We start from the raw sequence: 56,477 nt of genomic DNA, 5'->3' as shown, positions 1-56,477 counted from the left end.
AGCGTTCGAAAAGTACGCCGCCCACCAGCGCGGCGTCCGCGTCCTGCCCGTCTACGGCGGCCAGGGCTACGGCGTGCAGCTCTCCGCGCTGCGTCGCGGCGTGCAGGTTGTTGTGGGTACCCCGGGCCGGATCATGGACCACCTCAACAAGGGCACCCTGGATCTCTCCGAGCTGCGCTTCCTCGTCCTGGACGAGGCCGATGAGATGCTCAAGATGGGCTTTGCTGAGGACGTCGAAACGATCCTCGCGGACACTCCGGACTCCAAGCAGGTGGCGCTGTTCTCGGCCACCATGCCGTCGGCCATCCGTCGCATCTCGGCACAGTACCTGAACGACCCCCAAGAAATCACCATCAAGGGCAAGACGACCACGTCTGCCAACATCACCCAGCGCTACATGGTGGTGTCATACGCTCAGAAGGTTGACGCCCTGACCCGAATTCTCGAGACCGAGAACTTCGAGGGCATGATCATCTTCACCCGCACCAAGAACGAGACCGAGACCCTGGCCGAGAAGCTGCGGGCTCGCGGATTCTCCGCCGCGGCCATCAACGGTGACATTGCTCAGGCTCAGCGTGAGCGCACCGTGAACCAGCTGAAGTCGGGCAAGCTCGACATCCTGGTCGCGACCGACGTGGCCGCCCGTGGCCTCGACGTCGAGCGCATCAGCCACGTCGTCAACTTCGACATCCCGGTGGACACCGAGTCCTACGTGCACCGCATCGGCCGCACCGGTCGTGCCGGTCGTACCGGTGACGCGATCTCGTTCGTGACCCCGCGCGAGCGTCGTCTGCTCACGGCTATCGAGCGGGCCACCCGCCAGCCACTGACCCAGATGTCACTGCCGAGCGTCGACGACGTGAACACCACCCGCCTGAGCCGCTTCGATGACTCGATCACCGCGGCGCTCGAGCAGACCAGCCGGATCGATCGCTTCCGCGACATTATCGCCCACTATGTGGAGCACCACGACGTACCCGAGGCAGACGTTGCCGCGGCCCTCGCCGTTGTCGCCCAGGGCGAGACCCCGCTGCTGCTGAACGCCGAGGACGAGCGTGACGCCCGTCGTCGCGAGCGTGAGGCACGCGAGTTTAGCCGTGACGAGCGTGGCGGTCGCGACCGTGACTCCCGTGGCGGATCGCGCTTCGATCGCGACGACCGTGGGGACCGCGGCAACCGCTTCGACCGCGAGGAGCGCCGCCCGCGCACCTCGGGTGCTCCGATGACCACCTACCGCATCGCCGTTGGTCGTCGTCACCGCGTCGAGCCGCGTCAGATCGTCGGCGCCCTGGCAAACGAGGGTGGCCTGAACCGCGAGGACTTCGGCGCTATCCAGATCCGCCCGGACTTCTCGCTGGTCGAACTGCCCGCCTCGATGCCCGCCGACACCCTGGACCGCCTGGCAAACACCCGCATCAGCGGCCAGCTGATCGAGATCCGTGCCGACCGTGGAGCCCCCGCCCGCCGGGAGAACCGCTTCGAGCGCGAGGGCCGTGAGGACCGCGGCGACCGCGGTGGCAGCTGGAACCGCGATCGCGCACCGCGCGAGGACCGCGGAGACCGCGGCTTCGACCGCAAGCCTCGCCACTAGGGCTCAGCTCTAGCGCCACAAAACGGCACCCGCTCATCGGAGTGGGTGCCGTTTTGCGTGCGGCCGCACCACGCCACTCGCGTGCTCCTCGCGTGCCCCTCGGGCCAGCGGAGACGGCACCGATAGACTCGGGTTATCGCCCGGGCGCGCAGTTCCGGCAAGCACGCACTCAATCGCCCGGCCCACCGCTCCGGCAAGCACGCACCCAGGAGGCCCACCCATGCTTGAACCGGTATCGCGCAACAAGCTCAGCCTGCAGATGTTTGATGCCCTCGTGCTCTACATCTCGAGCAATCGTCTCGCCCCGGGCGACGCCCTGCCCTCCACCGCGGCACTGGGCGAGCAGTTTGGGGCGAGCAGGCCGGTTGTCCGCGAGGCACTCAGCGCGCTGGAGGCCATCGGCCTGGTTGAGATTACGAGCGGCCGGAACGCCGTGGTGCGCGATCTCGATGGCCACCTGATCTCGCTGTTCCTCGGACGGGCGCTGCACCGGGAATCCGCGCCGCTCACCGCACTGATGGAAGTGCGGGTGCCGCTCGAGGTGCAGGCCGCGAGCCTCGCCGCCGAGCGCGCAAGCGCGGAGAGCATCGAGATCCTGGGGGCGCTAATCGATCGCATGGAGCTTGCCCTCGGTGACACGGAGCTCTACCCGCGCCTCGACGCCCTGCTGCACCTGGAGATCGCCCGCGCGGCCGATAACAGCGCACTCACCTGGTTCACCGAGTCGGTCGGTTCAAAGCTGTTCGAGACCATGGTCGAGGTGCGCAGCTATCGCGAGCAGAACCGCCTGGTGGGGGCCGAGCAGGATCAGCACCGCGCGATCGTGGCCGCGATTCGGGCGCATGATCCGGTGGCCGCGCGCACCGCGATGAGCACCCACATGGAGTCGACGATGGCGCTGGTGGTCTCCCTGGATGCCCGTTCGCGGGCCCAGTAGCCCCGTTTCGCGCGGGGAAAACACGGCGAGACACGCCGAAATTTCGCGCTTTCACCCAACCTATATGACAGGTTGACAGGTTTGTGTTACCGTTGGGTGTTGCGCAAGGTTTCAACGTGGAACCCACTGACTTTTCAGCGCTTTACAACGAAGTAAGGAGTGTCGTAATGGCACACAACACCGCCGCCCCGGCAAAGCGGTCGTTCGCGGATCTCCGCCGCGCCGCCGTCTCCGGCTGGCTCGGCACGGCCCTCGAGTTCATGGACTTCCAGCTGTACTCGCTGGCCGCCGCCCTGGTCTTCAACAAGATCTTCTTCCCCGACGCCTCCCCCGCCGTCGCCCTGGTCGCCAGCCTCGGCACCTACGCGGTGGGCTACGTCGCCCGCCCGCTGGGTGCCTGGTACTTCGGCCGGATGGGTGACCGCATCGGCCGCACCAAGGTGCTCGTCATCACCATCGCTCTGATGGGTGGCGCGACCACCCTGATCGGCTTCCTCCCGACGTATGCCGTCATCGGTATCTGGGCCCCGATCCTGCTCGTCATCCTGCGTCTGGCCCAGGGCTTCGGCGCCGGTGCCGAGATCGCCGGCGCCTCGGTCATGCTGGCCGAGTACGCCCCCACCTCGCGTCGCGGCCTGGTGTCCTCGCTGGTTGCCCTCGGCACCAACTCCGGCACCCTGCTCGCCTCGGGTATCTGGGCCGCGCTGGTCGCATTCATGCCCGAAGATATGCTCTTCGACTGGGGTTGGCGCATTCCGTTCATCGCCTCGTTCCTGGTGATGTTCTTTGCCCTCTGGATCCGCCTGAAGCTCAAGGAAAGCCCGGTCTTCGAGGGCCGTGCAGACGTCGTTGACGGCGTCGCCCTGTCCAAGGCGGAGCTCAAGACCGAGCCCTCGCACCGCGATGTTCTGGGCGAGGCCCTGCACTCCAAGAAGGGCCGCTCGTTCCTCATCGCGATGGGCCTGCGCTTCGGAGAGTCAGGTAACTCCGGGCTCATCCAGACCTACCTGATCGGCTACATCGCCACCGCGATCCTCGTGGATCGTGCCGTGGGCACCACCGCCATCATGATCGGTTCGATCATCGGTTTCGCCACCGTTCCGCTGTTCGGTTGGCTCGGCGACCGCTTCGGCCGCCGCCCGATCTACATCGCCGTCACCACCTTCCAGGCGCTGTTCGCGATCCCGGCGATGCTCATGATCAACACCGGCGATACCTTCCTCATCTCGCTGGCCCTGATCATCGGCCTCTCGGTCTCGGTGCTCGGTATGTTCTCGGTGCAGTCCTCGTTCCTGCCGGAGCTCTTCGGTGCCCGAAACCGCTACACCCAGCTGGCCCTCGCCAAGGAGTTTGGTGGCATCATCGCCGCCGGTATCGGCCCGGTTGTGGCCGCCTGGCTCGTCGCCGAGACCGGTTCCTGGTGGCCCATCGCCGGCATGATGATCGGTTACTCGCTGGTGGCCCTGGTCGCCGCGATCGTCTCCCCCGAAACCCGCGGTCGCGACCTGACCGATCTTCGGGACGCCGCGTAACCCACACCGCCGCACCACACTCCGCACAACCCAAGGAAACTCCATGAAAGCCGTCACCGTTCACTCCGCCGGAGACCTCCGCGTAGACGAAATCCCCGACCCCACCCCCGGCCCCGGCGAGGCGCTGGTGCGGATGGAGTGGGGCGGGATCTGCGGATCCGATATCGCCTACTGGCGCTCGGGTATCTCGGGCACCGCGGTCCTGACCGAGCCGATGATCCTCGGCCACGAGGTCGCGGGCACGGTGCTGGCGTTCGGTGCGGCAGCGGACGGGGGTGAGGTCGTCTCCCGGGACGGCATCACGCCCGGCACCGCCGTCACGATTCACCCGGCGAGCATCGCCGAGGGGTCCGTCCTCTCCCCCGAACTCGCCGGCCGCGACAACCTGCACTCGCGGGTACGCTACTTCGGCTCGGCGGCGTTCACCCCGCACACCCAGGGCGGATTCTCGACCCTGCGCGTGGTGCCGGTCGAGCAGCTGCGCGCGCTTCCCACGGGCCTGTCCACCCGCACCGCCTCGGTGGCCGAGCCCCTGGGCGTGGCCATGCACGCGGTGACCCGGGCCGGGTCTCTCGTGGGTAAGCGGGTCCTGGTAAACGGTGCCGGGCCGATCGGTGCCCTGGTTGTGGCGGCCGCCGTGCACGCCGGAGCCGACACCGTCTATGCCTCGGATGTGGCCGAGTCCTCGCTGGACATCGCGGGCCGGATGGGCGCACACGTGCTCATCAACCGCGCCGCGGGCGATTCCCTACCCGAGGATGTGGACGTCTCCTTCGAGGCCTCTGGCGTACCGGCAACCGTGGGCGATGTGCTTGCGGCCACCGCGCGCGGCGGCATCGTGGTGCAGGTGGGCAACCTCCCCACCGGAAACGTCTCGGTGAGTCTCGGGGCACTCGTGAGCCGAGAGATCGACTATCGCGGCACCTACCGCTTCGCGGGCGAGTTCGATGCGGCCATCGCGCTGCTGGCCGCCGGGCTGAACGTGGATCCCCTGCTCACCCATGAGTTCTCGATCGATGAGGCCCTCACTGCCTTCGAGACGGCCGCGGATCGCTCCACCGGCAGCAGCAAGGTGCTGCTGCGCCTCGCCGACACCGAGGCGAGTGCAGCGTGAGCGTCGATACCGCTCCCCGCCTGACCCGTGAGCCCGGCACTGCCGCGCCAGTGCGCATCGTGCACCTGGGCATCGGCGCGTTTGCCCGTGCCCACCAGGCGTGGCTCACCGCCCTCGCCGACACCGCCGGCGAGTGGGGTATCGCGGCCTTCACCGGCCGCAGCACCACGGTGGCCGATGAGTTGGCACCGCAGGGCGGTCTGTACACGCTCATCACCCGCGGCGCCGACGGCGACCGGGCGGAGATCGTGGACAGCATCGTGGCCGTGTATCCGGGCTCGGATATCGAGGCCTGGACCGCCCTGGTTTCAGCGCCGACCACCGCGCTGCTCACCCTCACCATCACCGAGGCGGGCTATCGTCTCGGTGCAGATGGTGCACTCGACACGACGGACCCTGCCGTCCGGGCCGACCTCGAGGGGTTCGGCACCGACCGCGCGCCGGAAACCGCGCCGGGGCGGCTCGTGCACGGCCTCGCCGCCCGTCGAGCCTCCGGGGCCGGGCCGATGGCGATCGTGTCCTGCGATAACCTGCCCGGTAACGGCGAACTGGTGCGCGCGATGCTCGCCGATTTTGCCGCCGCGGTAGACCCTGGCCTCGCCGACTGGATTGCCGAGAACGTGTCGAGCGTCTCGACCTCGATCGACCGGATCACGCCGCGCACCACCGCTGAGGATATTGAGACCGTCGCGAAGCTCACCGGCTTCCGCGACGCCTCCCCCGTTGTCACCGAGCCGTTCTTCGACTGGGTGCTGAGCGGAGACTTCCCCGCCGGACGCCCCGCCTGGGAGGCCGCCGGGGCCCGCTTCGTGACCGATATCGAACCGTTTGAGGCGCGTAAGCTCTGGCTCCTCAACGGCGCCCACACCCTCCTGGCCTCGGCCGGGCGCCTGCGCGGCCACGAGACCGTGGCCGAGGCGCTGGCCGACCCCGTCTGTCGCGAGTGGGTCGAGGCCTTCTGGGACGAGGCGGCACGGCACCTCACCGCCCCGGAGCTTGAACTACCCCGCTATCGCGCCCAGCTCATCGAGCGGTTCGAGAACCCGCGCATTCGACACAACCTCGCGCAGATCGCGCTGGACAACGTGACGAAGATCCGGCTGCGCATCCTCCCGGTGCTGCGCGCCGAGCGCGCGGCCGGGCGCACCGGCGAGGCCGCGGCCCGCGCGATTGCCGCGTGGGCCACACTCGAAGCCGCGGCGCAGCCGGGGCGTGAGATCACCGAGATTCTCGCGGATCTCGACCCGCAGCTCGTCGACGAGGCGGTGCTGCGCGCCCGCATCACCGGACTGATCGCCGAACTGCTCGCGCGATAACGCATAAACGGCGATGGCCGGTTCTCCCCTCGGAGAACCGGCCATCGCCGTGTGTGCACGCTAGTTCGGTGTGATGCGCAGTCGCGAAATACGATCGCCCGCGAGCTGGAAGCGCATCGGTCCGGTGCCGTTGTAGCCGTCACCGCTCACGGTGAGGGTCACGATCCATTCCTCCCCGGACGGTGCCTGCTGTACGTCCACCAGGTCGAAGTGGGCGTTCACCCCGATGTTGTCGGTGCGGTTCCAGTCCGCAATGCCGCCGGCACCACGAAACACGCGGCCCCAGTCATCCAGCAGGGCATCGTCGGTGAAGACGTCGACGAAGCCCGCCGAATCTGCGGCGTTGGTGGTCGCGATGAACCGAGCAATCGGTTCCGGAAGGGTGGTGGTCATGATCGCTCCGTTCGTGGTGGGGAACTAGTTCTGCGTGGTGACGCTCAGCAGGTCACCGAGGCCGACACGGTTCAGGAATGCTACCTGATTGGCATCGGAAACGGCTGCGACGGCCTCGGAACCATCGTTTGCCGGGTCGATGTGCACCCGATACGGCCGCGTTCCCGCGGGCAGCGCCACGATGCGGGCAATCTCGGCGGAAACCATCGACGCGTCGGCATCCGGGGGCGAAAGCTCGGCGAGCTTCTGCGAGACCTGCTCCATGAGCCCCGCGTAGCACGTCTCATACTCGGCGACGACGCCCTCGTCGGCCGGACGGCCGGAGTGGGCAAAGTGATTGGTGCCGTTTGTGAACGAGCCGGGGACCACGATCGAGGTCTCCACGCCCCAGCGCGAGAGCTCGGCGGCGTAGGAGACCGCGAGCGAGTCCATGCCGGCCTTCGCGGCAAAATAGGGGGCGAGGTAGGGCGGAGTCCCGCCCAGCACCGACGTGCTGGAGACCCACATCACGAGTCCGTTCCCCCGGTGTCGCATGTTGGGCAGGGCCGCGCGGTTCACCCGCTGGGTCGAGAGCACGTTGACGTTGTACAGCTCGGCCAGCTGCTCGGGGGTGAAGGCCTCGGTGGGGCCGGTCACCATGTGGCCGGCGTTGTGGATCAGCACGTCAATGCGGCCGTGTTCGGCGTGGATCTGGGCCACCGCGGTGTCTACCGACTCCTGGCTGTTGACGTCCAGCTCGATGGCGCGGAGATCGACCCCGTGCTCGGCCGAGAACCCCACGGCGGCGCGAACCTGCGGGGCGTTGCGGCCCGTGGTCTCGCGCATTCCCGCGTAGACTGTGTGGCCGGCCCGCGCGAGCTCGCGGGCGGTGAGGGCGCCGAAGCCACTGGAGGCACCGGTGATCAGAACGATTGTAGTCATGATGTATTTCCTGTTTCCCTGCTGTGATGCCTAGGCGAGTCCGCCGTTGGTGTAGATGACCTGCCCGTTGACCCAGCGTGCGGGGCCGGCGAGGAAGGCCACGGTTTCGGCGATGTCCTCGGGCTGGCCGAGGCGCTCGAGCGGTGCCGCCTTCGAGAGGGTGGCGATCGTCTGCTCGTCCTTACCGGTCAGGAACAGCGGCGTTGCGGTGGGGCCGGGGGCCACCACATTGACGGTGAGATCCTTTCCGCGCAGCTCGCGGGCCAGGATCAGGCTGATGGATTCGACCGCGGCCTTGCTGGCAACGTAGGCCCCGTAGGTCGGGAACTGGGTGCGCGTTACCGAGGTGGAGAAGTTGATCAGGGCACCACCGGCGCGCAGGCGGTTCGCGGCGAGCTGGGAGATCACGAAGGTGCCGCGAATGTTCGTGCGGTGCATGCGATCCAGATCGTCGAGATTCAGGGTGGCGATGGGGCCAAGGATCATGATGCCGGCGGTGTTAACCACGACGTCGATCCCGCCAAACGCAGCTTCGATCTGATCAAACGCGGCGGCCATCGCGACCTCATCGGCCACGTCTCCGCCCACGACTATTGCCTCTCCCCCGGCGGCGGTCACCGCCGCGGCGGTCTCCTCTGCCGCGGCCCGGTTTCCGGAGTAGTGAATCGCGAGTGAGTAACCGTCGGCGGCGAGGCGCAGCACGCTCGCGCGGCCGATGCCGCCGGAGCCTCCGGTAACGAGTGCAACGCGGCCCTGGGTGGCGGTGTTCGACGTGGTGGTCATGATTTCTCCCGTGTGGTCTGAGGATGCGAGGAGGCGACCGGGGTGGTGATCGTCGATTCCCTCGAACTGATAGCAACGATAACACTATATTGATATCAATGCAAACATTCCAATCAACAACAAAACGCCCCGAGGCTAACCTCGAGGCGTTTTCGGAACTCCATCTAGCGCTCGGAATAGAGTCCCCGGAGCGCCGCCGCAAAAACCCGTTCCCGCTGGGCCTCATCACGGTAGATCGCCGCCCCGACGGCAATCGCGAGACGCATGACGTCATCCGCCTCCAGCTCCACATCGACGACACCCGCCGCCTGTGCCGGGTTCAAAACCAGGGCGCCGGCAGCGTAGAGGGCATCAATAAACCGCGGATACCGACTCGGCTCAAAGGCCAACCCCTCAACAAGGAGGCGTTTGGTTCCCATTGCCACGACGAGACGACGAAGCCAACACTCAAGCGCAATGCCGGGATCGGGGGCGTCGACGAGACTTTCGGCATACTCACAGACGGAGGCCACCTCGCTCGCATAGAGCGCCTCCACGAGATCTGCACGACTCGGGAAGTGTCGATACAGGGTCGCGCTTCCCACCCCGGCAATTCGCGCGATTTCATCCATGCTCGACTGGGATCCCGAGCGCTCAAACACCTCGCGCGCCGCCACGATAATTGCATCAAAATTGCGGGCAGCATCCGCCCTGGAGGGTCTTTTTGTCACGAGTAGGTCACTCAACCTGCATACACCTCTTGAAAACGGGGACAGTCCCCATTTAGAATGGGGACACTCCCCACTTTTATGGGGACGCTCCCCATTTTATGAGAAAGCCGCTCCAATGACCAGTAGAACCATCACCATTGGCACAACCCACACCGTAACCCGCGTTGGATTCGGTGCGATGCAGCTCACCGGCGAACAGGTATGGGGCCCGTACCCCGATCACGCGGGCGGCCTCGCCCTCCTCCGAGCATTGCGCGAAGAGGGCGTCGATTTCATCGACACCGCGGATGTCTATGGCCCTCACACAAACGAGACGCTCATCCGCGAAGCACTGCACCCCTATCCCGAACTTACGATTGCCACCAAGGGTGGATTCGTTCGCGGGGGTTTCGACTACGACACCCTCGGCTCCATCGGAAACCCCCTGTATCTCCGCCAGAGCGCGAAGATGAGCCTGTCGAGGCTCGGTCTTGATTCCATCCCGCTGTACTACCTGCACAATGGATACGCGACCGATGCGCCCTTCGAAGACCAGGTGGGTGCCCTTCGCGACCTCCAAATCGAAGGTGTTATCCAAAACATCGGGCTCTCGAACGTCACAATCGAGCAGTACGCGATCGCCCGCGAGATCGCGCCGATTGCCGCCACCACGGCACTGTTCAACATTGCCAACCGCACCGGCGGCGCTCTCATGAGGGCAACGCTCGCGGACGGTGGGGTATTTTCCCCATGGTGGCCGATGAGCATTCGAAAAAGCGTTGAAAACGCCACCCCCATTTTTGAGGTGCTTGACCCCATCGCGGCGTCACACGACATCACGACCGGCCAGCTGGCACTCGCCTGGCTCCTGCACCTCTCGCCGCGCATCCTGCCGATTCCGGGCACCACGAGCCTCACCCATCTTCGCGAAAACATGGCCGCGCTGGATGTAACACTCAGTGCGGAGGAGGTCGCCCGGATTTCCGCGCTCGCCACCGACAACGAAGCATAATGCGTGCGGTGGCGGCCCGACCCACTCGCCGGACCGCCGCCGCGACCTATAATCCAGAGAGGACACCGCCACAGAAACCGAGGAGATCATGGCCGCAACCGTTGGGCTCACCCTCGACCACGTCACCGCGGTGGCCGCCGATCTCGCCGATCGCGCGGGCTTTGATCGCGTCACCGTCTCGGCCCTCGCCCGCGAACTCGGAGTCAAACCCGCGAGCCTCTACGCCCACGTGCGCGGGCTCGACGCGCTGCGCGAGATCATCGGCACGCGCGCCCACACCGTCCTCGCCGATAGCCTCGAGGCTCGCCTCTCGGGGCTCACCGCGCTTCCCGCCCTGAGCGTTCTCGCCGAGGTCATGCGCGCCTTCGCCCACGAACATCCCGGCCTCTGGCAGGCGAGCCGGGCCACGAGCACCGGCGACGACTACGTCGCCGCGGCTCGTCGGGTGTCCTCCGAGGTAGCCGAGGTGTGCCGCGGATACGGCGTCCCCGAGCCCGAGATCACCCACGCGGTGCGCATCGTGGGGTCGAGCCTGGGAGGATTCATCGGGCTCGATGATGCGGGCGGATTCTCCGCCTCGAACCCCGATGCCGCGGTGTCCTGGCGCCGCCTCATCTCCGTCCTGGATCACGCCCTCACGCGGTGGCCCACCGATTCCGACAGCACAGATTCCAACAGCACCGAGGAGCCCCGCTAATGGACCTGCGTCAACTCGAGTTCTTCCTCGCCGTCGCGGCCGAGGAGAACTTCACCCGCGCTGCCGAACGCAGCTTCGTGAGCCAGCCGGGCCTCTCCTCCTCGATCCGGGCGCTCGAACGCGAACTCGGCGTGGAGCTCTTCACCCGCGGGCGCGGTGGTGCCACCCTCACCGCATCCGGAGATGCCTTCCGGCCCCGCGCCGCACTCCTGCTCGGCGAGGCCCGACGGGCGCAGGAGGAGTTGCTGCGGGCGGCCACGGCACAGCCGCGTACCACCCGCCTCGGTGCCGAGCAGTGTCTGGGCGACTTTGTTGACCTTCCCGACCTGATCGACGCCTTCGGTACGGCCCACCCGCAGACGAACCTGCACTTCTCGCAGGCGTCCACCGCGATCCTGCGCACCCAGCTGAACACCGGGGAGATCGACCTGGCCCTCGTCGCCAACGGACTCACCGAGGCCGCCCCGGCGGGCTCGATTGAGCTGCGCCGGGAGTCTTTTGTGCTGCTGGGGCCCGCGGGGCACCCGCTGGCCAGCCGGGAGAGCATCCGCCCCGACGAACTCAACGGCGTCGACACCCTCGATTTCGCCGATACCTGGGCGGCGCGACGCATTCTTGACGAGGCATGGGGACGGCACGGCATCGCCCGCGAGAGCATCATGACCCTCGAAGACGTCCACATGCTGCTCCGCCTCGTGGCGCGGGGTCGCGGCGTCGCGATCGTGCCCGAATCGATGGCATCGAAAACCGAGGCCGCGGAGCTACCGCGGGCCAGGATCGATGACCCCACGCTTGGCTGGGAGATTCGACTCGTGCTCTCGGAGGCCGCGGATCAGACCGCCCACGCCTTCGCCGAGACGTTCCTGCCGACCCCCGCAATTCAGGGGTCCCGGGCGGAACTCGCCGCGGCACTGAGTGCCTAAAAAGCATCCATAGAATTCTTCTATTGGACGCGCGCGAGCGGCGGCTCGTAGCGTGGTCACATGACTTCTTCAATGTTTGCTCAGGAACTTGACCAGCCCGCGCCGATCGCGCAGGCACCCCTCACCTGGCGCGAAACCAACCGCGCCGCCCCCGCCGCCGGCCAGCTCGAAATCCACGTGGTGGCCTGTGGCGTCTGTCGATCCAACCTACACATGATCGAGGGTGACTGGGTGGATGGCGGCGTACCCGCGATCAGCCCGATCATCCCCGGTCACGAGGTGACCGGTTACGTGAGCGCACTCGGCGAGGGCGTGACCGGTTTTGCGGTGGGCGATCCGGTGGGCGTTCAGCCGCTGTGGTCCTCCTGCGAGACCTGCGAGTTTTGCGTTTCCGGCCGCGAAAACCTCTGCCACGACCGCAAGATCACCGGCGAGCACGTGAATGGCGGCTATGCCGAGTACATGATCGCAACCGCCGCACACACCTATCACGTGCCGGCAAACCTCGACCTGGTCGACAGCGCCCCGCTGTTCTGCCCGGGAATCACCGCGTTCGCCGCGGTGGACAAGCTCACCATCGGTGCCGGCGACACCGTCGCGATCTTCGGCCTGGGCGGCGTGGGCCACATGGCCGTGCAGTTTGCCGCACTCACCGGCGCACGGGTGGTGGCCGTTGGCCGTACCCCCGAGCACCTCGAGGTGGCGCGCGAGCTCGGCGCGGCCGAGACCGTGGACTCGCGCGACCCCGAGGCACTCGCCCGAATCGCCGATACCGCCGACGCTGTGATCACCTTCGCCCCGGCGGACGCCGTGACCGCGCAGGCATTCGACGCCCTGAAGTGGGGCGGCACCCTGGTCAACGGTGTTGCGCTGACCCTCGACGGGTTCCCGTTCAACAAGGCGCAGACGATTCACGCCTCGGTGATCGGCACCCGTGCCCAGATGCGCGAGGTGCTGGAGCTGGCCGCCGCGGGCAAGATCCGCACCGTGGTGGACAGCTTCGATATGAACACCGCGGGAGACGTGCTCACCGCGCTGGCCGCAGGTTCGCTGCGCTCCCGCGCGGTGCTCGCCAACCCCGGCGTGACCACCGCGTAGCCGCCGCCTAGCCACTGGTAAGCCACTGGCTAACCGCCGCCTAGCAAAACAGCTAGCGCTTGCGCTACACCTGGCCCTGGGGCTCACGCCCCGGGGCCAGCCGCGTATGCGCCCGCTCGCCCTGCTTGCCAAACAGGCTCAGCACCTCGACAGTGCCGCCCTCCAGCGGGCCAAACCAGTGCGGGGTTCGGGTATCAAACTCCGCCGCCTCGCCAGGAGCCAACACCATATCGCGCTCCCCCAGCATCAGCCGCAGCCGCCCGGAAAGCACGTACACCCACTCGTACCCCTCGTGGGTGAGCAGGGTCTCCGGGGGCGTGCAGCGCGCGGGCGGCAGCACCATTTTGAAGGCCTGAATTCCGCCCGGCCGGCGGGTGAGCGGAATCGTGCGGGTACCGTCGCGATGCACGTGGGGGCGCACGTGCACCCGCGGATCACCGGTCTCCGGTGCGTCAACCAGCTCGTCCAGGGTGACCCCGTACGCGCGGGCGAGCGGCAACAGCTGCTCCAGCGTGGGGCGGCGGGCACCGCTCTCTAGCCGGGAGAGGGTGCTGATCGAGATCGCCGTGCGCTCAGCCAGCTCACTCAGGGTCAGCTCGCGTCGCTGCCGCAGCCGGCGCAGTCGTTCACCGAGAGCATCGAGGGTTCGCCGTGCATCGTCCATACCCCCAGCATGACCGAAGTTTTTCCGTTTGGCAAAAGACTTTGCCAATTTGTTGCACGGCGTTGGACCATGGAATCCACCCCACAAGGAGGACCCCATGACCACACGGCATCCCGCATCCACCCCGCCTTTCGGCGCACAGAGCCCCGGCGCACAGATCCCAGCCACCGCCCCCGAGACCGACGTTGACGTCGTCATCGTCGGCGGCGGCGCGGGCGGGCTCTCGGCCGCGCTCACCCTGGCCCGGGCCCGCCGCCGCACACTGGTGATTGATGCGGGTGCCCCGCGAAACGCCCCCGCGGCCGGCGCCCACGGGCTCCTCGGGCTCGAGGGTATTCCCCCACTCGAACTGCTCGAACGCGGACGAGCCGAGGTGCGCGCGTACGGTGGCGACATCCGGCCCGGCACCGTCAGCGATATCGAGGCGAGCCCCGGGGGTCACCACTTCACCGTGCACGTCGGCGAGGGTGCGGAGCATGTAGCGATCACCGCGCGGCGCATCATCCTGGCCACCGGCCTCACCGATGAGCTGCCCGACATTCCCGGCGTACGCGAGCGCTGGGGCAGGGAGGTGCTGCACTGCCCGTACTGCCACGGCTGGGAGGTACGCGATCAGCCGATCGGCATCCTCGCCACCGGGCCAAACTCGGTGCACCAGGCGCGGCTCTTTCACCAGTGGAGCCGCGACATCGTGTTCTTCACCCGGGAGCAGCCGCTGGCGGCCGAAACGCGCGAGGAGTTTGCCGCGCTGGGAATCCGCATCATCGAGGCGGCGGTGGCCGGGCTCGACATTGCCGATGACGCCCTCGCCGGCGTTCGGCTCGAGGACGGCACCCTGGTTCCCCGCACCGCGGTCGTAGTAGCGCCGGCCATGCACGCCAACGTCGCCGCCTGCGCGAGCCTCAATCTGGCGATCACCGAGATCCCGATGGGCACCTTCATCACGGCGGATCCCACCGGGCAGACATCCACCCCGGGCGTCTGGGTCGTGGGCAACGCCGCGGATCTGGGCGCTCAGGTGGGGGCTGCCGCAGCCGCCGGTGTGCGCGCCAGCGCGGTGGTCAACGCGCACCTGGTGGACGAGGATGCGGCGGCCGCCGTTCGGGAACGTCAAAAAAAGTAGGAGGAGTTTCGGCGCGGGGTGTAACGCTCGCCGCGTTCGCTAGTGGTCAGGGTGTGGAAGACCCCACCCGGTAGTCACTCCGTTCGTGATTCCGGGGGTGTTCGCCGCCCTATTCCCCCGAATACGCACCCGTCAGAAGGATCTGTCAGGCACGCACTCGGTCGGGTGGCGAGCACCTATCCCGGGTCGATCCTCCCCCCGCCGAGACTCGATCTCGGTCTTACCCGCCGTGCCCACCGCGAGCCACCCACTCGCCGCACGGATGCGCCGCCGCGGCGAACCCGAACCTCGACGCGGCGGCGCGGAACACCGTCCGGCCGGGAAAACCCACCCGTTTCGGCGGAAAACACCCGCGTCACACACCATCCCGTGTCGTGATCACTGGTCTACAATCGGGGAGGGCTTTCGCCCATTCGGCCCACCCAGCCGGATCATCACCCACCCGTCACCCGACGCCGGCCCCACCCAGGCCCTCCGCGGGTGTGCGCGCGCCACCCGAAGGAGCCGCGGCCGTGTCGAATGCACCCGATTCCGATCTGTGCGATCAGGTCCGTTCCGGCAACCTCGCGGCGATCGGACCGCTCTGGGAGCGCCATCACGCCTATGCACTTCGCCTGGCCAACTCGATGGATCGCGAGCTCGCCGAGGACGCCGTCTCCGATTCCTTCAGCAAGATTTTTGACGCGCTGCGCGGTGGCGGTGGCCCCCGCGGCGAGTTCCGCGGCTATCTCACTCGCACCATTCAAAACACCGTCCGTACCGCCTGGGCGCGCGAGGGCCGGCAGATTGCGGTGGGTACCGCCGAAGACGTTCCGGGTATCACGCCCGAACCCGGCGATCACCTGGGTACCCTCGCCGATCGCGACCAGCTCGGAAGTGCGCTCGGGACGCTCTCGGACCGCGACCGCGACTTTGTGACCGCCGTGGAGATCGACGGCATCAGCGTGGCCGATGCCGGTGCCCGCGTCGGGATGAATCCCGGGCAGTCACGCGAGGCCCTGCACCGGGCCCGCGTGCGTCTGCGGAAAGCCTGGGTCGTGGCCGCGTTCACGGGCCCGCTGGTGGCGGACTCCTGTGCCGACACGGTGGGCCGATTTGCCGACCTGCGGTGGTCGACGGTTCCGCATCCGATTCGTTCGGCGCTGCTCTCCCACATCGACTCCTGTGAGAATTGCGGCGAGCAGTGGTACCTGTTTGGCGTTCAGGCCGCCTCCGTTGGTCTCGCGCTGACCGGCGCGGTTTCGCTGATTCCGGGGCTCATTCGCAAGCTCCTCCCCTCCAAGACCGCGCAGATCGCGATGGGTGCCGGGGTGCCCGCGGTGGCCCTGGCCGCCGGGCTCCTCGTGATGCTGCAGCCGGCGATCGACCCGCCCGCCCCCGCGGCGGCCGGCGAGGCTGGTGCCGGCGGTTCCGCTGGCACGGGTGGCTCGGACGGTTCCGGCGGTGGGGCGGGCGGTTCTGGCACCGCGTCCCCCGGATCCGATCATGAGGACGCGGCCTCCGATACTGTGCCGACCCTCGCCGATACCTCGCGCCCGGGCGACCCCACCGCTCCCCCTGCGGCCCCCACACCGGGCACCATCCCGCCGATGCCCCCGGCGTCCACTCCCACACCCTCCGCGAGCCCGGTGCCGAGTGCAACGCCCTCGCCGAGCCCTTCGCCCAGCTCGTCGCCGTCGCCGACACCGACACCGACACCGACACCGACACCCACACCTACGCCTACGTCTACGCCGCGACCGAGCGATGCTCCGACCTCGAGCCCGACGCCGACGCCGACGCCGACGCCCACATCGACGCCGAGCGCCGCGCCGACGCCCGAGCCCACGCCCACTCCGCAACCAACCCCGCAACCGACCCCGGATCCAACCTCGGACCCGACCCCGCAACCCACGCCCGACCCGACCCTGACCCCCGACCCGACACCCGAGCCCACGCCCACGCCCACGCCCACGCCCACGCCCGAGCCCGAGCCCACCCCCGACCCGGGTGGCCCGGAGGACCCGATCCCGCCGCACGACGTCGACACGCGGTTGGATGCCTCCCGCGGCACGCTCTCCCTCGCCGGAACCGGCGGCACCCCCGGGGCCGAGATCATCGTGCGCGGCCACCTGGATGACCCGGCGTCACTCACCGCACTCTCCGTGCCGATGAGCGCGCTCGCGGCACCGCGCACGGCCCCGATTCCCGGCACCGCGGTGTCTCCACTGGTCACCTGGGTAGAGCTCGGCCGGGCCAGGGTCGCCTCCGACGGCAGCTGGGCGACGCCCGCGCTCGGCGGAATCACGCCGCTCGGCGTGACGATCACCGCGACCGAGCGCGGTCTCGACGGCCGCGAATCTGCCCCCACCCTGGTCGTGGACGATGCCTTCTTCGCCCCCTCCCGCGCCGGTGATCCGCGGGTGACTTTCACCGGGGTGGAGTGGACGATCCGCGGCTGGCCGGGTGCAACCTGGGGGTCACCCAACGCGAAGCTCGCCCTGTCGGGCACGTTTGGTGCGGACGGCACGGCCCGCGTGCTGGTGCGCTACCGCGATATCGGCCAGGCGCTCACCCTGCGCGTCGGCTACGTCCACGAGGGGGTCTTTGGGCAGCTGATTACGATGGCGCTGCCCGACTGGCTCATCGACCTGGCGGAGTAACGCAGAACACCCCCTCGGGAGCGCTCCCTCGGGTGGTGTTCGGTGTCGCGGTGCCCCCGGCCGTTCGAGGCCTACTCGGCGTGTACCGCGGGCTTGCCCGTGGGCTTGGTCTGTGATTCGCCGGGGTGGTTGGGGGTCCAGCCAAACCATCCGCCGCGGGTTGGGATGACGCTCCACTCGCCGCAGGCGAAGACGTCCTTCGCCGCGTAGGCGTTGGGCGCGCCTGCGAGCACGTAGGAGGGGGTGGACTTCCGCGCAACCCGCGGGCATTTCCGCGGGTCAAGACCCGACTTCGAGGTGATCAGGACGGACATATCGGCACCATCCAGCGAGCGTGAGGCGCGGATGCGGTGCGCGTCACGCGGCACCCAGCTGGCGGCGATACCGGAACTGATGAGGGCGTCGCGATCCTGATAGCTCGCGGCCTTGGTGCGCGTCACAAGCTCATCGATGCCGGCGCAGCCGGACACCGTCACCGTGAGTGCCAGGGCGGCACCGGCGAGGGTCAACAATCGAGCGCGGTTTCGTAACATGCTCCTACGTTATGGTGATTTCCCCCAAAATCCATCCATCCCACGCATCATTCAGGTCATTCGGAAGAATGGTTCGCGCAGGAAGCCTCACCGGTGTGCGGGGGTGCGCAGGCGGCGCGCGATCAGCAGCGCGGCGGGGATGGTGACCGCCACCAGGATCGCCAGACCGCCCGATACGACCTGGGCCGAGGTGAGTCCGGCCACGGTCGTCCCCAGCAGAATACCCGCCAGGGCGGTGACGATCGTGTTGCTCAGCAGCTGCACGGTACTGACCCCCGCGGCGGCCAGCGCCCCCTCCTCCTCGCCCTCGACGGCCGACATCGCGGCGACGCTCAGGTGCGGGAAGCCGAGGCCCACCCCGATGCCGATCAGCGCGAGAGACACGATCCAGCCGGTCAGAACCGCGCCGCCGTCGAGCGTCCCGGATACGAGGGCAAACCCGATCAGGCCGGCCACGGTGAGAAACGGCGCCACCGTTCGCGCGCGCAGCCGCGCGCGCTCTCCGTGAATCATGGCGCTGAAGACCTCGGCGATCGTCCATCCCAGCGAGGGCACGGCACCGAGGTAGCCCGCGGGCAGCGCCGGAACGTTGCCGATTTCGTGGGCGAACAGCGGCACAAACGCCTCGATCATGACCGAACCGGCGAGTAGACCGATGACCAGGTACACCCAGCGCAGCTGGGAGCCGCGCCGGAACGTCATCGCGGGCAGCAGCGGTGAGGCGGCGCGCACATCCACCGCCACGAAGAGGACGAGGGCGAGCACGCCCGCCGCGATCACCGCCCCCTGGACGAGACCGGAAAACAGCGTGGCCACGCTGAACAGCACGGCACCGGCGACGATCAGGGCGAGCGAGGCCGCAGCCAGGCCCGGCACCGCAGCATCCGGGTTTCGCGGCACCCGGATCACGAGCAGGGCCAACGTTCCGAGCACGCCCGCCGCCACGGTGAGGATGATGAACGCGGCGCGCCAGGTACCGGCCGCCGCAAACGCACCACCGAGGGCGGGGCCGGCGATACCGCCGATGGCCCACATCGCGGTGATCAGCACGGTTGCCCGCGTCCACACCGCGCGCGGGAGCAGTGCGCTGATCGACACGTAGGCGAGGGCGGCCAGGAATCCGCCGCCGAGACCCTGCACAAACCGGCCCGCCACCACGATGCTCATGGCCGGGGCCAGCGTGATGATCAGGGATCCGGCCGCGAACAGCAGGAACGCCAGCGTGTATGCGCCGCGCGTGCCCAGCCGGATCGACACGCGCCCGGTCATGGCCGAGGCCAGCACCGAGGCGGTGAGGTAGGCCGTATTGACCCAGGCATAGAGTTCGCCGGCGCCGAGCTCGGCGGTGAGGGCCGGGAGGAGGGCGCCGATCACGTAGACGGTGATCGCGTAGAGTGCCACACCGCCCGCCAGTACCAGGGAGATTGCGCCGTTTGAGCCGCGGAGGAGGTCTGCCCAGGACCCGCGGTCCTCGGTTGTTTCAGTGTGCATACCTACAGGCTAAAATCTCAACCATGGTTGAGATCAAGCGCGACGCGCAAAACGCACCACAGCGCAGCCCCACGGATCTGCTGCCGATCGGCGAGATCGTGCGCCGCACCGGGGTTGCGGCATCCGCCCTGCATTTTTATGAGCGCCGCGGCCTCATCCACTCCGAACGTAGCTCGGGCGGGCACCGGCTGTATCCGCGCCACGTGGAGCGGCGAATCGCGATCATCCAGACGGCCAAACGGCTCGGCATCCCGCTCACCGAGGTGGCCGAGCAGTTCGCGACGCTTCCCGAGGATCGAATGCCCTCGCTCCGCGACTGGAACCGGCTGAACGCCTCCTGGCGCGGGCAGCTCGCCGCGCGCCGACTCGAACTCGAGCGGTTGGAGAGCGAGATGAACCAGTGCATCGGCTGCGGCTGTGTCTCCCTCGGTTCCTGCCGCGTATTCAACCCCAACGACGCCCTCGGCGAGCGCGGCTCGGGTGCCGTGCTGCTGGCACCGATCGAACCGCCCGAGGAGTGAGGAATCGGCGCTGACCGCCCGCTACGCCGCCGAATCCGTGCGGGTGGGGGCATCCCGATAGCCCACGGTCGCCGCGGCGAAGTAGGCGGCCGGGGTGTGCCCGGTGACCCGGCGGAAGGCGGCAACAAACGCGCTCGAGGTGGCGTAACCGACCCGATCGGCCACCCGCGCGACCGGCTCTCCCGCGGCGAGGTACGCCATAGCCGCCTGCAGCCGCGCGTGCACCCGCCACTGGGTAAAGGTGAGCCCGGTCTCGGCAACGAACAGGCGCAGCAGCGTGCGGGGGCTCGCGCCCACCTGCCGGGCCAAAACCTCCAGACCCCGCTGATCGCTGGGGTTTGCCAGCAGAATCGCCGACACCCCGCGGGCGCGGGAGTCGGTGGGCAGCGGCAGCTCGATCGTGGCCTTGTCCACCGGTTCGAGTACCTGAAGCAGCACCGCCTCGGCGTTGACCCGAGCCTGCTGATCGAGGTCCCCGGCGAGGTAACCGATCAGTTGCGCGGCCAGCGGAGACACCGCCACCACGGTGGGCTGTTCCCAGGCCAGCGAGCAGCGCGCCGGGTCGAGGTAGATACCCTCCATGGTCGAACGCTGCAGCGCGGCGGAGGCGTGCCACACCCCGGCCGGGATCCACAGGGCGAGCGTGGGCGGCAGCACCCAGTAGTGGTCCTCAACGTCGACCATCAGCACGCCGGAGCTCGCCCAGGCGAGCTGGTGATAGTCGTGTACGTGGGTTCGGAACTTTTGTCCGCGATCCATTTCGAATCGCTCCAGCCCGATCACACTCGCAACACCCACCAGGTATCCCTTCGCCGCCACACGGGCAAGAAAATGCCGGATGGCCGATCATCGACAGAGATTGGCGTGCCACCGACTTTACGTCATAACTAAGGTCATCCTAATCTGTTGTAGTGCCCGCGTCATCCGTATCCCCCGCCCTGCTCATCCAAAAAACCCTCGGAACCCGGAAAACCGACCTGGTCCTGGCCACGATTCTGTACTCGATTCACCAGCTGGGTGAGGCGCTGGTACCGGTGATCATCGGCGTGGCGATCGGCGCGGCCATCGAGCCGGGAGACCCCGGGGCACTGATTCTGTGGCTCGCGATCCTCGCCGCAGATTTTGCCATGCTGTCGTTCGCGTATCGCCTCGGTGCCCGCGCGAGCATGCGCGCGAAACAGCACGGTGAGCACGCGGTGCGGCTGTGGCTGAGCGACCGCATTCTCGATCCCGCCGGCGGTGTCGAGGCGGCCCCGGGCGAGCTGCTCGCCCGTGCGGACTCCGATGCCGGGCGTCTCGGCGCGTTTGCCGGGATGCTCGCCACCACCATTGCCGCGGCCGTCGTGCTGCTCGCCAGCACCGTGATGCTGCTGGCCACCTCGCTTCCGCTGGGCATCGTCATCCTGGTGGGGACGGTGGTCCTCCTCGTGGTGCTCGGAATGGCGGCCCGTCCCGTGCAGCGGCGCAGCCGCCTCGAGCAGGACGATCGCGGGCGCGTCATCGTGCTCGCCGAGGATCTCGTGCGCGGGCTGCGCGTGCTGCGCGGCCTCGGGGCGACCCGCGCCGGTGCCCGGCAGTATCGGGACGCCAGCCAGCGCGCTCTCGGCACGACCCTGCACGCGGCATCCGGTGCGGCCACCCTCACCGCGATCGGCACCGCGCTCACCGGCACCTACCTCGCGGTGATCACGATCCTCGGCGGCTACCTGGCCCTCACCGGTACACTCACCCCCGGAGGGCTCGTCGCTGCCCTCGGCCTCGCGCGCTTTGTCATCGGCCCGATGGATACCCTCGCCTATGCCGGCACCGCCCTCGCCCGTGCCCGCGCCTCGGCAGAGAGAATCGCGGCGATCCTGAACGCTCCCGCTGCACGGCAGGGCGACGGGAGCAGCGGAGGCACCGGCGAGACCGGTGGAGACGCCCATGCCGCCGGACCCGACCTCTCGCTGCACCGGGTGGCTCCCATCGCGGGATCAACCGAACCGCTCAGCGTGGTGTTTCCGGGATCGGGCGTCACCGGGGTCGTCGCCTCGAACGCCGCCACAGCGCATGAACTCACGGCGCTCATCGCACGCGAGCGCGTGCCCGAGACGGGCGAAATCCGGCTCGATGGCATTGCCTATGCGGCACTCGAATCCGAACGCCTACGGAGGGCCGTGCTGGTGTCTCCGCATGATGCCGCGCTGTTTGCCGGCACGCTGGCCGAGGCGCTGGGTGAGGGTGTCTCCGGGGTGCACTCCGTCCCAGCCACGCCCGCCCCTCATGCCGCACCCACCGGCCAGGCCGCGCGTGCGGCCCACGCCGCCCATGCGGAGGAGATCGCCGAGCAGTCCACGGAGGGCTGGGCGGGCGATATCGGCGAGCGCGGCGGTGCGCTCTCGGGCGGCCAGCGACAGCGCCTGGCGCTGGCGCGCGCCCTGGCCACCGACCCGGGGATGCTGGTGCTGCACGACCCGACCACCGCCGTCGATGCCGCCACCGAGCAGCTGATTGCCGAACGGGTGGCGGCGCTGCGCCAAGATAGCGGCACGATCGTATTCACCACCTCCCCCGCCTGGCTCGCGCACTGCGAGCGGGTGGTCTACCTCGCGGCGGATTCCCCCGCGCTCACCGGCACCCATGCGGAGCTTCTCGCATCCAATGCGCACTATCGAACGGCGGTCCTGCGATGACACAGCGCGCTTCCACTCCCCTGCCCATCGCCGATTCCCGCGCGGTCCGCGCGGTGATCTGGCCGCTGCTCCGACGCCACCGTGGCATTCTGGCCGCGGCCCTGCTGGCACTCATCGCCGCGAGCGTCTGCGGGCTCGCGGGGCCCGCCGCCATCGGCTGGATCACCGAGCTGATCGCCACCGGCACCGATCCGGTCGCGCTACTCGGCCCGGGGGCCCTCCTGCTGATCGCGGGACTCGGCCAGGCCGGCTTTGGTTGGTTGGCCACCGTCGCGCTCTCCCGAGGCATCCAGCCCGGGGTCGCGACCCTGCGTGAAGAGACCGTGGCCGCCGCGCTCACCCTGCCGCTCGCAAGCGTCGAGGCCGGCGGTACCGGCGACCTGGTATCTCGGGTTTCCGGCGACGCCGAGGAGGTCTCGGAGGCCGCCTCCGGCGCGTTCGTGGCGTTCGCCGGTGCCGGCATCACCATCGCGATCACCCTGGCCGGGCTCGCGACCCTCGACTGGAGATTCGCCCTGGCGGGTGCCCTCGCGATCCCGGTGCAGGCGTTTGCGCTGCGCCGGTACCTGCGGGTGTCCGGGCCGATCTATGCGGGCGGCCGCCGCGCGGACGGCGTACGTGCCGGCGCGATCCTCACCGCCTTCTCGGCGCTCCCCACCGTGCGTGCCTTCGGGCTGGGCGGACGCGAGCGCGCCCGCATCGCGGCCGCCTCCGAGGCCTCGATGACCTGGGAGTTCTCGGCCGTACGCACCGCGACGATCTTCTATGCGCGGCTCAACCTGGCCGAGTGGATCGGACTGGCCGCGATCCTCTCCGCGGGCTACCTGCTCGTCACCACGGGCGAGGTGCCGCTGGGAGCCGCGGTCACGGCCGCGCTATTCTTTGCCGGGCTGTTTGACCCGATCAACACCGTGCTCGGCGTCTTTGGCACGCTGCAGCGGGCGGCGGCCGGGCTCGCCCGCCTGGTCGGGGTGCTGACCCATCCCGCGCTTTCGGGCGACGCCCGCGACGCCGACGCCGGTGACGGTGACGATGCCACTGCCGAGGCCGCTAGCTCGCGCGGGCACGCCATCGGGCTGGCCGCCCGCGGGCTCGGATTCGGATATCACGAGAGTCTCGCCATCCTGAGCGACCTCAACCTCGAGGTGGCCCCCGGGGAACACCTGGCCATCGTGGGCGAGAGCGGCTCGGGGAAGTCGACGCTCGCGGCGGTGATCGCCGGTCAGCGCGCGGCAACCCTCGGCTTCGCGGGGCCGGTACTCGCGGGGCAGCCTACCGACACCCCGGTGCCACTCGTCGCCCAGGAGGGGCACGTGTTTGCCGGCTCGGTGGCCGAAAACCTGCTGATCGCACGCCCGGGTGCCACGGCCGAACAGCTCGAGGCGGCGCTCATGCTGGTCGGCGCGCGGGGCTGGGTGTCGGCCCTCCCCGACGGAATCTACACCCGGGTGGGCGGGGGCGGTTTTGCCCTCACCGCCGAGCGCGCCCAGCACCTCGCACTCGCTCGCATCGCGCTTCTCGACCCGCCCGCGGTGATCCTCGATGAGGCCACCGCGGAGGCCGGAAGCGATGCCGCCCGGATCCTCGACCGTGCCGCCGAGGCCCTGCTCGCCGGACGGACGGCGCTCGTCATCGCTCACCGTCTCGACCAGGCGGCACGTGCCGATCGGGTCATCGTGATGGAGGACGGCCGCATCATCGAGGACGGGCCGCACGCGGATCTCGTGGCCGCGGGCGGGCGCTACGCCTCGCTCTGGTCGGCCTGGTCGGGCTCGAACGGCGCGGCCGAGCCAAAGCCGGGTCACGGCTAGGAGGGCCGGCGAGCCGAGACCGCTAGTAGTCGAGTCCCGTCTGCTGATCCAGGAGGGCGGCCTGGCGAAGCTGAGCTGCCAGATCCTCGGCCGAGTCGGTGCCGAAGCTACCGTCGCTGATGCTGTGCTCGGTGGGGCCCGCCATCGGTGCGGGTGTGGTGGTCGCTGCGATCACCGCCCCCGTACCGATCACCACTGCAAATAGTGCGAGCGCTAGGCCGGTGATACGCCCAGTCGAGCGAATATCGCGTGCGCTAGCCCCGCCGAAAAACCGACGCCGGATCCGCGCACCGGGGGCCTCCGAGGTCTCCGACTTCGCCGCCGCTTCGATTTTCGTCACGGGCGCACACGCCGCCGATGCCGCGGGAGCCGCTGCAGCCCCCGCTCCCGCCGGTGCCGCGAGGCGCTCCAGAATCAGGTCCAGCTGAGCCGGCGTCAGCCGCTCAAACGCGGCCACGGTGCGCGCATCGATACCGTTTCGGGAGTCACGCAGCACGCCGAGGTACCGCGCGATTGCCGCATGGTCGGCCGGTCCGAGCGGATCGGTCATCGCGATTCACCCACCCGCGGCCGGCCGTACTCCTCGAGCAGGCGCAGCCAGATCTCGCTGACCGTCGGATAGGACGGCACCGCGTGCCAGAGCCGACCGATCGACACCTCGCCCACGATCGCGGTGGTCGCCGTGTGCACCAGCTCGGCCACCTCGGGCCCCACAAACGTGGCACCGAGGATCACCTCGCGGTTCGCGTCGATCACGAGACGGGCCTTTCCGCGATAGTTGTCGCGCTGCAGGCTGGCACCGGCCACCCAGCCGAGGTTGTAGTCCACGACCCGCACGTCGTATCCGGCATCGCGTGCGGCGGCCTCGGTGAGGCCCACGGCCGCCACCTCGGGGTCGGTGAATACTACCTGCGGCACGGCCGCGTGATCGGCGGTGGCCACGTGCGCGCCCCAGGGCGCGAGCTCCAGTGCCGAGCCGGTCGCTCGGGCGGCGATCACGTCTCCCGCGGCGCGGGCCTGATACTTGCCCTGGTGGGTGAGCAGCGCACGATGGTTCACATCACCCACCGCGTAGAGCCAGTCGAACCCGTCCACCAGCATGCTGTCATCCACCGAGAGCCAGTCGCCCGGGGTGAGCCCAAGCGTGTCGAGCCCGAGGTCGCGGGTGTGCGCGCCACGGCCGGTGGCAATCACGACCTCGTCGGCGTGCACCTCCCCGGCCGATGTCGAAACGGTGACCTCACCGGTGGATGCTCGCTCGATGCGATCGGTCGTGGTTCCGGTGTGCACGCTCACGCCGAGCTCCTTCAGCCCGTCGCTCACGTACTCCCCCGCGAAGTCTTCGAGTCCAGCCAGCAGCGTACCGCGGGCGATGAGCGTGACGTTGGATCCGAGGGAGGCAAACGCCGTCGCCATTTCGGTACCCACCACGCCACCGCCAATAATCGCGAGGCGCTCGGGCACCCGCTTGGTCGCGGTGATCTCACGGCTCGTCCAGACCCCGGACTCGGCCGCCCCGGGAATGCCGGGGATCGTCGCCGTGGAACCCGTGGCCACCACAACCGCGTGGCGCGCGCTCAGGACCGTGAGCTCGCCGTTCGGGCCGGTCACCGTGACCTCGCGCTCACCGCTGAGCCGGCCGTGACCACGGACGAGATCAATGTTTGCACCCTCGAGCCAGCGCACCTGACCGGCGTCGTCCCACCCGCTGGTGAAGGAGTCTCGGCGAGCGAGTACGGCGGGTACATCGAGCTCACCGGTGATAGCCTCGGCCGCGCCGGGGACGGCGCGAGCCGCCCGCAGTGCCTGCCCCGAACGCAGCAGCGCCTTCGAGGGCATGCAGGCCCAGTAGGAGCACTCGCCACCCACCAGCTCGCGCTCCACGATCACGGTTTCGAGGCCGCCGCGCACCGTGCGATCGGCCACATTTTCGCCCACCGGGCCGGCACCGATCACCACCACGTCCACCTCGCGTCGGATTACGTTGCTGTCGTTCTCACTCATGCCGTGCCTCCTCGTCGCTGGCTACTGCCTCGTCATTCCATCCTTGTTCACGATCGCCAAAAACGATAGTGATCTGTGCGGATTCCAGGCTTTGTGCCATGTGTTCCGCGTACCATTCGGGCCACTCCTCATGGTGGACCCCGTTCAGCACCGTTGCCTCATAGACGCCGTGCGCCGAGGCGGCCTCGCGCAGGAACCGTTCGATCGTCTGGACCGTCTCCGTGCGGCCCGCAGTGTGCGCCATTCTTAGCGTCCCGGGGCGCGGGTCACGACCTGCTGGATCGTCCAGGAGTTGCCATCCGGGTCGGCGAACGAGGCGAAGGTGCCGTAGCTATCGGTGTCCGGATGGGCGCCCGGCAGCCGGTTCTGTTCACCGGCCCAGTGGAAGATGCCGTCGGCATCGTGCCAGAGTTCGCTGATCTCGACGCCGAGGTCGGCGAGTTCCCGTCTTGCACCCGCCACGTCCGCGGTAACCAGGTGGAGACCCTGGACCGATCCGGGTGCCGCGGTGGTCAGCTGCTCGCCGAAGATGATCGATGCCTCGGATCCGGGCGGGGTCACCTGCACCACGCGGAGTCCGCGGTCGGTGCGGAAGTCGGCGTCCTGGCGGAATCCGATGCCGGTGTAGAAGGCGAGTGCGCGATCCACATCGGCGACGGGGATGACCACCACTTCGAGTTTCAGTTCCATGCTGTGCTCCAATCTCGGAACCGGCGTCACCGGTCTAACTGGTGACGATCATGACACGTAAAATCGTCACCTGTCAAACCGGTGACGAAAACTCTCCGAAACCTTGCATTCGGACCGCATCACCGGTCAGAATGGTGACATGAAACACGCGTTCCCCTGCGGATCCCTCCCCCTCGACCTCGTCGGCACCCTGCGCGCTCGGCGCAACGAGGTGCCCGCCGAGTGCCTCGGCGTGCCCGCGGATGTCGACGACTGGCTCGCGCAGTCCGGCATTCTTCCGGGTGCCGCCTCCACGGCTGCGTCTTCGGCGGCCACACTGACCGCGGCGCTCGCCCTCCGCGAGAGCATCTATGCCCTGGTCTGGGCTCGGCTGCACGAAGAGCCCCTGCCCGCGGAGGCGGTTCGAGAACTCAACGAGTTCGCCACCGCCCCGGCCCTCGGTGCCGCACTCACCGACGCGGGATGGGAACCGCGAGGCACCCCGGAGTACGCCCTCGGCAGCATTGCCCGCGAGGCCGTCGCGATCATCGGTGGGCCCGATTCGGCGCTGCTACGCGAGTGCTCACGCCCCGAGTGCACCCAGGTCTACCTCGACCACTCCCGCGGCCACCGCCGCGAGTGGTGCTCGATGAAGACCTGTGGAAGCAGGGTCAAGGCGGCCGCCTACCGGGCCAGAAAGCGCGAGGAGGCCGCCGCATAGCCGGGATTCCGGTAACGATTGGGGCACGAATCACGCAGTTTGTTCTTCAGGACCGACCGAAGGCGGGCGACACGCGACGAATTCCCGACGAGCCTGGGAATCCGGTCCGAATGCATAACAAACCCGTAGTTATTCTGATGGGGACACCGCCGGTGTCTCGGCTCACGCCATCACTCCATCGATCCCCGCCCTGGAGCGCAGCAATGAAGAAGTTTTTGAAGGTAGTCCTGAAGGTCCTCGGTGTGATCGTGGCGATCATCGGCCTCACCCTCGCCACCACGTCGATCGTGAACGCGGTCGCCAGCAGCTCCGAAGCAGACCGGATTACCCCCTACGGCAGGTTCTCGACCGTTGACGGTAAGAAGCTGAACATCGTCACCACCGGCGATGGCCCCGAAACCATCGTGCTGCTCCCCGGCTTTGGTACCTCCGCCCCTGCCATCGACTTCGGCCCGGTGACCGAGAAGCTCTCGAAGACCCACCGCGTCGTGGTGGTCGAGCCCTTCGGTTACGGCCTGAGCGACCAGACCGATGTGCCGCGCACCAGCGAGAACATCGTGACCGAGATCCACGAGGCACTGCACCAGCAGGGCATCGACCGGTTTGTGCTTGGCGGCCACTCGATCGCCGGCATCTACTCGCTGAACTACGTGAACAAGTATCCCGAGGATGTCACCGCGTTCGTCGGCATCGACACCAGCGTTCCGGATCAGCCCGGTATGGACGTCGCCTTCCCGATCGACCTGATGCGCGCCGCCAAGGCCACCGGCGTGGTCCGCGCCGTCTCCGCCCTCGACAGCGATTCGCTCGCGAAGTACGCGGCCGACTATCCCGAGGCCGCCCGCGAGCAGAACACCCTGATCGTGAACCGCAACGCCATGTCGAACACCTACCTCGACGAGATGAGCCGCATCGGCTCGAACTTCGCCGATGCCAAGGCGAAGAAGCTCACCTTCCCGGCCGATATGCCCGTGCTGCTGTTCGCTCAGGACCCGAACAAGGTCAACCCGAACTGGCTCAACCTCCACGAGGAGCAGGCGGCGCTCTCCACCCACGGCGAGGTCATTCCCGTGGATGGCGACCACTACCTGCACCACACCGAATCAGCCCTGATCGCCGCCGAAACCAACCGCTTCCTCGCCGAACTACCCGTCTCGGAATAACGGCACAGAGCAGGCAAAACACCCGTGGCTCGGATCTCAGGATCCGAGCCACGGGTGTTTTGGGGTGGAGCCAAGCGCGCCCTACTGCGGCGACTACTCTCGCTCGGTCTGAGGCTCCTCAGCATTCATCTCGACCCGGATCTTTTCCACCGCGCGCTCGATCCGCGCGGCCAGGGTCTTCGGGTTGGGCGCGGTGATGACCGGGTGCAGGATCGAATAGCGTGCGGCGGCGCTCAGGCCCTCAAACGTCGCGGTAGCACCGGCGATATCGGCCAGCGCCGCGGCGAGTTCCGCGGGCACCCGCGCATCCGCCGACCCCGCGTACGCGCGATCCCAGCGGCCATCGGCACGCGCCGCGGCCACCTCGGCATGGCCGCGCGGACGGATCCGCCCGGCCGCATCGAGTTCGGCGATGATCCCCACGTTGCGGGCCGACCACATCGAGGCCCGCCGACGCGGGGTAAACCGCTGCAGGAACGTGGCGGCATCAAACGAACGCTTTTGGCCGTCGATCCAGCCGCTGCAGAGTGCCTCTTCGAGCGCCTGAGCGTAGGTCAGCGTGGTGGGCTCACGCGTGCCCTTTTTCGCGAGGTGCAGCCAGACACCGTCCGAGGTTTCCTCGTGGGTGTCGAGCCAGGCGCGCCAGGCCGTGACATCGGCAACGACCAGCTGGCCCTCGGGCCCCTGCGCGGAAGACTCTGTAGCACTCATGCCCCCAGGCTAGCGCCCGCCCCCGACGCTTCTCCACTGGCTGGTGGGGCGAACCGACCGGAGAGTGGCGCGCGTGAGTTTCGGCATCATGAATCAAGTATCAGACGCTTCCCTCGCCCTCCGTCAAGAAGCGGAAAATAGCGGACAATCAGGGAGAACCAGCTGCATCTCCCCGAACCCCGTGCTAGCTTCATACTCATACGAGGACAAGGTCCCTCGTCAAAACGCTGAATTATCCCCTCGCCGGTTCACTGGAACGCGGAGAGGGGGTTTTTCTTTTTCCCGAGACGATTTTTCTTCGGCGGCCACGCGGGAGGTACCAGCGGATTCGGCCGCCGGCTGGACAGCGCCCGTCCGGAGCCTCACAATCGGAAGGTACCGTACCTCGCCCCCGGGTGGAGGTACGGACGCTGCGATCACCAACGGAAGAGGCCCCATGAGCACCGTCCCCCACGCCGCCGACAGCCACGATCTGATTCGGGTCATCGGCGCCCGCGAAAACAACCTCAAAAACGTGAGCGTTGACATTCCCAAGCGTCGCCTGACGGTCTTCACCGGGGTTTCCGGTTCGGGCAAGAGCTCGCTCGTGTTCGGGACGATCGCGGCCGAGTCGCAGCGCATGATCAACGAGACCTACAGCGCGTTTCTGCAGGGCTTCATGCCGAGCGTGGGCCGCCCGGATGTGGACGTATTGTCCGGTATCACCACCGCGATCATCGTGGATCAGGAGCGCATGGGCTCCAACTCCCGCTCCACCGTGGGTACCGCCACCGACGCCACCCCGATGCTGCGCATCCTGTTTAGCCGACTGGGCCAGCCCTACATCGGTTCCCCGCAGGCGTTCGCGTTCAACGTGCCCTCGGTATCCGGGGCGGGTGCCGTGACCATCCAGAAGGAGGGCCGCACCGTCAAGGAACGCCGCGAGTTCTCGGTGACCGGCGGTATGTGCCCACGCTGCGAGGGCATGGGCAAGGTCAACGATCTCGATCTCACCCAGCTGTTTGACGACTCCAAGTCCCTCAACGAGGGCGCGCTCACGATCCCCGGCTACACGGCCGACGGCTGGGGCGTCAAGATTTTCACCGGTTCGGGGTTCTTCAGCCCGGACAAGCCGATCCGCGAGTTCACCGAGCGGGAGATGACCGCATTCCTCTATAAGGAACCGGTCAAGGTGAAGATCGGCGACATCAACATGACCTACGAGGGTCTGATCCCGAAGCTCCGGAAGTCGATGCTGAGCAAGGACCGGGAGGCCATGCAGCCGCACATCCGCGCGTTTGTGGACCGTGCGGTGACCTTCACCACCTGCCCCGACTGCGGCGGCACCCGCCTGAACGAGGGCGCGCGATCATCGAAGATCGCCGGCATCAACATCGCCGATGCCTGCGCCATGCAGATCAGCGACCTCGCCGAGTGGGTGCGCGGAATCGATGACCCGAGCGTCGCCCCGCTGCTCGACACCCTCGGCGGTGCCCTCGACTCGTTTGTGGAGATCGGCCTCGGCTACCTCACCCTGGACCGTCCCGCCGGGACCCTCTCGGGCGGTGAGGCGCAGCGCACAAAGATGATCCGTCACCTGGGGTCCTCACTGACGGACGTCACCTACATCTTTGATGAGCCCACCATCGGCCTGCACCCGCACGACATCGCCCGCATGAACACCCTGCTGCTGCGCCTGCGCGATAAGGGCAACACGGTGATCGTGGTGGAGCACAAGCCCGAGACCATCGCGATCGCCGATCACGTGGTGGACATGGGTCCGCGCGCGGGCAGCGCCGGGGGTGAGATCCAGTTCACCGGCACCGTGGAGGGGCTGCGGGCGAGCGACACCCTCACCGGTCACCACCTGGATGACCGCGCCGCCCTCAAGGAGTCGGTCCGCACCGCGAGCGGCGCGCTCGAAATCCGCGGGGCGAACACGCACAACCTCCGCGATGTCAGCGTCGATATCCCGCTCGGTATCCTCACCGTGATCACCGGCGTGGCCGGGTCGGGTAAGAGCTCGCTGATTCACGGATCACTCCCGAAGGACGCGGGCGTCGTTACGGTGGACCAGGGGGCGATCCGCGGTTCGCGCCGCTCGAACCCGGCCACCTACACCGGCCTGCTGGAGCCCATCCGCAAGGCGTTTGCGAAGGCCAACGGGGTCAAGCCCGCACTGTTTAGCGCAAACTCCGAGGGTGCCTGCCCCACCTGTAACGGTGCCGGCGTGATCTACACCGACCTCGGAATGATGGCGAGTGTCGCGAGCACCTGTGAGGTGTGTGGCGGCAAGCGCTTCCTCGCCGAGGTTCTCGACTACACCCTGGGCGGAAAGAACATCGCCGAGGTACTCGCGATGCCCATCGCCGAGGCCGCCGCGTTCTTCGCCGAGGGTGAGGCGCGCACGCCCGCCGCGATCAAGATTCTCGACCGCCTGGTGGATGTCGGCATCGGCTACATCAGCCTCGGCCAGCCCCTCACCACGCTCTCCGGCGGCGAGCGCCAGCGCCTGAAGCTCGCCGTGCAGATGGCCGAGGAGGGTGATATCTACGTCCTGGACGAGCCCACCACCGGCCTGCACCTCGCGGACGTGCAGTCCCTCCTCGGACTGCTGGATCGCCTGGTGGAGTCCGGCAAGTCCGTGATCGTGATCGAACACCACCAGGCCGTCATGGCGCACGCCGACTGGATCATCGACGTGGGTCCCGGTGCCGGCCATGATGGCGGAACGATCGTCTTCGAGGGCACCCCGGCCGACCTGGTGGCGGCAAAGTCCACCCTGACCGGGCAGCACCTCGCCGCCTACGTCGGAGCCTAACCCCCACCGGATACACGACCGGCCGCCCCGCTGATGCGGGGCGGCCGGTCGTTTTCGGTCGACGGCTAACTGCTGAGTGCCACCGCCGGTGAGGTCCGCGCCGCGCGCAGGGCCGGGAGCACCCCGGCAACCGCTCCCACGGCCACGGTCGCGAGCACCCCCGCGATGAGAACCGAGACGGGGACCTCGAGCTTCCACCCGTTCGACGCGGCCACGATCGCGGTCACGGCAAATCCGGTGCCGGCCCCCACCAGCCCGCCGAGGAGTGCCAGCAGCACAGCCTCCATCAGGAACTGGTTGCGGATGTTCGCGCGGGTGGCCCCGAGCGAGCGCCGCAGCCCGATCTCGCGACGGCGTTCAAGCACCGTAATCACCATCGTGTTCGCCACACCGATCCCGCCCACGAGCAGGGCGATCGACCCCACACCGATCAGCAGGCCGGTGAAGGCCTGATCCACGGTGTTCTTCGCCGCGAGCGCGTCCGACGGGCGACTCACGCTCACCTCGTTGGGCGCCTCGGGGTTGATGGTCGCGGGCAGAAGATCGCGCACCTCGGGTACCCGCTCCTCGCTGGAGCGCTCGTACAGGACGGTCGGAGAGCCATCAAATCCGAAGCGTTCGGCCGCGATTCCCGCGCCCACCAGCGCACTGGAATCGAGCTCCGGGGTGAGGAGCGAGGGCTGCAGAATGCCCAGCACCGTGAAGTACTGCCCGCCCAGCCACACCTGGTTTCCCGGCTCGGTAATGCCCATGGCCTCGGCCGCTCCCGCACCCAGAACCACCAGGTCGTGCTTTTCCGTCTCGGCGTTGAACCAGCGCCCCGAGGCGAGTGCGGTACCGGTGGTGGCCAGGAGGTCTCCCCCGGCCACGCGCACCCGCAGGCCGCCGGTCTCGCCGGGCAGGGTGAGGTCATTGCGGTACACGTGGTAGTCAATTTCGGTGGTCCAGCCCGAGGTCTCCACCCCGTCGATGCGCAGCACCCGGGTGCCGGCATCCGGCGGCAGCTTGGTGTCGGCACCCAGGAGGTCCTTGCCCGCACTCATGGTGAGAAGGTTGGTGCCCAGCGCCGCGAGCTTTTCTCGAACCGCCGCCTGGCTGGAGGTGGAGATCCCGATCACGGCGATCATCGCGGCGATGCCGATCGCGATGCCCAGCGCCGAGAGCGCGGCCCGCATCGGGTGAACCCGAACGCCGTGAAGCCCCAGGGCAAACAGGTCACCGGTGCGCAGGCGGGACTTGGGCAGCGCACTCATGCGGACACCGCCAGCACGGTGTCGCGCTCATCGCTCTCGATCCGGCCATCGCGAATGCCCACCCGGCGTGGAAGCCGCTGCGCGAGTTCGCGGTCGTGGGTGATGACCACCACGGTGGTGCCGCTCGCGTGCAGCTCCCGCAGAATCTCGACCACGATCTCACCCGAGCGCGAGTCCAGGCTGCCGGTGGGTTCATCGGCGAGCAGCAGATCCGGGTTTCTCACCATCGCGCGGGCAATCGCCACCCGCTGCCGCTCACCACCGGACATCTGCGCGGGCCGGTGCAGCAGGCGATGCCCGAGTCCCACCCGCTCCAGCGCCTCGGTCGCCACGGCGCGGCGCTCACGCGCCGGTTTTCCGGTGTAGAGCAGGCCGGCGGCCACGTTATCGCGCGCGCTCACCCCCTCGGAGAGCTGGAACTGCTGAAACACGAATCCGATGCTGTGTGCACGCAGCGCACTCAGCTGGCGGTCGCTGAGCTTCTCGACCGAGTATCCGGCCACCCGGGTCTGCCCGGCACTGGCGCGATCGAGGGTTCCGATGAGGTTGAGCAGGGTGGATTTTCCCGAACCACTCGGCCCCACGATGGCCACGAGCTCGCCCCGCTCCACCCGCAGGTTTACCCCGTCGAGGGCGCGGGTGGGCGGCGAACCGTACTCGCGACTGACGTCCACCAGCTCGATCATCGGCGCCGTCATGACACCACCACCTCGTCGCCGGGTTTCAGGTCGCCCTCGTCGATGGACACCCGCCCATCGGCGAAGGATCCCGGCGTCACCACCACGCTGACACGCTTTCCGTCGCGCCACACCTCCACGCTGTGCCCGCCGCCGGGGGTGGCGAGCAGCGCGGCGGTGGGGATCAGGAGCGCGTCGGTGACGAGCACGCGCTGGAAGGACACCTGTACCCTGACATCGGCGTAGGTCCCGGTGGCCGCCTGGTCCACGGGGGTGATCGTGATCGGGATGCGCAGCGCGGTTCCCCCGGAACCGGTGGGCTGCTCGCGCGGGGCACCCACGGCGCTCACCTTTCCGGTCAACGTCTTCCCGTCGGGCAGACGCACCTCAACCTCGCCGTCCAGGGGCGCGGATGCCGCGAGCTGAGGCTCCAGATCCACCAGAATGTCCTTGGTGGTTCCGGTGACCGCCAGCACCTCGGGTGAGGCGGGGTCGCCGACCCTGGCCTTCTGCTCGGCGATGCGCAGCGGGCCAGAGGCAAAGACCACCTGGCCGGGCTCGATGCTGCCGGTGCGCGGGCGCCCCAGCTTTTTCTGCCAGGCGGAGACCGCCTGCGCGGTGCGCGCGGTGAACTTCTTATCGGGGGTGTCCGTGAAGTACCCCAGGTCGCGAAGGTTCTGTTCGAGCATGAGCACATCGGCACCATCGCTCATCCCCGCGGCAAATCCCCGCCACATGGGGAGGTCGCCGATCAGCAGGTTGACCGGGAGGTCGTCCACCCGAAACAGCTCGCCCCCGCGTTCGACAACGGTTCCGATATCACTCATCCGGGTAATCGTGCCGCCGGCCGAACCCACGCTGCGTGGATCGGTGTACCCGAGCTGACCGTTTCCTCGCGAGCGCTCGATGAGATCCTCTCGCGCGGCCGCGACGGTCTTGGGGGCGGGCGCGTGCTCGGCGGTGTTCGCGTCAGATCCTGCGGATCCGCCCCAGACCATGGCGGCCGTCGCCCCACACCCGATGGACACCACCAGGGCGGCCGAGATCCAGAGGGCGGTGCGCTTTTTCACCGGACTCATCGCTTCGAGCCGTTGATCTTATCGAGGCCGGCCGTGGTGGCGCAGGACGCCATGGTGGCCTCGTCGTACTCGCCGGGGCGAACCGGTGCCGAGCCGGCCACACCGTTTGCGTTGCCGCCCTCGGGGGCGGGCGCCGGGTCCTTGAAGTCGTATCCGGCCTCGCGCATGCACTTCGCAAACGCGAGCTGCATCTTCTGGATCTCCTCGATGCTCGGCATGCTCGGGTCAACCGGGGGCTGACCGATGGTCTTCATGCACTCACGATTGGCGTTTCGCAGGGCCTCGACATCCACGGTGCTGGGGTCGATCTCCTGCAGCACGGTCACCTCGCCCTCCTTGACCGGGGCGGGGGCGGGCAGATCCACGCCCTTCTCTTTCATACAGGCCGAGAGGTCGGCCTGCCACTTGGCCATCTCCTGCTCAAAATTGCCGCTCTTGATCTCCGCCCTGTGCGTGGGCTGGGCGGCACCGGATTCGCCGCCCCCGGGCTGCCCGCCGCCGGCGGTGCACGCTCCCAGGAGAATCAGGGCGGAGGCGGCCAGGGCGAGCAGGCCGGTGCGACGCAGTGCGGGGCGAAGGGTCATCGACATGGTGTGTTCCTTTCAAACGGGTTTCCGTGAAATACGGGATAGGTCAAGTTCAGCGAATGCCCGGTCACGACGGGGTAAGACGATTCATTTACCATTTCCTAACCGGTTCCGTGATGGGATAGCAGGACAGAATCAAGGAGAGCAATGCGTGTACTGCTGGTGGAGGATGAGCCGTTCCTGGCCGAGGCGATCGCGGCGGGGCTGTCGGCAAACGCGATCAGCGTCGACACCGTGGCCGATGGCGAATCGGCACTGACGGCCACCGACCTCACCGAGTACGAGGTGGTGCTGCTCGACCGAGACATTCCCGTGGTGCACGGGGATGAGGTGTGTCGCATTCTGAATGAGCGCGAGCGGCGCCCGGCGATCCTCATGCTGACGGCCGCCCGAGCGCTGACCGACCGCGTGGATGGGCTCGCCATCGGGGCCGATGACTACCTCTCCAAGCCGTTTGAGTTTCCCGAGCTCATCGCCCGGGTGCGCGCGCTCTCGCGCCGAAAGTTTCAGGCCCGTCCGCCGGTGTTGAACGCGGGAGACGTGCGCCTCGATCCGATTCGCTTTGAGGTTACCCGGGCGGGACGCTTTATCCGCCTGGCGCGCAAGGAGTTCGCGGTCCTGGAGGTGCTGATGCGCGAACCCGGCACGGTCCTGAGCGCCGAGGAACTCCTCGAGCGCGCCTGGGACGAGAATGCCAACCCCTTTACCAATTCGGTCAAGGTCACGATCAGTACGCTGCGGCGAAAGCTCGGCGAACCCTGGCTCATTCGCACCGTGCCCGGCGTGGGCTATGCCATCGAGACGGAGGAACCCGAACATGCGACTGCCCAGTAGACCGGTCTCCGGGCGGCGGTTTCGGCTCACGATCCGCACCCGCCTCGCGCTCACCTACTCGGCCGTGCTCACGGTCTCGGGCGTACTCATGCTGGGTGTCATGTACGTGGTGCTGGGGCTCCTCCCGAGCTATGCGTTTGCGGTGGTCCCCGGTGTTCCCGCCAATACCTCCCTGGCCCCGGTCACGCCCACCCAGCCCCTCGTTTCCGAAACCCAATCGCCCACCGTCGGCACCGTGGACAACGGCGTGGTGGCCAACAACCTGGGAACCCCCAGCCTGCTCGTTTCCTCGCGCGAGGACCTGCAGCGCCTGTTTGTGATCGCGGCCATCGGAATCCTGCTCGCCCTCGTAGTGGGTGGCGCCTGGCTCGGCTGGTATCTCGCCGGCCGGATGCTCCGCCCCCTGCGCGATATCGGCCGCGCGACCACCCTCGCCGCCCGGGGAAACCTCGATCACCGGCTCGCGTTCACCGGTCCCGAGGATGAGATCACGGACCTCGCCGACTCGTTTGACCGCATGATGGGCGAGCTGGAAACCTCCTTCGGGGCGCAGCGGCGCTTTGCCGCAAACGCCTCGCACGAGCTTCGAACGCCGCTTGCCACCACGCGCGCCATGCTCGATGTGGCGCTCGGGGCCGCAGGCACGGGTACCGGGGGCACCGCCGGAGCCTCGGTCCCCGCGGCATCGCAGACGGTCCTTCTTGACCGTCTGCGCACCATGAATGAGCGCAGTATCGCCACGGTGGACGCCCTGATGGATCTGGCCGAGATCGAAACCGGAACCGATGAACCGGCGCTGCTTCGCCTCGATCAGACGATCGCCCAGGTCGTGGAGGAGTGCACGGATGAGGCGCGGGCACACGACATCACCGTTGCCCAGGATCTGATTCCCACGCACATTCGCGAGGATCCTCGCTTCGTTCAGCTCCTCGCCGTCAACCTGGTGCACAACGCGATCCGGCACAACCACGACGCCGGCAGGGTCTGGGTCTCGGTGCAGTCCGCGGAGCCGGGCACCGCCACGCTGTGTGTCGAAAATACCGGCACCGTGATCGATGAAGCCCAGATCACGCTGCTGCGCGAGCCGTTCTCTCGGGCGGCCGGGCGTGCCCGTGGCGGAGACACTCCGGGGCGCGGACTCGGGCTCTCGATCGTGTCCGCCATCGCCGAGCGCTGCGGCAGCCACCTCGAGCTGACCGCGCGTCCCGGTGGCGGCCTGATCGCGTCGGTCACGTTCCGTACCGTCGGCGGGAACCACTCCGGCGGCTAGGAACACCGGGCTCGATACGGCTTTTGTTATGCCGTAACACGTTAATGATTGGTTGGGTTATGGCAATACATCGTTAAGAATGCGCTCGTACCGTGGCAGCATGACCTCCTCCACTCCCGACATCGGCACCGACCCCGGTGCCCGTGCCATCGCTCGAATTCGGGCATCCCTCGGTACCCTCGTGGCCAGCGAACGCCGCGTAGCCGAGGTGGTCCTCGCCGATCCGCGTGCGGTCATCGGGTCCACCGCATCACAGCTCGCCGGGCGGGCCGAGACCTCCGCCACCACGGTGATCCGATTCGCCCGCAATGCTGGCTTTAGCGGATATCAGGAGCTCGCGATCGCCCTCGCGGTGTCCGAGCCCACGCTGGATACCGCACCCGAACTCTCGCCCACGGACTCCCCCGCCGAAACACTGCGCGGGGTCGCAGCCCACGCCCAGCTCGCGATCGGTGCCATCGCGGACAGTGTGTCCCCCGATGCCTTCACCGCGGCCATCGCCGCCCTGGCTTCGGCCCGGCACACCATCGCCGTCGGAGCCGCACTGACCAGCCCGGTGGCCGAGGACCTCGCGTTTCGCCTGACCCACCTCGGCCACCCGGCGGATTCCCCCACGGACGCGCAGATCCAGTGGATCCGCGCCCAGCAGCTCGAGCCCGGCGACGTGTGCGTCGCGATCCTGCACGGCGGCACCTACCCCCACGTGGTGGACGTGGCGCGCGAGGCGCGGGCCGCCGGTGCCACGGTCATCGCGATCACCTCATTCGACCGCACCCCGCTCGCCGAGCTCGCCGATATTCCCCTGGTGGTGGGAGCTACCACCGCCCGCTCGGGCTTTGATGCCTGGGGCAGCCGACTGGCCTACCTCACCGTGATCGATGCCCTGCTCCTCGCACTGACCAACACCGATCCCGCGCGCTACCGCGCCCACATCGAGCGCATCAGCACCCGCATCGAACTGGACCTCCTGTGAGCACCCTGCGCTCGCGGCTCACCCCGCACCTGCTTCTTGCGCCGGCCACGATCTGTCTGGTCGTGTTTGTGGCCGCACCGCTGGTCATCGTGCTGGTCCTCGCATTTTTCAACCTCAATCTCGTGACCGGGACCTCCTCGTTTGTGGGGCTCGCGAACTTCACCACCGAGATCCCCCACCCGGAATTCGCCCGGGCACTGCGCAACACCCTGCTCTACGCCGTGTTCACCATCGGCCCCTCAATGGTGGGCGGGCTGCTGGTCGCGCTCCTGATTCACGGTCTGCGACGCGGCCAGGGTTTCTGGCGCAGCCTCTACTTCCTCCCGGTGGCCACCACGCTCGTGGCGATGTCGGCGGTGTGGCGATGGATGTTCCGTGCGGACACCGGGGTGGTGGACACCGTGCTGGGTCCGCTGCTCGGCATCCATGACTGGCTCTCCGATCCGAACCTCGCGCTGGCCGCCATCACCGTGGTGGGCAACTGGCACCAGATCGGGTTGGTCGCGATCCTCTACCTCGCGGCCCTCGGCACCCTGCCCCAGGACCAGTACGACAGCGCGGCGCTCGACGGTGCCGGCGGGTGGAACCGGTTCTGGCACGTCACCTGGCCGGCGCTTGGGCCCACCACGATCTTTGTGTTCATCATGACCGCGGGCTCCGCCCTGCAGGCCTATGACGTCATCGCCGCGATGACCCAGGGCGGGCCGCTCGGCTCCACCGAAACCCTGACCTTCGCCATCTGGAACCGCGGAGTGCACTACTTCGATATTGGCCGGGCCGCCGTGCTGTCCCTCGCGCTGCTGGTGCTGTCCGTCGCGGTGACCGCGATCCAGCGCACCGGCTATGCTCGCCGCCTCGAATCCGGAGGAACCCGATGAAACTCCTCGGTCAGCTGACCCGACACCTCCTGCTCGCCCTCGGCGGTGTGTACATGCTCGCACCCATCGTGCTGATGCTCGCCTCGGCGTTCACCCCCACGGCGGACATTCTCGCCGGCAACTATCTGGCCCGCCCCACGCTCGACAACTTCGTCGAGGTGGCCCGCACGGTGCCGCTCGGCACCTACTACCTCAACTCCGTCCTGGTGGCGCTCGCAACCTTCGCGCTCCAGCTCGTGGTCTGTGTGCCTGCCGCCTACGCCATGGCGCGGCTGCGCTACCGGGGGCGCACCATCACCGTGTGGCTGCTGGGCCTGCTCATCCTCATCCCCTTCCAGGTGCTCGCGATCCCGATCTACCTGATCTTCCGCCAGGTGGGACTCATCAACACCCTGCCGGCCCTCATCCTCCCCTTCGTGGGCTCCGCCTTCGCCATCTTCCTGCTGCGCCAGTTTTTCCTCGCGCTGCCCGGATCGATGTTTGACGCCGCAACCCTCGATGGCGCCGGCACCGTCGCGACCCTCCTGCAGATCGTGATTCCGGCGAGCCGCCCCGCCCTGCTCTCCCTCGGGGTGTTCACCGTGACCTCCGCCTGGAACGCCTACTTCTGGCCCTCGTTTGTGCTCTCCGACGACTCCGCCGCCACGATCCCGTTCGGGGTGGTGCGCTTCATCAACTCCGATGCGGTCACCGCGTACGGCCCGCAGATGGCCATGGCCACGCTCTCGGTGCTCCCCCTCCTTCTTGCCTTCCTCTTTGCTCAACGACAGTTCATCCGTGGCCTGGCCCTCACCGGCCAGGCCGGCTAACCACGGCCGCCCCGCTTTTCCCCTCCGCTGTATCTCCCCTCCGCTATATCCACCCTCAGCAGTTTCTCCCCACCGCATCGTCTCCCCATGCAAAGGATTCCCATGTCGCACCGCCCCGCCTCCCGCCCAGCTACCCGCACCGCCGCCCTCGCGGTCTCCCTCGCGGGCATCACCCTCCTCGCCGGCTGCTCGGCCGAGGCCACGCCGGCCGCCTCCACCTCACCGGTGCCGAGCGTCACCATCGTTTCCGGACAGTCCGCCCAAAACGGTGACCTGCTGCGCGGTATCTTCGACCGCTACAACGCCCAGGCCAGCACCGCCAAGGTGGACCTCAAGCTCACCGCCGACTCCGATGTGGACACGGCACAGAAGGTGCTCGTGGACATCGCCGCCGGCCACGCTCCCGACGCGGTGCGCGTGACCAACGCGACCTACCAGACCCTGATCGACGCGGGGGTGGCGCAGCCCGCCGATGACTGCCTCGCCGGCGAGAGCGGCCTCAACTCCGATCTCATCTCGGGCATCACGGTCAACAAGCACGTGTATCAGGTGCCGTGGTACGTCACCCCGAACGCCCTGTTCTACAACGCCAAGCTGTTCACCCAGGCGGGCCTCGACCCCGAAAAGCCCCCGACAACCCTCGACGAGTTCCACCGGGATGCCCAGGCCATTGCGGCCACCGGGGCCGCCGGCGGAACCGCGTACTTCGGCAATGACTTCAACTTCCAGTCCTATCTCGCCTCGCTCGGCTCGAAGGTGTACGATCCGGCCACCCAGAAGCTCACCCTGGACACCCCGGCCGCGGCGAGCGTCTTTGACACCTTCGCGGCCATGGCGAAGGATGGCAGCTCCCCGGTCTACACCAACTTCTTTGCCGACGCCAACGAGGCCTTCGCCTCCGGAAAGCTCGGCATGATCGTGTCCTCCGCCTCGGGCTACCCCGCGCTCAAGGCCAACGGCAACGCCGACATTCGCATCGCACCGGTACCCACGGCCGAGGGCGGAAAGCCCGTCGCGACCACCTCGACCAACGGTTTTGTGATCACGACCAAGGACCCCTCCCGCCAGAAGGCCGTGTGCACCGCGCTGCGCAGCCTACTCACCCCCGAGGCCGTCACCGAAACGGTTTCCAAGACCGCAACCATCCCGCTGCTGACCAGCACGATCACCGACCCGAAGCAGCTCGCCCCGGTCTATGCGGCAAACCCCGGTTGGGCCGCCGTGCGTGACCAGAAGACCGTCCCGTGGGTGTCGCTGCCCGGCACGGCCAACGCCGAGTACTCCAAGCTCTACTCCGACGCCCAGCTGCGGGTTCTGCGCGGCGACGCCGACGGAAAGGGCGCGGCGAAGGACCTGCAGACCCAGACCGAGCAGATTCTGGCGGCACGCTAGTGAGCGCCCCGGTTCACATCCGCGCGGTGAGTAAGTCCTTTGAGGGCGCGAAACGTCAGACCACGCGCATCCTCGACGGGGTATCGCTCACCGCCCCCGCGGGCCAGATCACCACGATTCTCGGGGAATCCGGCTGTGGCAAAACCACGCTCCTGCGCATCGTGGCGGGCCTCGAAACCGCGACGAGCGGCGGCATTCACATCGGCGAGCGCGAGGTCACGAGCGTTCATCCCTCCCGGCGCGGGGTGGCCATGGTGTTTCAAAACTACGGCCTGTACCCGGCAAAGACGGTGGCAAAGAACATCGAGTTTCCGCTCAAGATGGCGGGTGTCGCCCCGGCCGAGCGCCGGACCCGCGGCCTCGCCGCCGCGACCCTGCTGCACATCGACCACGTGATGGATCGGATGCCGGCCCAGCTCTCGGGCGGCCAGCGCCAGCGGGTGGGCATCGCGCGGGCCCTGGCCCGGGATCCCGAAATCCTGCTGATGGATGAGCCGCTGTCCAACCTCGATGCGCAGCTGCGCATCGAGATGCGCGCCGAGCTGGTCGCCATGCAGCGCCGAATCGGGTCGACCATGCTGTACGTGACCCACGATCAGACCGAGGCGATGACGATGTCCGACCGTGTCGTGGTGATGCGCGGCGGGCACATCGAGCAGCAGGGCACCCCGGAAGAGGTGTTCCAGGTGCCCGCCACCACCTATGTCGCCGCGTTCCTCGGCAACATGAACCTCGCCCCGGCACCCGCATCGGAAACCGGTGCCGGGGCGGGCACCACGCTCGGGGTGCGCCCCGAGCACTTCCTCCCCGCCGATCACTCGGTGCCGCAGGAGGGGGACCTGTGCATCGAGGGAGCGATCGAATATGCCGAGCTTCTGGGCACCGATCGCATCCTGCACGTGCGCGCCGGAGACACCCTCTGGCGCGCACGGGTGGACGCCGCGCTCCCCCTGCATGAGCGCATCACGGTGCGTGCCCGGGCGGCCAATGTCCACCGCTTCGACGCGGAGAGCGGGGTGCGCCTTGCTGTCTAGCTACCCGCTGCTTGTGAGCGACCTGGATGGGACGCTCCTCACCGATCAGAAGTCGGTCTCGCCGGAAACCACGGCGGCCCTGCGCGCGGCACGCGAGCAGGGAATGGCCCTGGCGATCGCCTCGGCCCGCCCGTATCGCCTGATCCGGGCGGTCATCCCCGAGGAGACACTCGCGCTGTTTTCCGCGGTGATCGTGTCCAACGGTGCCGCGATCCTCTCCCCCGACGGCACCCGGGTACTGCACTCGGATGCGCTGGGCGTGGCCGAACTGGCCACCCTCATTACGCGCCTGCGCGCCCTGTTCCCGGATGCCGGGTTTGGGTGGGAATCGGGCACCGAGTTTGGCAGCGACCAGCAAATGCTGGAGCTCGTGGCCGCCGGCGGAGTGCTGCGCGATCCGCACGCGGATCGGGTGAAGCATCTTCCCACAGCGTCTGCGCACCAGCTCGTGATGGCCCCCGCCCACGGTATTCCGCGGGATCACCTCGATACCGTGCGCCGCGAGCTCGGGGAGGCCTACGCCGTCACCGACTCCCTCGGCGGGGTCGTGGAGATCTCCCCGGTGAGCGTGACCAAGGCCGATGCCGCGCGCGTCTGGGCCGCGTCGCTCGGGCACACCCTCGCCGAGGTGGTGGCGTTTGGCGATGAGCACAACGACCTCCCCCTGCTGCGTACCGCCGGGCTCGGCGTGGCCATGGGAAACGCGGCGGCCGAGGTGCGCGAGACCGCCCACCTGGTCACCGCAACCAATAACGATCACGGTGTTGCGCGCACCCTGTGGGCGCTCCTCTCCGGGGAAGCGTCCTAGGGCACCGGTCGCCCCTCCCATTTCACTCACTACTCGAAGCGAACGCATGACCTCTTTCACACTCCTTCACGTCTCCGATCCGCACCTGGGCCACTCCGGCGGCGACCAGCGCGCCCACCAGGCCGAAACCGCCTGGGCCTCCCTCCACGCGGAGGTGGCACGAAACCGCCCCGATCTGGTGGTCATCACCGGCGATCTGGTGGTTGACGATCCCGATGATCGCGCCGATCGCGCGCTCGCCCACGCCCGCATTTCGGCGCTGGAGGCACCCGCCTACGTGGTCCCCGGTAATCATGACGTGGGTGACCACACGACGCGGTCGGGGCTGCCGGTGGACTGGCACGGCAGCCGGGTATCGGACGCCCGGGTGGATGCCTGGGAGGCGACATGGGGGCCCGGCCACTGGTTGCGTGAGCACGACGACTGGGTCTTGCTCGGCATCAACGCGCAGGTGCTGGGCTCGGGCCTTGCCGCCGAGGCGCGGCAGTGGGAGTGGCTGGAACTCGTGGCCCTGCCCGCGGTTTCCGGGCGCCCGCTGCTGGTCTTCAGCCACGAATCGCTGGATACCCGCCCCGAGACCGAGGGTACCGTCGACAGCTGGATGTCGATCCCCACGGAGGCATCCCGCAGACTGTGGGCGATGCTCGAACCACACCGCCCCATCGCCGTGTGTGCCGGGCACACCCACCGCCACCTGGAGTGGACGCACGGTTGCGCCCGCGGGATCACCGCCCCGAGTCTCAGCGGCGCGATCCCGCACCGCAACGATATGACCGCGGCGGAGGGTGATCAGCGGCCGGGCTGGCTTCGCTATACGCTGGATAACCGGACGCTGCGGGTCGACCGGGTGGCCCCGGGAACCCCCACCGGCCCCGCCGGAGCCGCATCGGCCCCGCTCGTATCCCACTCGATCTGAGGACACCATGACCAGCACCCGCACCGCCCTCCTCGGCTCCGCCCGCGAGATTCTTCGGGATCCACGAACGGCACTCACCACATCCGGCGAGGCTCTGGCCGAGTGCCTCGGCTACCTTGAGCGCGATCCCGCACCGCTGCTGCGCGAGGATGGCCCGACCCACCTGACCGGCTCCTGCTTCGTCTTCAGCCCGGACCGCAGCCAGACCCTGCTGGTGTTCCACGCAAAGGGACGCTTCTGGGTGCAGCCGGGCGGGCATCTGGACGACGGCGATGAGTCCCTTCCCGCGGCGGCCCTGCGCGAACTCGCCGAGGAAACCGGGACCACGCCCGATCCCGACACGGTGGCGTTCGGTTTTGACCTCGATCACCACCCGCTCTCGGCGAGCTTTGGGTCCTGCCGCTCACACCTCGATATCGGCGTTGCGGTGACCGTGGATCCGGCCGCGACCCTGACCATCAGTGCCGAGTCGGAGGACCTGCGCTGGTGGCCCGTGGACGCCCTGCCGGAGAACTCCGCGTCCTCGCTCCCGCGCCGCATCGACGCCTTCCACTCACTCGGCTAGGCGGCGCGCGGGCCGCCGACCCGTCTACGCCTCAGAATTGGCGAGGACGCAGTGCACCGAACCCTGAAAATATAGGGCACCTGCCCGAGGTGAGACCCCCACCTCAGCGGGCAACCTTGAGGTATCGCCACGAATCCCCCGCTGGCGCTCTCTCAGGGAGGAAACACCATGTTCGGCTCATGGGATCTCGGACCATCCGAAACCCGACGCTTCGAGGAGCGCCGAATGATCGACCGTCTCGAACGCGCCCGGCTGCTGCGGGAGCAGGTGGCCGCGCGCCGCCTCGGAATGCCCTCACGGATTGGCGCGCGCGGCGAACGCCACACCGCTCTCTCGCGGCTGCGCGAACGGGTGCTTCACGGTTCGGCCCGCACCGCGACCGGGCAGCCGGCCCTCGCCTGTGCGGAAAACTAGGCATCGGTGAGTTCCCGCACTGCCCGTTCCCACCACTGCGTGACACGATAGGGGTATGAGTATGCCCGCCACCAGCGCGCGCCTGATCGGCCGCGGCGAAGACCTCGCGCTTCTGCGCGAGGCCTTTGCCGTTGCTGCCACGGGTGATACCCGCACGGTGGTGCTGGGCGGGGAGGCAGGAATTGGCAAAACCCGTCTGCTCACCGAGTTTGTGGGCGAGGTACGGCCGGGTGCCCTCGTCCTCACCGGGCAGTCGGTGGATCAGGGGTCCGTCCCCGCGCCGTACTCCCCGATCACCGGGATTCTCAAGTCGCTCCTGTCGCAGTGTGGGCCCGAGGAGCTGACGCGCACGGCCGGTTCCGGCCTCGATACGCTCGCCTCCCTGCTGCCCGCCCTCGGAGCGGTGGAGACCCCGGTCGAGGATACCTACGATCACGAGGCACGCGGGGCGGGCAGGCTCCACGAAACCATCACGCTCATGCTGGAGACCCTCTCGCTCGAGCGTCCCCTGGTCATCGTGATTGAAGACCTGCACTGGGCCGACGGTGCCTCCCTGCAGCTCCTGGGGTTCCTCGTGCGGGCCCTCGTTCACGATCGCGTCCTGCTGCTGATGAGCTATCGCAGCGACGAGGTGCCGCGGGGTCATCCACTGCGTGCGTTCCTCGGTGAGCTGGATCGTACCCGCCGCGTGCAGCGCCACGAGCTGACCCGGCTCAGCCTCGACGAGGTGGGTGAGCAGGTTGTCGGCATCATCGGCACCTCCCCCGATCGTGACGACCTGGAGCGGGTGTTCGAGCGTTCCGAGGGCGTTCCCTTCTTTGTGGAGGAGCTCATCGGCATCGCCGAATCCGGTGCCGCCGACGATCTCCCGGATACCCTTCGTACCCTGTTGCTCGGGCGGTACGACCGCCTCGATCCCGCGACACAGCTGCTCCTGCGCATCCTCTCGGTGGGCGGTGTGCGGGTGGATCACCGGCTGGTCAGCACCGTCTTCGAGGGCGATTCGGCGGCCCTGGACGCCGCGGCCCGCGAGGCGGTGAGCGCGCACGTTCTCGTTGCCGGTGAGCGTTTTTACACCTTCCGTCACGCGCTCGTGCGCGAGGCAATCTACGCCGATCTTCTCCCCGGCGAGCGCATCCGCTTTCACACGGCGTACGCCGAGGCCATCGAGGGGCGTGACGCGCGCGACACCGAGGTGTCTGCCTGGGCGGAGGTCTCACACCACTGGATGTCGGCACGAAACCTCGCGCGCGCGTTCCCCGCCACCAAGCACGCCATGGATGACGCCTACACGGCATCCGGTTACGCGACCGTGGCGCAGTTTGGTGAGCGCATGCTCGAACTGTGGGATCAGGTGGAGGACCCCGCGGCGAGCGCGGGCATCGACCGGCTGGAACTGATGTACCAGACGGCCTGCGCGCTCAACGATGCCGGGGATGTGGAGCGCTCGGCGGTGCTCGTTGATCACGCCCTGCGCGATCCGGCCGCGCCATCGGACGTGCTGCGGGCAAAGCTGCTGCGCACCCACTCTCAGCACCTCTCCCGGCTCGGCCAGCCGGGCACCCGCGCGCCCCTCGAGGAGGCCCTGGCGCTGCTCCCCGACGGGGCCGAACCGCGCCTGCGTGCGCTCATCCTGAACGATCTTGCCGGGGAGGACCTGAGCGCCGGAAACCTCGCTCGGGCCCGGGATCACGCCGACCGGGCGATTGTCTCGGCCACCGAGGCGGGGTCGGCCTACGCCCTGTCGGCCGCGGCCGGCTACGCGGGAACAGCGCGGATCATGAGCGGCGATATCGCGGGCGGCCTGGCGCTCCTGGAGCGGGCCGAGGAGGTGGCCGCGGGAGACGCCGAAACACTGCTGCGCTACCGCGTCGCCGCCTCGGATGCACACTTCCGGCTGGGCAACCATGCGCTGTCGATTGAACTCGCCCTCGCCGGGGTGCGCGATGCCAAGGCCGTGGGGATGGAGCGCAGTTCCGGGCTCGTCCTCGCCTCGAATGCCGTGGATCCGCTGCTCGCAATGGGCCTGTGGGACGAAGCCGACACGATTATCGAGAGTACCCTGGCGCTGCGCCCGGCCCTCACCTACTCGGTGTATCTCCGCACCTCGAAGATCCTCCTCACCCTGTGGCGCGGGGAGCCCGAGCGTGCCGCCGCCCTGCTCGCGCGCTGGCGCGGGCAGATGGATGTGATCGGTCGCCAGGAGCTTCACTCCCGTTTCTCAGTGGCCGCGGTGGCCGCCCAGGTGTTCACCTCCACCGAGGATCTGGCCGCTGCCTGGGCGAGCCTCGAGGTGCTGCGCGAGCACGAGCAGGATCCCGTGGCCGGATACGATCTGCCGCTGCTGCCCGTCGCCGCCCGGGTGCTCGCGTCGATCCGCGCGGAACTGCGTCACCGTGCCCGTACGGGGGTACCGGCGGACCCCGCCCGCATCCTGCCCGAGGGCGTCACCGAGGCCGATCTGGATCAGCGGGAGGCCACCTGGCGCGGCATGCTTTCGGCGTATAGCGGCTGGCCGACGGCGGAGTTCTGGATCACCGCTTTTGAGGCCGAGCTGGGTGAACCCGGCGGAATCGGGGAGAACGCCGATGCCTGGCGGGCGCTGGTGGCCGCCGCCGCGTCCTCCGTCGCCCCGGCCCGCTACGTACCGTATGCGCAGCTGCGGCTCGGAACGCTACTCCTGGAGCGCGGCGACCGTGCCGAGGCCCAGCATGCGCTGGACTGCGCCGTCACGGAGGCGCGCGCCCTCGGCGCGGGCATTCTTGAGCGGCATGCCCGGGAGGCCGCGGGCCTCGGCGGGCTGGCGGTCGACGGGCACACTCGCACGCGTCGACGGCGAAACAGCGATGAGCTGACCTCCCGCGAGCGCCAGGTGCTCACGCTGGTGGCCGAGGGGTTGAATAATCGCCAGATCGGTGAGCGCCTGTTTATCAGCACCAAGACGGCGAGCGTGCACGTCTCGGCGATCCTTCGCAAACTCGGGGTGGCCTCGCGCACCGAGGCCGCGGTGCACGCGGGGGCCAGCGGTCTCCTGGGTACGTAAAAACACGATAAACGTTATTGAAATACCTCTGGACCATTGCCGCGGAGTGATCCGCGGCCCTACTCTGTAAGAGGTGTCTGTGTGGCGCCCACTCACCCGGAGGTGTCCAATGACGCTCACCTTTCATCCGCCCTGCGGCCCCATCATCGCCCATCTTGATCGCGGCGTGATCCGCGCCCACGGGGTGCGATACGCCTCGGCCGAGCGCTTTGAGAGACCCCGGGTGGCACCGGATCATACCGAGCCATTTGACGCTGAGACCCGGGCACCCGCCTGCCCACAGAACCCCACCCCGACGCTCGATGAGGTTCTCGGGGCAGATTTCTCGTCGATTCCCCGGGATGAGGACTGCCTGCGTCTCTCGGTCACGGCACCGATCGATCTGGGCCCCGACGAGCGGGTGCCGGTCATGGTCTGGGTGCACGGCGGCTCCTACGTCACCGGCTGCGGAGACATCGCGATCATGGATCCGCGGCCGCTGGTGGCCGAGCAACGCGTGATCGCCGTAACCATCACGTATCGACTGGGGCTCTTCGGTTTCCTCGGCAACCCCACGGAGGATCCGGCTCGCCCCGCGAACCTCGGGCTGCGGGATCTGGTGCTGGCGTTCCGTTGGGTCGCCCGCAATATCGAGGCCTTCGGGGGCGATCCCACCCGGGTGACCGCCTTCGGGCAGTCCGCCGGTGCCGATGCCATCGCCCACCTGATGGCGCTCCCGGAGGCGCCCGAACTGTTTTCTCGAGCAATCATCCAGAGTGCCCCGCTGGGAATCCGCGGGGGTCGCGAGGTGATGAGCCGGGCGATGTTTGATGCCGCGACGGGAATCACCCCGGACACCCCGGTCCCCGAGGTACTGGAAGCCCAGGCACGCGTCTCGGCCATCGGCGCGACGTTTGGGCTGAACGGGGCGATGCCCTTCGGCTGCCAGTACGGCCTGGATCCACTTCCCCCGGAGGAGTGGATCGAATCGGCCTGGGATCGCACCGCCGCCCGCATTCCCGTGTTGATCGGGCATACGGCAGAGGAGACTCGACTGTTCATCCCGGCGATCCCCCGTCTCGCCCGGGCGGTGGGTACACCCGTGGTGGGCCCGGTACTCGGCCGCGTTGCGGTATCCTCGCTGACCCGCAAGGTCTATGGAGCCTCCTCCCGGGAGTTCGCGAAGCGGCACGTGCGTGCCGGCGGGCAGGCCCACCACTACGTGATCGACTGGGCCGCCGCGGGCAACCCCTTCGGCTCGGCCCACACCATCGATCTCCCCCTCCTCTTTGGCGATGAGGAAACCTGGGCGGCCGCAACGCTGCTCACCGGTGCCACCTGGAGCGAGATCGACACCGCCGCACGACTCGTCCGCGGAGTCTGGGCCGCCTTCGCCCGCGGCGAAGACCTCGGCGACCGCGCCGAAATCCCGCACACGCTGCGCTACGCGCGGGTGTAGACGCAACTGCGGAAGCTGAGCGCGCGATGCGATGTACGTGAGCCCTCATGAACTGGTCCTAGGCTGTCCGCATTTGCCCCTCCCGGCAAAAACTTATTGACCGCGATCTGAGCCTCTGTATGCGAAGGGTGTTCCCTTTCTCTTTCATTCGAGCCTCTCAAACCATCCTGATTTTCCGCGCCAATTCGATGATTACGAATGTGCTTTGACCGGTGTATCAAACGATCAAAACCACGATGGCCAACAACGTGAAAACATCCGTGACTGATTCCGAGGTATTGCGACCCCCTTCGTCTCAAAATAGCCTCGCGATATGAAAAAAACCCAGATCAGGATACTTTCCACCGTCCTCTCCGCAGAGGCACCGTTTGGGGCATCCGCTCACACGGTGGAATCCGTCACCGTTCCGTTGTACGGCGACGGACGATGGAAGGCAGCCGTTGGTCTTGGTGGGCTCACCTTCGTATCTGGTGCTACCGCTCAATGCCTCGCAAATTGGGAACGATAGGCACGATGGCTAGACACCGTACCTCCCGAAAGGCCGAATGGCTGGTGTGGGGAATCGGCTTCACCATTTACGGCGCGGTGGGAGTAACCCTGGTCCACTGGAATACCGGGCTGGCGTGGATGTGGCCGCTCCTTGCGGTCGCACTCGTTGTCTGCGCGAATCTTGCCATTCGAGCACTTCATTCGAGGTAGCTCAGGCGACCGCGCCGAAATCCCGCACACGCTGCGCTACGCGCGGGTGTAGGGGTCGGGGGCGACCCGGGGCGGGCGGCGAGGGGCCACCCACCGCGGGTCACGCGGGTTAGAGGTGCTTCCCGCCCGTGACCGCGAGCACCGCGCCCGAGGTGTACGAGGCATCCTCGGAGGCGAGGTACACGTAGGCACCGGCAACCTCCGCGGGCTGTCCGGCGCGGCCGAGGGGCGTATCCTGGCCGAACGTTTCGACGCCCTCTCCCCATCCGGTAGCGGGGATCAGCGGTGTCCAGATCGGTCCGGGTGCCACCGCGTTTACGCGGATGCCCTGCGGGCCCAGCTCCTGCGCCAGCGAGGCCGTCAGCGACACGAGCCCCGCCTTGGTTGTTGCATAGTCCAGCAGCGACGGAGAGGGATCATACCCCTGAATGGACGCGGTGAAGATGATGCTGGCCCCGGGGCTGAGCCGCGGGACAGCGGCCCGGGTCACCAGCATTCCGGCAAGGAGGTTGGTTTCCCAGACGCGCACGAGTTCCTCGCGCTCGAGGTCCTGCACCGCGGTGCGGTTCTTCTGATAACCCGCGTTGTTCACGACGATGTCGAGGGACCCCAGCTCGCGAATGGTCTCGCCCACGATCCACGCGCAGTAGCTCTCCTCCCGCAGATCACCGGGAAGCAGGATGACATTGACCCCGGTGGCGCGCACCAGCTCGGCGGTTTCTTCGGCGTCCTGACGCTCCTCCGGCAGGAACGAGATCGCGATGTTCGCGCCCTCGCGAGAGTAGGCGATGGCCACCGCGCGCCCGATGCCGGAATCACCCCCGGTAATCAGCGCGGTCAGTCCGGCGAGGCGACCGTGGCCGCGATAGCTCAGCTCACCGTGGTCGGGTTTGGGCGTGATCTCGTGGGTGAGCCCGGGCTGCGAGATGTCCTGGCTCGGAAATGAATCGGTACGGTACTTGTTGCGAGGATCGGTGTGTGGCATGGTGGTGCTCCCTTCTCAGGGAGTACCCGGCCGAGGCCGGATACTCCGGTTCGGTTGCGACTCTGCGATACGGCTACGTCTCGGTGAACCTGCGCGCGACGCCGCCTAGTCCGGCGCGTCGAGCGAGGTCAGATCGTCGTCATCGCGTTCGGGTTCGCCGACGCGGCGCTCGTGATCGTTATCGCCCTCGTCAAAGGCGTCGGCGAGTTCATGCTCGTTTGGCTCGGCGGGACGCCCGGATGATTCGGCATCGTGGCGCGGGCTGGTCGGGTGTGTGTTCATATGAAACGGAACAACTCCGAAGCCCCGGTTGGGCGATCAGGGTTGATCCGTCTGGATCACCTCCTGTGCCCTCCACGCTATCAATCACACTCGTGAGGTCAAGGGAATTGTGTGAATTCACCGGTTGGGTACCGGCGAAGCGGCGGCCACGAACGCCCGCGTGGCCGCCCCTGCGCTAGGCCGAACGCACCTCCACGGTGCCCGGGGCCGCGCCCTCGGCACCGAAGACGAGCATGCGGGTGGCCACCTTGTCGGTGAAGAAGCGGTCGTGGCTCACCACGACGACGGCACCGGGGAAGTGGATCAGAGCGCGCTCCATGACCTGGGTGCTCGCGAGGTCGAGGTGGTTGGTGGGCTCATCAAGGAGTAGCACCGATGCGCCGGAGAGCAGGCACTGCGCCATGGCCACGCGGGCGCGCTGGCCACCGGAGAGCTCACGGATGCGCTTCTTCTGGTCGGCTTCGGAGAACTGGAACATCGTCAGGAAGCGGGCGATCGACTTGCGGGTGGCGCGGAACGCCAGGCTGTCCGGCATCGCGCCCACCGCGTGTGCGACGGTGTCATCCGGGTCGAGTTCGGCGAGCTGCTGGTTGTACGAGATGGTGCGCACTCCCCCGGCCCAGGCGGTCTCGCCGGTGTCCGGCTTTTCCTCGCCGGTGAGCACGCGCAGCAGGGTCGACTTACCGCTCCCGTTGGCTCCGATCACCACGAGGCGGTGCCCGCGGCGAATCTCAAACTCCACCCCAGAGAACAGGGTGCGCTCCCCATAGGACTTACTGAGATCGGCCACCCGGCAGAGCACGTCCTTCACGTGCAGGCCACCATAAATATCGGTGAGAATTTCATCCACCGGGCGCGGGGCGCGAGACTTCTTAATGCCCGCGAGCTGCTTGCCCAGGCCCTTACCGCCGGCCTTCGCGGCCTCGCGGCGGTCGGCAATGCCCTCGGCCTCAAAGGCCAGCAGCTCGGCCTCGTGCTGGTACTGCTGCTCCAGCGTCTTCAACCGGAACTGCTTCTGCACCACGTACTCGGCAAAGTTCCCGGCGTACTCGTGCAGGTGGTAGTTCTCGACCTCGATGATGCGGGTCGCCACCGAATCGAGGAACGTCCGGTCGTGGGAAACGATGATCGCCGCGCCGCGGAAGGTACGGAACCAGGTTTCGAGCCACTCGACACCGGCCACGTCGAGGAAGTTGGTGGGCTCATCGAGCAGCAGCACATCGGGCTCTTCAAGCAGGATCTTCGCCAGGGCCGCGCGGTTGCGCCAACCACCCGAGAGCGAATCGATCGGAATGCCGCGATGCGTCTCGGTAAAGCCGAGCACGCTCAGCGCCCGATCGATCTTGCGGGTATAGTCCCAACCGTCGATGCGCTCCATCTCGGCAAACAGCTCGGCCTGACGCTCGATCAGCGCGTCCAGGTCGCCCATCGGATCGGCGGCGATCGAGGCGTCGATGCCCGCAAGCTCTGCCTCCACCGCGTGCACGTGCCCAAACAGGCCCTCAAGAACCTCGGTGATGGTCGCGGTGCCATCCAGCTCGGAGAACTGCGAGAAGTACCCGATCCTGATGTCGGGATCGAGGGTCACCGTGCCCGCATCGGGCTGCACCTGATCGAGGACGAGCTTCAGCAGGGTGGTCTTACCCGAACCGTTGCGGCCGATCAGGCCCACGCGATCCCCGGCGTCGAGCCGCAGGAATGCCTCCCGCAGAATCTGGGTGTTTTCAAAGCGGACGTGGACGTCGTTTAGCCGAACCAGGCTCATGCGGGGATACTCCTCGGGATGCGGGCGCACGTTCTGTACGCCCGCACCCAGTTTAGGCGGAGTGAGCGGATGCGAGCCCCGCTAGGGCCGCACCGCGCCGAGCGCGACCCGCGCCTGGGCGAGCACCGCGGCATCCGCCCCGGCGTCGGCGAGGGCCAGCAGCCCGGCCCCGAGCACCGGCGGCGCATCCACCACCACAAGCTCGGCGCGAGCGGCCGTCTCGGCGAGGCCCGCGCGGGTGCGCGCCAGCAGCAGCGGATCCCGTGAACGCGCAACCCCGCCACCGATCACCACCTGCACGGCCTCCCCCGCCATGTCGAGCCGGCCGATGCTGGCCCGGGCGTAGGCAACGATCTCATCGGCCTGACGCTTGACCACCGAGATCGCGACCGCGTCGCCCGCGGCAGCCGTGGCCATCATGAGCGGCGACAGGCTCGACAGGCTGCCATAGGCGCGGCGACCGAAGTGGATGTCCTCGGTCACCTCGGCCACCGAGCTCGCGCCGGTCGCGGCGAGCAGCGCATCCACAAGCAGCGTCTGCGGCCCGCGGCCGTCCTCGGCCCGGGCGGCGTGCCACAGCACGTCGCTTCCGAGGCTCCCGCCGCCACCCCAGTCACCCGAGATTCCGCCGAGCGCGGTAAACCGGTACGTCTCGCCATCGGCACGCAGACCGATCGCGTTCATTCCGGTACCCACCACGATCGCCACCGCGTTCGGGGCATCACTGCCCGCGCGCAGTAGCGCGAAGAGGTCGTTATCCAGGACGAGGTTTGACCCGGCCCACGGCAGCCCGGCCACGGCCGCGCGGTAGTCCTCGATTTCCTGCGGGAGATCAAGCCCGGACAGATACAGGCTCACCTGCACCAGGGCCGAGGGATCGATGCCCGCAAGTACCGCCTGTACCGCGGAGTCCACGGTCTCGACGGACTCGGCCAGCCCCTCCACCTGCGGACTCGATCCACCCCGGCGGGCGTGCGCAATCAGCTCACCCTCCAGATTCAGCAGAACCGCGTCCGTCTTCGAGCCGCCGCCATCTACGGCAACGACGTACCGGGCCGAGGAATCCGCCACGACGGCGGAATCGGCCGGAAGGGGGCTCACGCCCACTCCAGGAAGGGCGCGTTTGCCTTCATCAGCAGGTCGGTGAGTTTCTCGGCACGATCATGCTGCAACACCAGCGGGTGCGCCCGCATGGCGCGCAGTACGCGGTCACGACCGCCGTGGATCGCGGCGTCCAGCGCCAGGCGCTCGTAACCGGCCACCGAGGAGATCAGCCCGGAGATGTCATCCGGCAGGGCGTCAATCGGCTCGGCCACAAACTTTCCATCGATGAACTTCGCCGGCACCTCAATCACGTGGTCATCCGGCAGGAACGGCAGGCTGCCATCGTTGCGCAGGTTAACCACCCGCGAGATGTCCTGATCGCCGCGCATCAGCGCGAGCACCTGAACGGCGGCCTCGGAGTAGAACGCGCCACCGCGCTTCTCGAGAATCGCCGGCTTGGTGTCCACGCTCTCATCGGCGTAGATGCCCAGCAGCTCGTTCTCGATGGCCCGCACGGCCGCGGCGCGCGACTCGTTGTGCAGCTGCTCGTGCAGAACCTCATCGTGCGCGTAGTAGTAGCGCAGGTAGTAGGAGGGCACCACGCCGAGCTGGCTGAGGAGGGCGGCGGGGAGCTCCACCTCGTCCGCGAGCTCCCCGACGGTGTTCTGGAGCAGCCCGGGCAGACGGTCCTGGCCGTCTACACGGATGCTGCGCTCCCAGGTCAGATGGTTGAGGCCGACGTGGCCGAGCTCAACGCGGTCCGGTTCGACACCCAGGGTGTTCGCAAACCGGCGCTGGAATCCGATGGCCACGTTGCAGAGGCCCACGGCACGGTGACCGGCCTCCAGCAGCGCGCGGGTCACGATGCCCACCGGGTTTGTAAAGTCGACGATCCAGGCGTCGGGCTTCGCGTGCTTGCGCACGGTATCGGCTATGTTCAGCACCAGCGGTACCGTGCGCAGGGCCTTCGCGAGGCCACCGGGACCGGTGGTCTCCTGGCCGATGCAGCCGACCTCATGGGGCCAGGTCTCGTCCGACTCGCGAGCATCCTGACCGCCGACGCGCAGCTGAATGAGCACCGCATCGGCACCGGAAACACCGGCGACGAGGTCGGTGGTGGCGATCAGCTTCGCCGGGTGTCCGGCCCGCGCGAGCATGCGACGGGAGACGCCGGAGACGAGCTCCAGGCGGCGCGGATCGG

General features: G+C 68.1%; 52 protein-coding genes (2 of these 52 running past the window's edge). 30 read left to right on the top strand and 22 right to left on the bottom strand.

The window, feature by feature from the left end:
* From D9V32_RS01325 to D9V32_RS01305, 5 genes are all read left to right on the top strand, one after another.
* Nucleotides 1-1,591, top strand: the 3' portion of a protein-coding gene (locus tag D9V32_RS01325) for a DEAD/DEAH box helicase (protein ID WP_121647093.1). It extends 284 nt beyond the left edge of the window; the window shows 1,591 of its 1,875 coding nt (coding positions 285-1,875); the start codon falls outside the window, past its left edge; it ends in the stop codon at nucleotides 1,589-1,591.
* 220 nt (nucleotides 1,592-1,811) lie between these two features.
* Nucleotides 1,812-2,528 carry a FadR/GntR family transcriptional regulator gene (locus D9V32_RS01320; protein ID WP_121647092.1) on the top strand — a complete coding sequence of 239 codons (717 nt, stop codon included), beginning with the start codon at nucleotides 1,812-1,814 and terminating at the stop codon, nucleotides 2,526-2,528.
* A gap of 167 nt (nucleotides 2,529-2,695) precedes the next feature.
* On the top strand, nucleotides 2,696-4,060 hold the full coding sequence (locus tag D9V32_RS01315) for an MFS transporter (protein WP_121647091.1): 1,365 nt from the start codon (nucleotides 2,696-2,698) through the stop codon (nucleotides 4,058-4,060).
* A 43-nt stretch (nucleotides 4,061-4,103) separates the two neighbouring features.
* The gene (locus tag D9V32_RS01310) at nucleotides 4,104-5,174 is read left to right on the top strand and encodes an L-idonate 5-dehydrogenase (protein WP_121647090.1); all 1,071 of its coding nucleotides are present in this window, start codon (nucleotides 4,104-4,106) and stop codon (nucleotides 5,172-5,174) included.
* Nucleotides 5,171-6,490: a mannitol dehydrogenase family protein gene (locus D9V32_RS01305; protein WP_121647089.1), complete on the top strand. Its 1,320-nt coding sequence runs from the start codon at nucleotides 5,171-5,173 to the stop codon at nucleotides 6,488-6,490. Before D9V32_RS01310 ends, D9V32_RS01305 begins: the two co-directional genes overlap by 4 nt.
* 60 nt (nucleotides 6,491-6,550) lie before the next feature.
* Here D9V32_RS01305 and D9V32_RS01300 read toward each other — a convergent pair whose 3' ends face one another.
* The 4 genes from D9V32_RS01300 to D9V32_RS01285 all read right to left on the bottom strand — a co-directional run bounded on the left by D9V32_RS01300 (nucleotide 6,551) and on the right by D9V32_RS01285 (nucleotide 9,297).
* Entirely contained in the window at nucleotides 6,551-6,883 is a 333-nt protein-coding gene (locus tag D9V32_RS01300) for a nuclear transport factor 2 family protein (RefSeq protein WP_121647088.1), read from the bottom strand.
* 24 nt (nucleotides 6,884-6,907) lie between these two features.
* The gene (locus D9V32_RS01295) at nucleotides 6,908-7,804 is read right to left on the bottom strand and encodes an SDR family oxidoreductase (RefSeq protein ID WP_121647087.1); all 897 of its coding nucleotides are present in this window, start codon (nucleotides 7,802-7,804) and stop codon (nucleotides 6,908-6,910) included.
* A gap of 30 nt (nucleotides 7,805-7,834) precedes the next feature.
* Nucleotides 7,835-8,587 carry an SDR family oxidoreductase gene (locus D9V32_RS01290; RefSeq protein ID WP_121647086.1) on the bottom strand — a complete coding sequence of 251 codons (753 nt, stop codon included), beginning with the start codon at nucleotides 8,585-8,587 and terminating at the stop codon, nucleotides 7,835-7,837.
* Between the two features lie 164 nt (nucleotides 8,588-8,751).
* The gene (locus tag D9V32_RS01285; protein WP_183086120.1) at nucleotides 8,752-9,297 is read right to left on the bottom strand and encodes a TetR/AcrR family transcriptional regulator; all 546 of its coding nucleotides are present in this window, start codon (nucleotides 9,295-9,297) and stop codon (nucleotides 8,752-8,754) included.
* Between the two features lie 115 nt (nucleotides 9,298-9,412).
* Between D9V32_RS01285 and D9V32_RS01280 the strand changes: the two genes are divergently transcribed.
* From D9V32_RS01280 to D9V32_RS01265, 4 genes are all read left to right on the top strand, one after another.
* A complete protein-coding gene (locus tag D9V32_RS01280; protein WP_121647084.1) occupies nucleotides 9,413-10,288 on the top strand; it encodes an aldo/keto reductase in 876 nt (291 codons plus the stop codon).
* Nucleotides 10,289-10,376: 88 nt separating this feature from the next.
* Entirely contained in the window at nucleotides 10,377-10,985 is a 609-nt protein-coding gene (locus tag D9V32_RS01275) for a TetR/AcrR family transcriptional regulator (RefSeq protein ID WP_121647083.1), read from the top strand.
* Nucleotides 10,985-11,908, top strand: a complete 924-nt coding sequence (locus D9V32_RS01270; RefSeq protein WP_121647082.1) for a LysR family transcriptional regulator — start codon at nucleotides 10,985-10,987, stop codon at nucleotides 11,906-11,908. The genes D9V32_RS01275 and D9V32_RS01270 overlap by 1 nt, the downstream gene beginning before the upstream one ends.
* 60 nt (nucleotides 11,909-11,968) lie before the next feature.
* Entirely contained in the window at nucleotides 11,969-13,006 is a 1,038-nt protein-coding gene (locus tag D9V32_RS01265; RefSeq protein WP_121647081.1) for an alcohol dehydrogenase catalytic domain-containing protein, read from the top strand.
* Nucleotides 13,007-13,070: 64 nt separating this feature from the next.
* Here the strand turns inward: D9V32_RS01265 and D9V32_RS01260 are convergent, their stop codons facing one another.
* The gene (locus D9V32_RS01260; protein ID WP_121647080.1) at nucleotides 13,071-13,670 is read right to left on the bottom strand and encodes an XRE family transcriptional regulator; all 600 of its coding nucleotides are present in this window, start codon (nucleotides 13,668-13,670) and stop codon (nucleotides 13,071-13,073) included.
* 97 nt (nucleotides 13,671-13,767) lie between these two features.
* Between D9V32_RS01260 and D9V32_RS01255 the strand changes: the two genes are divergently transcribed.
* The gene (locus tag D9V32_RS01255; RefSeq protein WP_121647079.1) at nucleotides 13,768-14,793 is read left to right on the top strand and encodes an NAD(P)/FAD-dependent oxidoreductase; all 1,026 of its coding nucleotides are present in this window, start codon (nucleotides 13,768-13,770) and stop codon (nucleotides 14,791-14,793) included.
* 512 nt (nucleotides 14,794-15,305) lie between these two features.
* Complete coding sequence (locus tag D9V32_RS01250; protein WP_121647078.1) at nucleotides 15,306-17,435, top strand: RNA polymerase sigma factor; 2,130 nt, start codon at nucleotides 15,306-15,308, stop codon at nucleotides 17,433-17,435.
* 71 nt (nucleotides 17,436-17,506) lie between these two features.
* On the opposite strand, the gene D9V32_RS01245 is transcribed toward D9V32_RS01250, so the two are convergent.
* Entirely contained in the window at nucleotides 17,507-17,968 is a 462-nt protein-coding gene (locus tag D9V32_RS01245; RefSeq protein WP_147440362.1) for a hypothetical protein, read from the bottom strand.
* Between the two features lie 87 nt (nucleotides 17,969-18,055).
* Nucleotides 18,056-19,459 carry an MFS transporter gene (locus D9V32_RS01240; RefSeq protein ID WP_121647076.1) on the bottom strand — a complete coding sequence of 468 codons (1,404 nt, stop codon included), beginning with the start codon at nucleotides 19,457-19,459 and terminating at the stop codon, nucleotides 18,056-18,058.
* 23 nt (nucleotides 19,460-19,482) lie between these two features.
* Between D9V32_RS01240 and soxR the strand changes: the two genes are divergently transcribed.
* Entirely contained in the window at nucleotides 19,483-19,980 is a 498-nt protein-coding gene (gene soxR / locus D9V32_RS01235; protein ID WP_121647075.1) for a redox-sensitive transcriptional activator SoxR, read from the top strand.
* Between the two features lie 21 nt (nucleotides 19,981-20,001).
* Here soxR and D9V32_RS01230 read toward each other — a convergent pair whose 3' ends face one another.
* Nucleotides 20,002-20,799 carry an AraC family transcriptional regulator gene (locus D9V32_RS01230; RefSeq protein WP_220700628.1) on the bottom strand — a complete coding sequence of 266 codons (798 nt, stop codon included), beginning with the start codon at nucleotides 20,797-20,799 and terminating at the stop codon, nucleotides 20,002-20,004.
* Between the two features lie 92 nt (nucleotides 20,800-20,891).
* Here D9V32_RS01230 and D9V32_RS01225 point away from each other — a divergent pair, with 92 nt between their 5' ends.
* Both D9V32_RS01225 and D9V32_RS01220 read left to right on the top strand, forming a co-directional pair.
* Nucleotides 20,892-22,652 carry an ABC transporter transmembrane domain-containing protein gene (locus D9V32_RS01225; RefSeq protein ID WP_121647074.1) on the top strand — a complete coding sequence of 587 codons (1,761 nt, stop codon included), beginning with the start codon at nucleotides 20,892-20,894 and terminating at the stop codon, nucleotides 22,650-22,652.
* Complete coding sequence (locus D9V32_RS01220) at nucleotides 22,649-24,463, top strand: ABC transporter ATP-binding protein (protein ID WP_121647073.1); 1,815 nt, start codon at nucleotides 22,649-22,651, stop codon at nucleotides 24,461-24,463. The genes D9V32_RS01225 and D9V32_RS01220 overlap by 4 nt, the downstream gene beginning before the upstream one ends.
* Nucleotides 24,464-24,485: 22 nt before the next feature.
* On the opposite strand, the gene D9V32_RS01215 is transcribed toward D9V32_RS01220, so the two are convergent.
* Genes D9V32_RS01215 through D9V32_RS01200 form a run of 4 tightly spaced genes read right to left on the bottom strand, consistent with a single transcriptional unit; the run spans nucleotide 24,486 to nucleotide 27,157 of the window.
* On the bottom strand, nucleotides 24,486-25,013 hold the full coding sequence (locus D9V32_RS01215; protein ID WP_121647072.1) for a hypothetical protein: 528 nt from the start codon (nucleotides 25,011-25,013) through the stop codon (nucleotides 24,486-24,488).
* Nucleotides 25,010-26,467, bottom strand: a complete 1,458-nt coding sequence (locus D9V32_RS01210; protein WP_121647071.1) for a dihydrolipoyl dehydrogenase family protein — start codon at nucleotides 26,465-26,467, stop codon at nucleotides 25,010-25,012. Before D9V32_RS01210 ends, D9V32_RS01215 begins: the two co-directional genes overlap by 4 nt.
* Nucleotides 26,460-26,711: a hypothetical protein gene (locus D9V32_RS01205; RefSeq protein WP_121647070.1), complete on the bottom strand. Its 252-nt coding sequence runs from the start codon at nucleotides 26,709-26,711 to the stop codon at nucleotides 26,460-26,462. The genes D9V32_RS01210 and D9V32_RS01205 overlap by 8 nt, the downstream gene beginning before the upstream one ends.
* Nucleotides 26,712-26,713: 2 nt before the next feature.
* Nucleotides 26,714-27,157 carry a VOC family protein gene (locus D9V32_RS01200; RefSeq protein WP_121647069.1) on the bottom strand — a complete coding sequence of 148 codons (444 nt, stop codon included), beginning with the start codon at nucleotides 27,155-27,157 and terminating at the stop codon, nucleotides 26,714-26,716.
* Between the two features lie 139 nt (nucleotides 27,158-27,296).
* Here D9V32_RS01200 and D9V32_RS01195 point away from each other — a divergent pair, with 139 nt between their 5' ends.
* Nucleotides 27,297-27,857 (top strand): CGNR zinc finger domain-containing protein, encoded by a 561-nt coding sequence (locus D9V32_RS01195; protein WP_121647208.1) that lies wholly within the window; start codon nucleotides 27,297-27,299, stop codon nucleotides 27,855-27,857.
* Nucleotides 27,858-28,060: 203 nt separating this feature from the next.
* Nucleotides 28,061-29,020, top strand: a complete 960-nt coding sequence (locus D9V32_RS01190) for an alpha/beta fold hydrolase (RefSeq protein WP_121647068.1) — start codon at nucleotides 28,061-28,063, stop codon at nucleotides 29,018-29,020.
* Between the two features lie 93 nt (nucleotides 29,021-29,113).
* Here the strand turns inward: D9V32_RS01190 and D9V32_RS01185 are convergent, their stop codons facing one another.
* Nucleotides 29,114-29,731, bottom strand: a complete 618-nt coding sequence (locus tag D9V32_RS01185) for a YdeI/OmpD-associated family protein (protein ID WP_121647067.1) — start codon at nucleotides 29,729-29,731, stop codon at nucleotides 29,114-29,116.
* Between the two features lie 436 nt (nucleotides 29,732-30,167).
* Between D9V32_RS01185 and D9V32_RS01180 the strand changes: the two genes are divergently transcribed.
* Complete coding sequence (locus D9V32_RS01180; RefSeq protein WP_121647066.1) at nucleotides 30,168-32,531, top strand: ATP-binding cassette domain-containing protein; 2,364 nt, start codon at nucleotides 30,168-30,170, stop codon at nucleotides 32,529-32,531.
* Nucleotides 32,532-32,596: 65 nt separating this feature from the next.
* Here the strand turns inward: D9V32_RS01180 and D9V32_RS01175 are convergent, their stop codons facing one another.
* Genes D9V32_RS01175 through D9V32_RS01160 form a run of 4 tightly spaced genes read right to left on the bottom strand, consistent with a single transcriptional unit; the run spans nucleotide 32,597 to nucleotide 36,130 of the window.
* Complete coding sequence (locus D9V32_RS01175; protein ID WP_121647065.1) at nucleotides 32,597-33,784, bottom strand: ABC transporter permease; 1,188 nt, start codon at nucleotides 33,782-33,784, stop codon at nucleotides 32,597-32,599.
* Nucleotides 33,781-34,482 (bottom strand): ABC transporter ATP-binding protein, encoded by a 702-nt coding sequence (locus D9V32_RS01170; RefSeq protein ID WP_121647064.1) that lies wholly within the window; start codon nucleotides 34,480-34,482, stop codon nucleotides 33,781-33,783. Before D9V32_RS01170 ends, D9V32_RS01175 begins: the two co-directional genes overlap by 4 nt.
* On the bottom strand, nucleotides 34,479-35,540 hold the full coding sequence (locus D9V32_RS01165; protein ID WP_121647063.1) for a peptidoglycan-binding protein: 1,062 nt from the start codon (nucleotides 35,538-35,540) through the stop codon (nucleotides 34,479-34,481). Before D9V32_RS01165 ends, D9V32_RS01170 begins: the two co-directional genes overlap by 4 nt.
* Nucleotides 35,537-36,130, bottom strand: a complete 594-nt coding sequence (locus tag D9V32_RS01160) for a hypothetical protein (protein ID WP_121647062.1) — start codon at nucleotides 36,128-36,130, stop codon at nucleotides 35,537-35,539. The genes D9V32_RS01165 and D9V32_RS01160 overlap by 4 nt, the downstream gene beginning before the upstream one ends.
* Nucleotides 36,131-36,274: 144 nt before the next feature.
* On the opposite strand from D9V32_RS01160, the gene D9V32_RS01155 reads away from it, so the two are divergent.
* The 13 genes from D9V32_RS01155 to D9V32_RS01095 all read left to right on the top strand — a co-directional run bounded on the left by D9V32_RS01155 (nucleotide 36,275) and on the right by D9V32_RS01095 (nucleotide 50,501).
* Entirely contained in the window at nucleotides 36,275-36,961 is a 687-nt protein-coding gene (locus D9V32_RS01155) for a response regulator transcription factor (protein ID WP_121647061.1), read from the top strand.
* Nucleotides 36,945-38,231, top strand: a complete 1,287-nt coding sequence (locus D9V32_RS01150; protein ID WP_183086119.1) for a sensor histidine kinase — start codon at nucleotides 36,945-36,947, stop codon at nucleotides 38,229-38,231. The genes D9V32_RS01155 and D9V32_RS01150 overlap by 17 nt, the downstream gene beginning before the upstream one ends.
* Before the next feature lie 100 nt (nucleotides 38,232-38,331).
* Entirely contained in the window at nucleotides 38,332-39,204 is an 873-nt protein-coding gene (locus tag D9V32_RS01145) for a MurR/RpiR family transcriptional regulator (protein ID WP_183086118.1), read from the top strand.
* Nucleotides 39,201-40,082, top strand: coding sequence for a carbohydrate ABC transporter permease (locus tag D9V32_RS01140; RefSeq protein WP_121647058.1), 882 nt, complete (start codon nucleotides 39,201-39,203; stop codon nucleotides 40,080-40,082). The genes D9V32_RS01145 and D9V32_RS01140 overlap by 4 nt, the downstream gene beginning before the upstream one ends.
* Nucleotides 40,079-40,891 carry a carbohydrate ABC transporter permease gene (locus D9V32_RS01135; protein WP_121647057.1) on the top strand — a complete coding sequence of 271 codons (813 nt, stop codon included), beginning with the start codon at nucleotides 40,079-40,081 and terminating at the stop codon, nucleotides 40,889-40,891. The genes D9V32_RS01140 and D9V32_RS01135 overlap by 4 nt, the downstream gene beginning before the upstream one ends.
* Before the next feature lie 102 nt (nucleotides 40,892-40,993).
* A complete protein-coding gene (locus D9V32_RS01130; protein ID WP_183086117.1) occupies nucleotides 40,994-42,283 on the top strand; it encodes an extracellular solute-binding protein in 1,290 nt (429 codons plus the stop codon).
* On the top strand, nucleotides 42,283-43,317 hold the full coding sequence (locus D9V32_RS01125; protein ID WP_183086116.1) for an ABC transporter ATP-binding protein: 1,035 nt from the start codon (nucleotides 42,283-42,285) through the stop codon (nucleotides 43,315-43,317). The genes D9V32_RS01130 and D9V32_RS01125 overlap by 1 nt, the downstream gene beginning before the upstream one ends.
* The gene (locus D9V32_RS01120) at nucleotides 43,307-44,125 is read left to right on the top strand and encodes a Cof-type HAD-IIB family hydrolase (protein ID WP_183086115.1); all 819 of its coding nucleotides are present in this window, start codon (nucleotides 43,307-43,309) and stop codon (nucleotides 44,123-44,125) included. The genes D9V32_RS01125 and D9V32_RS01120 overlap by 11 nt, the downstream gene beginning before the upstream one ends.
* 46 nt (nucleotides 44,126-44,171) lie before the next feature.
* Entirely contained in the window at nucleotides 44,172-45,041 is an 870-nt protein-coding gene (locus D9V32_RS01115) for a metallophosphoesterase family protein (protein WP_121647054.1), read from the top strand.
* Nucleotides 45,042-45,048: 7 nt separating this feature from the next.
* Nucleotides 45,049-45,606, top strand: a complete 558-nt coding sequence (locus D9V32_RS01110; protein WP_121647053.1) for an NUDIX hydrolase — start codon at nucleotides 45,049-45,051, stop codon at nucleotides 45,604-45,606.
* Nucleotides 45,607-45,774: 168 nt separating this feature from the next.
* Complete coding sequence (locus tag D9V32_RS01105; protein WP_121647052.1) at nucleotides 45,775-46,020, top strand: hypothetical protein; 246 nt, start codon at nucleotides 45,775-45,777, stop codon at nucleotides 46,018-46,020.
* A gap of 55 nt (nucleotides 46,021-46,075) precedes the next feature.
* Nucleotides 46,076-49,063, top strand: a complete 2,988-nt coding sequence (locus tag D9V32_RS01100; protein ID WP_121647051.1) for a helix-turn-helix transcriptional regulator — start codon at nucleotides 46,076-46,078, stop codon at nucleotides 49,061-49,063.
* 109 nt (nucleotides 49,064-49,172) lie between these two features.
* Nucleotides 49,173-50,501, top strand: coding sequence for a carboxylesterase family protein (locus D9V32_RS01095; RefSeq protein WP_121647050.1), 1,329 nt, complete (start codon nucleotides 49,173-49,175; stop codon nucleotides 50,499-50,501).
* A gap of 808 nt (nucleotides 50,502-51,309) precedes the next feature.
* Here D9V32_RS01095 and D9V32_RS01090 read toward each other — a convergent pair.
* The 5 genes from D9V32_RS01090 to D9V32_RS01075 form a co-directional block, all read right to left on the bottom strand.
* A complete protein-coding gene (locus D9V32_RS01090; RefSeq protein ID WP_183086114.1) occupies nucleotides 51,310-52,185 on the bottom strand; it encodes an SDR family oxidoreductase in 876 nt (291 codons plus the stop codon).
* 105 nt (nucleotides 52,186-52,290) lie between these two features.
* A complete protein-coding gene (locus D9V32_RS16150; protein WP_183086113.1) occupies nucleotides 52,291-52,467 on the bottom strand; it encodes a hypothetical protein in 177 nt (58 codons plus the stop codon).
* Nucleotides 52,468-52,642: 175 nt separating this feature from the next.
* Nucleotides 52,643-54,232, bottom strand: a complete 1,590-nt coding sequence (locus tag D9V32_RS01085; protein WP_121647049.1) for an ABC-F family ATP-binding cassette domain-containing protein — start codon at nucleotides 54,230-54,232, stop codon at nucleotides 52,643-52,645.
* Between the two features lie 81 nt (nucleotides 54,233-54,313).
* Nucleotides 54,314-55,333: an N-acetylglucosamine kinase gene (locus D9V32_RS01080; RefSeq protein WP_245981897.1), complete on the bottom strand. Its 1,020-nt coding sequence runs from the start codon at nucleotides 55,331-55,333 to the stop codon at nucleotides 54,314-54,316.
* A protein-coding gene (locus tag D9V32_RS01075; protein WP_121647048.1) for a family 4 glycosyl hydrolase crosses the window boundary here: on the bottom strand, nucleotides 55,330-56,477 show its 3' portion. The gene runs 109 nt beyond the window's last position; only the last 1,148 of its 1,257 coding nucleotides appear in the window; its start codon lies off the right edge, out of view; the stop codon is at nucleotides 55,330-55,332. Before D9V32_RS01075 ends, D9V32_RS01080 begins: the two co-directional genes overlap by 4 nt.

The organism is Mycetocola tolaasinivorans (assembly GCF_003667565.1).
Classification (GTDB): domain Bacteria; phylum Actinomycetota; class Actinomycetes; order Actinomycetales; family Microbacteriaceae; genus Mycetocola; species Mycetocola tolaasinivorans.
This window is presented reverse-complemented; position numbering and strand designations above follow the sequence as displayed.

Excerpts from the sequence above, each read along its gene's own strand:
- D9V32_RS01130 (WP_183086117.1), top strand. The coding sequence starts at position 40,994 with ATGTCGCACCGCCCCGCCTCCCGCCCAGCTACCCGCACCGCCGCCCTC.
- D9V32_RS01170 (WP_121647064.1), bottom strand. The coding sequence starts at position 34,482 with ATGACGGCGCCGATGATCGAGCTGGTGGACGTCAGTCGCGAGTACGGT.
- D9V32_RS01155 (WP_121647061.1), top strand. The coding sequence starts at position 36,275 with ATGCGTGTACTGCTGGTGGAGGATGAGCCGTTCCTGGCCGAGGCGATC.
- D9V32_RS01260 (WP_121647080.1), bottom strand. The coding sequence starts at position 13,670 with ATGGACGATGCACGGCGAACCCTCGATGCTCTCGGTGAACGACTGCGC.
- D9V32_RS01160 (WP_121647062.1), bottom strand. The coding sequence starts at position 36,130 with ATGTCGATGACCCTTCGCCCCGCACTGCGTCGCACCGGCCTGCTCGCC.
- D9V32_RS01220 (WP_121647073.1), top strand. The coding sequence starts at position 22,649 with ATGACACAGCGCGCTTCCACTCCCCTGCCCATCGCCGATTCCCGCGCG.
- D9V32_RS01180 (WP_121647066.1), top strand. The coding sequence starts at position 30,168 with ATGAGCACCGTCCCCCACGCCGCCGACAGCCACGATCTGATTCGGGTC.
- D9V32_RS01320 (WP_121647092.1), top strand. The coding sequence starts at position 1,812 with ATGCTTGAACCGGTATCGCGCAACAAGCTCAGCCTGCAGATGTTTGAT.
- D9V32_RS01200 (WP_121647069.1), bottom strand. The coding sequence starts at position 27,157 with ATGGAACTGAAACTCGAAGTGGTGGTCATCCCCGTCGCCGATGTGGAT.
- D9V32_RS01175 (WP_121647065.1), bottom strand. The coding sequence starts at position 33,784 with ATGAGTGCGCTGCCCAAGTCCCGCCTGCGCACCGGTGACCTGTTTGCC.
- D9V32_RS01265 (WP_121647081.1), top strand. The coding sequence starts at position 11,969 with ATGACTTCTTCAATGTTTGCTCAGGAACTTGACCAGCCCGCGCCGATC.
- D9V32_RS01270 (WP_121647082.1), top strand. The coding sequence starts at position 10,985 with ATGGACCTGCGTCAACTCGAGTTCTTCCTCGCCGTCGCGGCCGAGGAG.
- D9V32_RS01105 (WP_121647052.1), top strand. The coding sequence starts at position 45,775 with ATGTTCGGCTCATGGGATCTCGGACCATCCGAAACCCGACGCTTCGAG.
- D9V32_RS01205 (WP_121647070.1), bottom strand. The coding sequence starts at position 26,711 with ATGGCGCACACTGCGGGCCGCACGGAGACGGTCCAGACGATCGAACGG.
- D9V32_RS01275 (WP_121647083.1), top strand. The coding sequence starts at position 10,377 with ATGGCCGCAACCGTTGGGCTCACCCTCGACCACGTCACCGCGGTGGCC.
- D9V32_RS01150 (WP_183086119.1), top strand. The coding sequence starts at position 36,945 with ATGCGACTGCCCAGTAGACCGGTCTCCGGGCGGCGGTTTCGGCTCACG.
- D9V32_RS01215 (WP_121647072.1), bottom strand. The coding sequence starts at position 25,013 with ATGACCGATCCGCTCGGACCGGCCGACCATGCGGCAATCGCGCGGTAC.
- D9V32_RS01145 (WP_183086118.1), top strand. The coding sequence starts at position 38,332 with ATGACCTCCTCCACTCCCGACATCGGCACCGACCCCGGTGCCCGTGCC.
- D9V32_RS01110 (WP_121647053.1), top strand. The coding sequence starts at position 45,049 with ATGACCAGCACCCGCACCGCCCTCCTCGGCTCCGCCCGCGAGATTCTT.
- D9V32_RS01115 (WP_121647054.1), top strand. The coding sequence starts at position 44,172 with ATGACCTCTTTCACACTCCTTCACGTCTCCGATCCGCACCTGGGCCAC.
- soxR (WP_121647075.1), top strand. The coding sequence starts at position 19,483 with ATGGTTGAGATCAAGCGCGACGCGCAAAACGCACCACAGCGCAGCCCC.
- D9V32_RS01295 (WP_121647087.1), bottom strand. The coding sequence starts at position 7,804 with ATGACTACAATCGTTCTGATCACCGGTGCCTCCAGTGGCTTCGGCGCC.
- D9V32_RS01100 (WP_121647051.1), top strand. The coding sequence starts at position 46,076 with ATGAGTATGCCCGCCACCAGCGCGCGCCTGATCGGCCGCGGCGAAGAC.
- D9V32_RS01085 (WP_121647049.1), bottom strand. The coding sequence starts at position 54,232 with ATGAGCCTGGTTCGGCTAAACGACGTCCACGTCCGCTTTGAAAACACC.
- D9V32_RS01290 (WP_121647086.1), bottom strand. The coding sequence starts at position 8,587 with ATGACCACCACGTCGAACACCGCCACCCAGGGCCGCGTTGCACTCGTT.
- D9V32_RS01255 (WP_121647079.1), top strand. The coding sequence starts at position 13,768 with ATGACCACACGGCATCCCGCATCCACCCCGCCTTTCGGCGCACAGAGC.
- D9V32_RS01310 (WP_121647090.1), top strand. The coding sequence starts at position 4,104 with ATGAAAGCCGTCACCGTTCACTCCGCCGGAGACCTCCGCGTAGACGAA.
- D9V32_RS01165 (WP_121647063.1), bottom strand. The coding sequence starts at position 35,540 with ATGAGTCCGGTGAAAAAGCGCACCGCCCTCTGGATCTCGGCCGCCCTG.
- D9V32_RS01300 (WP_121647088.1), bottom strand. The coding sequence starts at position 6,883 with ATGACCACCACCCTTCCGGAACCGATTGCTCGGTTCATCGCGACCACC.
- D9V32_RS16150 (WP_183086113.1), bottom strand. The coding sequence starts at position 52,467 with ATGAACACACACCCGACCAGCCCGCGCCACGATGCCGAATCATCCGGG.
- D9V32_RS01195 (WP_121647208.1), top strand. The coding sequence starts at position 27,297 with ATGAAACACGCGTTCCCCTGCGGATCCCTCCCCCTCGACCTCGTCGGC.
- D9V32_RS01090 (WP_183086114.1), bottom strand. The coding sequence starts at position 52,185 with ATGCCACACACCGATCCTCGCAACAAGTACCGTACCGATTCATTTCCG.
- D9V32_RS01190 (WP_121647068.1), top strand. The coding sequence starts at position 28,061 with ATGAAGAAGTTTTTGAAGGTAGTCCTGAAGGTCCTCGGTGTGATCGTG.
- D9V32_RS01135 (WP_121647057.1), top strand. The coding sequence starts at position 40,079 with ATGAAACTCCTCGGTCAGCTGACCCGACACCTCCTGCTCGCCCTCGGC.
- D9V32_RS01245 (WP_147440362.1), bottom strand. The coding sequence starts at position 17,968 with ATGTTACGAAACCGCGCTCGATTGTTGACCCTCGCCGGTGCCGCCCTG.
- D9V32_RS01240 (WP_121647076.1), bottom strand. The coding sequence starts at position 19,459 with ATGCACACTGAAACAACCGAGGACCGCGGGTCCTGGGCAGACCTCCTC.
- D9V32_RS01185 (WP_121647067.1), bottom strand. The coding sequence starts at position 29,731 with ATGAGTGCTACAGAGTCTTCCGCGCAGGGGCCCGAGGGCCAGCTGGTC.
- D9V32_RS01210 (WP_121647071.1), bottom strand. The coding sequence starts at position 26,467 with ATGAGTGAGAACGACAGCAACGTAATCCGACGCGAGGTGGACGTGGTG.
- D9V32_RS01095 (WP_121647050.1), top strand. The coding sequence starts at position 49,173 with ATGACGCTCACCTTTCATCCGCCCTGCGGCCCCATCATCGCCCATCTT.
- D9V32_RS01280 (WP_121647084.1), top strand. The coding sequence starts at position 9,413 with ATGACCAGTAGAACCATCACCATTGGCACAACCCACACCGTAACCCGC.
- D9V32_RS01315 (WP_121647091.1), top strand. The coding sequence starts at position 2,696 with ATGGCACACAACACCGCCGCCCCGGCAAAGCGGTCGTTCGCGGATCTC.